The sequence below is a fragment of the Hymenobacter sp. AT01-02 genome, assembly GCF_000961955.2.
GTDB lineage: Bacteria > Bacteroidota > Bacteroidia > Cytophagales > Hymenobacteraceae > Hymenobacter > Hymenobacter mucosus.
This window is the reverse complement of the sequence record NZ_JZIR02000059.1, coordinates 1-57671: the sequence shown is the minus strand read 5'-3', so window position 1 is coordinate 57671 and position 57671 is coordinate 1. Positions and strand designations below refer to the sequence as shown.

The 57671-nt window shown below is 56.5% G+C and carries 42 protein-coding genes, 1 other RNA gene and 5 pseudogenes (1 of these 48 running past the window's edge); 24 read left to right on the top strand and 24 right to left on the bottom strand.

Features of this window, described 5'->3' with window-relative positions; all coding sequences use genetic code 11:
- A protein-coding gene (locus tag VI25_RS16835; RefSeq protein WP_055562678.1) for a M1 family metallopeptidase crosses the window boundary here: on the top strand, window positions 1–428 show its end. It extends 1438 nt beyond the left edge of the window; 428 of the gene's 1866 nt are visible here — the last part of the coding sequence; its start codon lies beyond the left edge, outside the window; its stop codon occupies window positions 426–428.
- A gap of 209 nt (window positions 429–637) precedes the next feature.
- Here the strand turns inward: VI25_RS16835 and VI25_RS16830 are convergent, their stop codons facing one another.
- Window positions 638–1861 (bottom strand): S8 family serine peptidase, encoded by a 1224-nt coding sequence (locus VI25_RS16830; RefSeq protein ID WP_045689600.1) that lies wholly within the window; start codon window positions 1859–1861, stop codon window positions 638–640.
- Window positions 1862–2292: 431 nt separating this feature from the next.
- Here VI25_RS16830 and rnpB point away from each other — a divergent pair.
- The 4 genes from rnpB (at window position 2293) to VI25_RS16815 (ending at window position 6676) form a co-directional block, all read left to right on the top strand.
- An RNA gene (rnpB, locus tag VI25_RS16870) (RNase P RNA component class A) lies at window positions 2293–2685 on the top strand.
- An 82-nt stretch (window positions 2686–2767) separates the two neighbouring features.
- Window positions 2768–4492 carry a hypothetical protein gene (locus VI25_RS16825; RefSeq protein ID WP_052695400.1) on the top strand — a complete coding sequence of 575 codons (1725 nt, stop codon included), beginning with the start codon at window positions 2768–2770 and terminating at the stop codon, window positions 4490–4492.
- Entirely contained in the window at window positions 4492–5385 is an 894-nt protein-coding gene (locus VI25_RS24180; RefSeq protein WP_152981672.1) for a hypothetical protein, read from the top strand. The genes VI25_RS16825 and VI25_RS24180 overlap by 1 nt, the downstream gene beginning before the upstream one ends.
- A 133-nt stretch (window positions 5386–5518) precedes the next feature.
- A complete protein-coding gene (locus tag VI25_RS16815; RefSeq protein ID WP_045689601.1) occupies window positions 5519–6676 on the top strand; it encodes a sigma-54-dependent transcriptional regulator in 1158 nt (385 codons plus the stop codon).
- A 167-nt stretch (window positions 6677–6843) separates the two neighbouring features.
- Here VI25_RS16815 and VI25_RS16810 read toward each other — a convergent pair whose 3' ends face one another.
- Entirely contained in the window at window positions 6844–7848 is a 1005-nt protein-coding gene (locus tag VI25_RS16810; RefSeq protein ID WP_045689602.1) for an acyltransferase, read from the bottom strand.
- A 121-nt stretch (window positions 7849–7969) separates the two neighbouring features.
- On the opposite strand from VI25_RS16810, the gene VI25_RS16805 reads away from it, so the two are divergent.
- The gene (locus VI25_RS16805; RefSeq protein ID WP_045689603.1) at window positions 7970–8488 is read left to right on the top strand and encodes a hypothetical protein; all 519 of its coding nucleotides are present in this window, start codon (window positions 7970–7972) and stop codon (window positions 8486–8488) included.
- Window positions 8489–8576: 88 nt separating this feature from the next.
- Here VI25_RS16805 and VI25_RS16800 read toward each other — a convergent pair.
- Window positions 8577–10999: pseudogene (locus tag VI25_RS16800) on the bottom strand (thiamine pyrophosphate-dependent enzyme).
- Window positions 11000–11481: 482 nt separating this feature from the next.
- Here VI25_RS16800 and VI25_RS16795 point away from each other — a divergent pair.
- The 4 genes and pseudogenes from VI25_RS16795 to VI25_RS16780 all read left to right on the top strand — a co-directional run bounded on the left by VI25_RS16795 (window position 11482) and on the right by VI25_RS16780 (window position 16140).
- Window positions 11482–12093 carry a DUF1573 domain-containing protein gene (locus VI25_RS16795; protein WP_316934348.1) on the top strand — a complete coding sequence of 204 codons (612 nt, stop codon included), beginning with the start codon at window positions 11482–11484 and terminating at the stop codon, window positions 12091–12093.
- A gap of 226 nt (window positions 12094–12319) precedes the next feature.
- Window positions 12320–13446, top strand: a pseudogene (gene ald, locus VI25_RS16790) (alanine dehydrogenase).
- A gap of 168 nt (window positions 13447–13614) precedes the next feature.
- Window positions 13615–14217, top strand: coding sequence for an SMI1/KNR4 family protein (locus tag VI25_RS16785; protein ID WP_045689604.1), 603 nt, complete (start codon window positions 13615–13617; stop codon window positions 14215–14217).
- A 15-nt stretch (window positions 14218–14232) separates the two neighbouring features.
- The gene (locus VI25_RS16780; RefSeq protein ID WP_045689605.1) at window positions 14233–16140 is read left to right on the top strand and encodes an LTA synthase family protein; all 1908 of its coding nucleotides are present in this window, start codon (window positions 14233–14235) and stop codon (window positions 16138–16140) included.
- A 28-nt stretch (window positions 16141–16168) separates the two neighbouring features.
- On the opposite strand, the gene VI25_RS16775 is transcribed toward VI25_RS16780, so the two are convergent.
- A complete protein-coding gene (locus tag VI25_RS16775) occupies window positions 16169–16627 on the bottom strand; it encodes a type I restriction enzyme HsdR N-terminal domain-containing protein (protein WP_055562677.1) in 459 nt (152 codons plus the stop codon).
- A gap of 181 nt (window positions 16628–16808) precedes the next feature.
- Here VI25_RS16775 and VI25_RS16770 point away from each other — a divergent pair, with 181 nt between their 5' ends.
- The 3 genes from VI25_RS16770 to VI25_RS16760 all read left to right on the top strand — a co-directional run bounded on the left by VI25_RS16770 (window position 16809) and on the right by VI25_RS16760 (window position 19948).
- Complete coding sequence (locus VI25_RS16770) at window positions 16809–17582, top strand: AMP nucleosidase (RefSeq protein WP_045689606.1); 774 nt, start codon at window positions 16809–16811, stop codon at window positions 17580–17582.
- A 242-nt stretch (window positions 17583–17824) separates the two neighbouring features.
- Window positions 17825–18262, top strand: coding sequence for a hypothetical protein (locus tag VI25_RS16765; RefSeq protein WP_045689607.1), 438 nt, complete (start codon window positions 17825–17827; stop codon window positions 18260–18262).
- 33 nt (window positions 18263–18295) lie between these two features.
- Window positions 18296–19948 carry an amidohydrolase gene (locus VI25_RS16760; protein WP_045689608.1) on the top strand — a complete coding sequence of 551 codons (1653 nt, stop codon included), beginning with the start codon at window positions 18296–18298 and terminating at the stop codon, window positions 19946–19948.
- Between the two features lie 115 nt (window positions 19949–20063).
- Here VI25_RS16760 and VI25_RS16755 read toward each other — a convergent pair whose 3' ends face one another.
- The 4 genes from VI25_RS16755 to VI25_RS16740 form a co-directional block, all read right to left on the bottom strand.
- Window positions 20064–20579 carry a DinB family protein gene (locus VI25_RS16755; RefSeq protein ID WP_045689609.1) on the bottom strand — a complete coding sequence of 172 codons (516 nt, stop codon included), beginning with the start codon at window positions 20577–20579 and terminating at the stop codon, window positions 20064–20066.
- Window positions 20580–20717: 138 nt separating this feature from the next.
- Window positions 20718–22136, bottom strand: coding sequence for an MFS transporter (locus VI25_RS16750; RefSeq protein ID WP_072144844.1), 1419 nt, complete (start codon window positions 22134–22136; stop codon window positions 20718–20720).
- 124 nt (window positions 22137–22260) lie between these two features.
- The gene (locus tag VI25_RS16745; RefSeq protein ID WP_045688392.1) at window positions 22261–22878 is read right to left on the bottom strand and encodes an NTP transferase domain-containing protein; all 618 of its coding nucleotides are present in this window, start codon (window positions 22876–22878) and stop codon (window positions 22261–22263) included.
- Between the two features lie 97 nt (window positions 22879–22975).
- On the bottom strand, window positions 22976–24163 hold the full coding sequence (locus tag VI25_RS16740; protein ID WP_045688391.1) for an XdhC family protein: 1188 nt from the start codon (window positions 24161–24163) through the stop codon (window positions 22976–22978).
- 395 nt (window positions 24164–24558) lie between these two features.
- On the opposite strand from VI25_RS16740, the gene VI25_RS27090 reads away from it, so the two are divergent.
- Window positions 24559–24900, top strand: coding sequence for a hypothetical protein (locus VI25_RS27090; RefSeq protein ID WP_236705091.1), 342 nt, complete (start codon window positions 24559–24561; stop codon window positions 24898–24900).
- 133 nt (window positions 24901–25033) lie between these two features.
- Entirely contained in the window at window positions 25034–26014 is a 981-nt protein-coding gene (locus VI25_RS27085; RefSeq protein ID WP_236705090.1) for a S8 family peptidase, read from the top strand.
- 91 nt (window positions 26015–26105) lie between these two features.
- Here the strand turns inward: VI25_RS27085 and VI25_RS16730 are convergent, their stop codons facing one another.
- From VI25_RS16730 to VI25_RS16680, 15 genes and pseudogenes are all read right to left on the bottom strand, one after another.
- Window positions 26106–28445 carry a xanthine dehydrogenase family protein molybdopterin-binding subunit gene (locus tag VI25_RS16730; RefSeq protein ID WP_045688390.1) on the bottom strand — a complete coding sequence of 780 codons (2340 nt, stop codon included), beginning with the start codon at window positions 28443–28445 and terminating at the stop codon, window positions 26106–26108.
- Window positions 28446–28576: 131 nt separating this feature from the next.
- On the bottom strand, window positions 28577–29038 hold the full coding sequence (locus tag VI25_RS27080; RefSeq protein ID WP_262489973.1) for an FAD binding domain-containing protein: 462 nt from the start codon (window positions 29036–29038) through the stop codon (window positions 28577–28579).
- Window positions 29032–29478 carry an FAD binding domain-containing protein gene (locus VI25_RS27075; protein ID WP_262489976.1) on the bottom strand — a complete coding sequence of 149 codons (447 nt, stop codon included), beginning with the start codon at window positions 29476–29478 and terminating at the stop codon, window positions 29032–29034. Before VI25_RS27075 ends, VI25_RS27080 begins: the two co-directional genes overlap by 7 nt.
- Before the next feature lie 201 nt (window positions 29479–29679).
- Window positions 29680–29952, bottom strand: coding sequence for a (2Fe-2S)-binding protein (locus tag VI25_RS28970; protein WP_410503441.1), 273 nt, complete (start codon window positions 29950–29952; stop codon window positions 29680–29682).
- 54 nt (window positions 29953–30006) lie between these two features.
- Window positions 30007–30051: pseudogene (locus VI25_RS28965) on the bottom strand (hypothetical protein); the annotation flags it as partial.
- Window positions 30048–30314, bottom strand: coding sequence for a twin-arginine translocation signal domain-containing protein (locus tag VI25_RS28960; RefSeq protein ID WP_410503440.1), 267 nt, complete (start codon window positions 30312–30314; stop codon window positions 30048–30050). The gene VI25_RS28960 and the pseudogene VI25_RS28965, both read right to left, overlap by 4 nt.
- Window positions 30315–30885: 571 nt before the next feature.
- Entirely contained in the window at window positions 30886–31248 is a 363-nt protein-coding gene (locus tag VI25_RS25970; RefSeq protein WP_052695185.1) for a hypothetical protein, read from the bottom strand.
- Between the two features lie 248 nt (window positions 31249–31496).
- Complete coding sequence (locus VI25_RS28580) at window positions 31497–31826, bottom strand: GH32 C-terminal domain-containing protein (RefSeq protein WP_316934347.1); 330 nt, start codon at window positions 31824–31826, stop codon at window positions 31497–31499.
- Complete coding sequence (locus VI25_RS16710) at window positions 31799–33013, bottom strand: glycoside hydrolase family 32 protein (RefSeq protein ID WP_316934346.1); 1215 nt, start codon at window positions 33011–33013, stop codon at window positions 31799–31801. Before VI25_RS16710 ends, VI25_RS28580 begins: the two co-directional genes overlap by 28 nt.
- Before the next feature lie 169 nt (window positions 33014–33182).
- Entirely contained in the window at window positions 33183–34001 is an 819-nt protein-coding gene (locus VI25_RS16705; protein ID WP_316934345.1) for a carbohydrate kinase, read from the bottom strand.
- Window positions 34002–34076: 75 nt separating this feature from the next.
- Window positions 34077–35413 (bottom strand): annotated as a pseudogene (locus tag VI25_RS16700) (sugar porter family MFS transporter).
- A 134-nt stretch (window positions 35414–35547) separates the two neighbouring features.
- A complete protein-coding gene (locus tag VI25_RS16695) occupies window positions 35548–37269 on the bottom strand; it encodes a RagB/SusD family nutrient uptake outer membrane protein (protein WP_045686986.1) in 1722 nt (573 codons plus the stop codon).
- Window positions 37270–37291: 22 nt separating this feature from the next.
- A complete protein-coding gene (locus VI25_RS16690) occupies window positions 37292–40456 on the bottom strand; it encodes a SusC/RagA family TonB-linked outer membrane protein (RefSeq protein ID WP_052694894.1) in 3165 nt (1054 codons plus the stop codon).
- A gap of 482 nt (window positions 40457–40938) precedes the next feature.
- A complete protein-coding gene (locus VI25_RS16685) occupies window positions 40939–43725 on the bottom strand; it encodes a substrate-binding domain-containing protein (protein ID WP_052694893.1) in 2787 nt (928 codons plus the stop codon).
- Window positions 43726–43844: 119 nt separating this feature from the next.
- A pseudogene (locus VI25_RS16680) lies at window positions 43845–44698 on the bottom strand (DNA/RNA non-specific endonuclease).
- A gap of 248 nt (window positions 44699–44946) precedes the next feature.
- Between VI25_RS16680 and VI25_RS16675 the strand changes: the two are divergent.
- The 3 genes from VI25_RS16675 (at window position 44947) to VI25_RS16665 (ending at window position 51731) form a co-directional block, all read left to right on the top strand.
- Window positions 44947–46596 (top strand): carboxylesterase/lipase family protein, encoded by a 1650-nt coding sequence (locus VI25_RS16675; RefSeq protein WP_045686985.1) that lies wholly within the window; start codon window positions 44947–44949, stop codon window positions 46594–46596.
- A gap of 566 nt (window positions 46597–47162) precedes the next feature.
- Window positions 47163–49373 (top strand): right-handed parallel beta-helix repeat-containing protein, encoded by a 2211-nt coding sequence (locus VI25_RS16670; protein WP_082455618.1) that lies wholly within the window; start codon window positions 47163–47165, stop codon window positions 49371–49373.
- 420 nt (window positions 49374–49793) lie between these two features.
- Window positions 49794–51731 (top strand): SBBP repeat-containing protein, encoded by a 1938-nt coding sequence (locus tag VI25_RS16665; RefSeq protein WP_045686982.1) that lies wholly within the window; start codon window positions 49794–49796, stop codon window positions 51729–51731.
- Window positions 51732–52159: 428 nt separating this feature from the next.
- On the opposite strand, the gene VI25_RS16660 is transcribed toward VI25_RS16665, so the two are convergent.
- Window positions 52160–52864 carry a RibD family protein gene (locus tag VI25_RS16660; protein ID WP_045686981.1) on the bottom strand — a complete coding sequence of 235 codons (705 nt, stop codon included), beginning with the start codon at window positions 52862–52864 and terminating at the stop codon, window positions 52160–52162.
- Window positions 52865–53257: 393 nt separating this feature from the next.
- Here VI25_RS16660 and VI25_RS16655 point away from each other — a divergent pair, with 393 nt between their 5' ends.
- The 6 genes from VI25_RS16655 to VI25_RS27890 all read left to right on the top strand — a co-directional run bounded on the left by VI25_RS16655 (window position 53258) and on the right by VI25_RS27890 (window position 57313).
- Entirely contained in the window at window positions 53258–54505 is a 1248-nt protein-coding gene (locus VI25_RS16655; protein WP_045686980.1) for a site-specific integrase, read from the top strand.
- Window positions 54506–54518: 13 nt separating this feature from the next.
- Complete coding sequence (locus VI25_RS24805) at window positions 54519–55580, top strand: hypothetical protein (protein ID WP_152981671.1); 1062 nt, start codon at window positions 54519–54521, stop codon at window positions 55578–55580.
- A 109-nt stretch (window positions 55581–55689) separates the two neighbouring features.
- Window positions 55690–56013, top strand: a complete 324-nt coding sequence (locus VI25_RS16650) for a helix-turn-helix domain-containing protein (RefSeq protein WP_045686979.1) — start codon at window positions 55690–55692, stop codon at window positions 56011–56013.
- Entirely contained in the window at window positions 56006–56380 is a 375-nt protein-coding gene (locus tag VI25_RS27070) for a hypothetical protein (RefSeq protein WP_045686978.1), read from the top strand. The genes VI25_RS16650 and VI25_RS27070 overlap by 8 nt, the downstream gene beginning before the upstream one ends.
- 31 nt (window positions 56381–56411) lie before the next feature.
- The gene (locus VI25_RS24175) at window positions 56412–57131 is read left to right on the top strand and encodes a BT4734/BF3469 family protein (protein ID WP_152981670.1); all 720 of its coding nucleotides are present in this window, start codon (window positions 56412–56414) and stop codon (window positions 57129–57131) included.
- Between the two features lie 50 nt (window positions 57132–57181).
- Window positions 57182–57313, top strand: coding sequence for a hypothetical protein (locus tag VI25_RS27890; protein ID WP_262489971.1), 132 nt, complete (start codon window positions 57182–57184; stop codon window positions 57311–57313).
- Window positions 57314–57671 lie beyond the last annotated feature (358 nt).

Here is a 57671-nt window from a genome sequence, read left to right as displayed (position 1 = left end):
TGGGCGACGAGCTGTTCACCAAGGCCTTACATACCTACATCCGCAACTGGAATGGTAAGCACCCCATGCCCTTTGACTTCTTCAACTCCATGAACGCCGGGGCGGGCCGCAACCTTAACTGGTTCTGGCAGCGCTGGTTTTTCGACAGCGGCTACCCCGACCTCGCCATTCAAGCCGTCACGAAAACCGGCGCTGGCTACGATGTGGTAGTCGAATCCAAAGGTACCAAACCCGTTCCCGTGGACGTGACGGTAACCTTCGCCGACAACTCCACGGAGAAACTGCACCGCACTATTGCCGTTTGGGAATCTGGGGCCCACACCGTTACGGTGCCCATAGCTACTACCAAAGCCGTAAAGCAAGTGAAGCTCGGTGCTACCCTCGTACCCGACAGCTACCCCAAAGACAACGTGTGGGAGGCGAAGTAGCCGCAGCGGTGCGCTCCCATCATTCAGGAGAATAGCTAACGCTCAGTGTTGGTATGCGGAGTACCCATGTGAGACTGATAAAGATCAACACGTGTTAGCTTGTGGCTTTATCCCTCCTGTACTACACCCGAAAATATCTAGATATATAGCTGAACACAGAAAAGGCCCGCCTGTATAGGCGGGCCTTTCTATTGGCTAAATCTATCAGCTTACAGGTGGGCGATGGGGTCGGCGTTGCCGTCTGGGTCGCTTTTCACAGTACCGCTGGTGGTGAAGCTCTTGCCCTTGATAAGCAGAACACCGGCCATGTGCGGAGTAGCCATGGAAGTACCGCTGATGGTGTTGTAGCCCCCGTTCAGCCAGGTAGACTGAATGCTAACGCCGGGCATGCAGTAGTCCACGGGTGGGTTGCCGTAGTTAGAGAACGAAGCCCACGTATCGGTGCTATTCATGGCCGAGATAGTGTAGATGTTGGCCCCGTTCACGCGAGCTGGCGAGTGGTTGTTGGCGTTGTCAGTTTCGTTGCCAGCCGCCAGCGCGAAAAGCACTCCACCTGCCGAAGCACGCAGCACGGCATCATCCAGCGCCTGCGAAACCCCGCCGCCAAGGCTCATGTTGGCTACGTCGCCGGCTTTGCCATTGGCGCCTACGTAGTCAACCCCCGCAATAACACCGGAATTGGAGCCGCTGCCCCGAGAGTCGAGCACCCGGACGGCTACTACCGTGGCGTTGGCTGCCACACCTACTACCCCAATGGTGTTGTTCTTGGCGCCAATGGTGCCCGCTACGTGGGTACCGTGGCCATTACCGTCGTCTGGCGAGGCATAATTGGCGCCGCTGGTCAGGAATGACTTGGAGCGGGTTACGTCCACGTTTAGGTCGGGGTGGTCTAGGTCAATGCCCGTGTCGATAACCCAAGCCGTTTTGCCAGTACCGTCGGCCGTACCCACGCGGGTGATACCGTACGGAGTTGTTTGGGCGGGCTGCGTAGTGCCACCACCGGCTGGCTTACCCAGCGAGATTACTCGGTCTTGCTCCACATAAGCTACCCGCTCGTCGGCGCGCAGCTGATTGGCTTCGGCGGCGCTCAGGGCAGCCGAGAAGCCTTTCAGGGCATGCCCATAGGCATAGCCCAGGGCTTGCGCGTTGGCCCCGCGGGCTTTCAAAATGCCTTGCCCTACTTCTTTTACTTTTCTTACTTTTTCCGAGTACGATTCACTTCCACTAAGCCCAACAGCACCATCTTTCAGCACCACAATGTACTGACCTGCAATCACGTCACCCTCACTTTTGGCTTCACTGCTGTTTTGCGCTACGGTGCTTTCGGCAGGCTGAACTGCATCTTCTGAGCAGGCAGTAAAGGTAGCGCTGGCAGCAATTGCGGAGGCGCTCAGGAGCCAAGCTAGACGGGCATTACGTTGATTCTTCTGCATTCTACTAGGGTAAAAAGTGGAAAGAAGGGAACGGAACTGACACGAGAAGTACGCCGGAGTTTGGTGTGCAGGACGCTAGTAAGTCCTATTAGGTAGCTCCGGCTACTCCTTATGAATTTGTTTAGCCAAAGTAGAAATTTCATGAAACAATCATCTTCATCTACTACAAGTATTCGCAAGTATAGCTCATCAATACTATCAAAATAACAGATAAAACAGCCATATTCTGCTACAATGACATATTATAGCAGCATTAATAAAATTATGATAATCTATAAATTACTATATAATTCCTCGTTTCACTTCATTACCAAAGCACTATTTATCATCAGATAAATCATATTTTTTCAATACTACTCTGTCTGTTGTATAATTCACGGTATCTGAAGGAATACATCAGTATTTGAGCACGAAGCGTATATCTTTGCGCCGTGATGAGTCGCCCCACCGCGGCGCTGCAAAGCGACGAGGAAAGTCCGGGCAACACAGAGCACCCTGCTTCCTAACGGGAAGGACTGGTGCGCGTAAAGCAATCCAGGACAGCTAGTGCCACAGAAAACTACCGCCTACGTCGCCTTCGGGTGGCCGGTAAGGGTGAAAAGGTGCGGTAAGAGCGCACCAGCGGCTGGGCAACCACGCCGGCTGGGTAAACCTCAGGGGTTGAAAGACCAAATAAGCTGGCATGTAGCTCTTCGGAACTGCACCGGGCGGCTCGTTCGGCGCCAGCGGGTAGGTTGATGGAGCCTTTCCGTGAGGACTGGCCTAGATAAATGGTGGGGCCGCGGCAACGCGGACAAAACCCGGCTTACAGACTCGTCACCCGTATTAAGCGGCCGCTGCACCTTCGAGCGAGGTGCGGCGGCCGTTTTCAGTTATTGTACCAAGCCTCTTTTCCACACTTGCTGCATGTTTCACTTACTACCAACTACTTCCTCCAAAACCCTTGCCCGAAGCTTCTGGGGGTTTCTTCTACTGCTGGGGCTTTTCTCGCATTCGTCAGTAGCCCAAACCACCCCACCTGCCGCCGATGTGTACGTGGACCCCGCCGGCGTACTGCGCTGGCAAGGTAGCCGCCAAGAGGTAGCCTTGTTTGGGGTAAACTACACTACCCCCTTTGCCTATTCATACCGGGCGCACAACCAGGTGGGCAACAATCTAGAACAGGCCATCAGGCAGGATGTATACCACCTGTCGCGGCTGGGCATTGATGCCTTCCGCCTTCACGTATGGGACGTAGAAATTACTGACACGGCGGGCAATCTGCTGCAGAACGAGCACCTGCGCCTGCTCGACTTTCTGATTCAACAGCTCAAGCAGCGGCAGATCAAAATTCTGCTGACGCCCATTGCGTACTGGGGCAATGGCTACCCCGAGCCGGACGTGAACATGACGGGCTTTTCCTCTATCTACTCCAAGGATCAAGCGTACCGCAACCCGCGCGCCATTCGGGCCCAGGAAAACTATCTGGCCCAGTTCCTGAACCACCGCAACGCATACACGGGCCTTCTCAACCGCGAGGACCCCGACATTATTGCGTATGAAGTATGCAACGAGCCCCGCTACGTGCAGCCAGAAGCGGAAGTAGCCAGCTTTGTACGGCGCATGGTAACGGCTATGCGGAGCACCGGCTACCGCAAGCCCATCTTCTACAACATTGCGGAAAGCCCAGTGGTAGCCAACGCCATTCTGGACAGCCCCGTGGACGGCTTCACCTTTCAGTGGTACCCTTCGGGGTTAGTGAACGGGCACAGCCTGCGCGGCAACCCGCTGCCCTTCGTAGACCAGTACCCCACTCCTTACCGCCAAGACCCGCGCTTCACCCGCAAGCCGCACCTGGTATATGAGTTTGAGTCGGGCGACATTCTGCAACCCCTCATGTACCCAGTGATGGCCCGCAGCTTCCGCAGTGCGGGCTTCCAGTGGGCCACCCAGTTTGCGTACGACCCGCTGGCTCTTGCCTTTGCCAATACCGAGTACCAAACGCACTACCTGAACCTGGCTTACACGCCCGCAAAGGCTCTTAGTCTGCTCATTGCGGGTCGCGTGTTTCGCCAAACCTCGCGTGGCCAGCAGTTTCCGGCTTACCCCCAGGATTCCTCGTTTAACAACGTGCGAGTGAGCTACCGGAATGGACTGAGCGAGTTGAATACAACGGAAGAGTTCTTGTACACAGGCTCTACAACGACTACCCCGCGCAAGCCCGCCTCCCTCCAACGCATAGCTGGCACGGGTTCTTCTGCCGTGGCTACCTACGAGGGTACGGGCGCCTACTTCCTCGACCGGCTAGCGGCGGGCGTGTGGCGGCTGGAAGTAATGCCCGACGTCGTAGCCCTACACGACCCGTTTGCGACTACCTCGCTACGGCAACCCGTGACGCGCATAGTCTGGAATACGCAGCCGCTACGCCTAGCCTTACCGGGGCTAGGTACCGATTATACAGTGCGGGGCCTGAACGAAGGCAACACTTTTCAGGGGCAGGCCACCAATGGCACTGTGCGCCTGCAGCCGGGCGTGTACCTAGTAGCGGCGCGGGGCAAGAAAACGTCCTCATTCACTGCCCAAACCAAGCTGGGCTCCATTCAGCTAGGCGAGTTTGTGGCCCCACCAGCTACTACTTTGCCAGCCAGGTAGTGCACACCTCCCCCGGGCAGATGGTGGCCGGGCAGCCAACCACACTCCGGGCTACCGTTGCGGGGGCTACCGCCACCGACTCCCTGCTGCTGATAGCACAGCATTTCTACGGCCAAACGCGCACCATTCCTATGCGCCGCCCCACGCTTACTACCGCCGAGGCTACCGTGCCAGCCGACTTGCTGTATCCTGGTTTGCTGCGCTACTGGATTGTAGTACAACACGAAGGAAAGCACACCACTTTCCCGGGTGCTTTCCCGGGTAATCCGCGCCAGTGGGACTACTCGCCCCAGGATCATTGGGAAGCACCCATTGTAGCAGCTGGTGCGGCCTTACCCCTCTTTCGGGCTCAGGCCGACCAACGCCGAGTAGAAGCCGGGGGCATCAACGGGGGCGGCTGGTCTGACTATGTTACCACACCTGCTGGTCAGCTTGCCTTGCGTCTTCTGCAGGCACCTCCTGCCCCAGCGCCTACCACGCCCGCCGTGGCACCCGTGGCTTTTCTGCGCGCCTATTTCGCCGACCGCCTCGCTGACCGCAGCGCCCATGTGGGAGCATTCCGGGAAGTGGTGCTGCGCGGGCGCCGGGGCGCGGGCGCCGGACCAGTTGAGCTAGTATTCACCACCCGCGACGCGGCTGCCTACGTAGCCACAGTAGAGCTAGGAAACGAGATGCAAGAGGTACGCATTCCCCTGACGGCGTTCCGGCCCGGTGCCCAGCTCCTACTGCCACGACCCTACCCCAGCTTTTTGCCCCTCACCTTCCAAGCGTCTGGCCCGGCTACTCTCCCGCTGGCACAGGCCGAGGTGCTGCAAGTACTGCTCCATGCAGCCCCGGCCGCAACGGGCACCAGCCGGCCTTTCCTTGATATTGAATCCATTGAGTTGCGCTAGCCTATAATTTGCACACGGCGGAGAGCCGCTGCCCCAGAGCAAACCGAGCGCATTGCATAGCAATTGCACGCGGCAACACACCAACCCGACGACCGTTTTCGTTACTTTCGCTGCCAACTCCTGTTCTTAGCTCATGCCTCGCATTCTAATTATTGACGACGAAAAAGCCATTCGGCACACGCTGAAGGAAATCCTGGAATATGAAAGCTACCAGGTAGACCAGGCCGAGGACGGTCCTACGGGCCTCGACATGCTCATCCGCGACAAATACGATGTGGTGCTATGCGACATCAAAATGCCCAAAATGGATGGCATTGAGGTACTGGAGCGGGCCCGTATTGTGGCGCCCGATGCCGCCTTCATTATGGTGTCGGCGCATGGCAATGTAGAAATGGCCGTAGATGCCACCAAGAAAGGCGCCTATGACTTTCTGCAGAAGCCCCCAGATCTGAACCGGCTGTTGGTAACAGTGCGCAATGCCTTAGACCGCACAAAGCTGGTAACGGAAACCAAAACGCTCAAAAAGAAGATTGCTAAGAGCTCGGAAATGGTGGGCGATTCTGCTGCACTAGGAGCCGTTCGTAAGGCCATCGAAAAGGTAGCCCCTACTGATGCCCGCGTTCTTATTACTGGCCCCAATGGTGCGGGTAAGGAGATGGTGGCCCGTCAACTCCACGAGCAAAGCAACCGCGCCAGCGGACCCATGGTGGAAGTAAACTGCGCTGCCATTCCCTCGGAGCTGATTGAATCGGAGCTGTTCGGCCACGAGAAAGGCTCCTTTACCTCAGCGGTAAAGCAGCGCATTGGCAAGTTTGAGCAAGCCGACGGTGGCACGCTGTTCCTAGACGAAATAGGCGACATGAGCCTTTCGGCCCAGGCTAAGGTGCTGCGTGCCTTGCAGGAAAACAAGATAACCCGCGTGGGTGGCGAAAAGGAAATTTCGGTAAACGTGCGCGTGCTGGCAGCAACCAACAAAGACTTGCTGCAGGAAATTGCCGACAAGAACTTCCGCGAGGATTTGTACCACCGCCTCTCCGTTATCCTGATTCAGGTTCCGGCCCTGAATGACCGGCGCGAGGATATTCCAGCCCTTATTGAGAAGTTCCTGCAAGATATTGCCAACGACTACGGTAACAAAGCCAAGAAAGTAGACGCGGCGGCCCTCAAATACCTGCAAAGCCTCGACTGGCGCGGCAATATTCGGGAACTGCGTAACGTGGTAGAGCGCCTCGTCATCATGAGCGACGCTACCATTACGGAAGCTGATGCCCGCGCCTTTGCCGGCAAGTAGTCCTGTTACGGCTCCGCCGGCCTTGAGTGCAAAAAGCTTGACTGCCTTATCTAGCTCTAGCTTCCGGAGGTAGGCGCCAGCTACCAAGCAAACCCGCCCTGCTACTTAGCTCATATTGATGAGTTGGGTGGCAGGGCGGTCTGTTTTAGGAGGGGCGCTCGTATTAGTTAGGTAGCCATCTGGTTACAGCCGCGCACATCTGAGTTATCGAGGCGGCCGAGGACTTCAAAGGAGCCATCGGGATGACGGCGGGCTAGGTCCTTGGTTTCAATGAAAGCACAACTGTCGATGTTGGCTAAGTCGATAACGTTGAGCGCTCCGGCCGCTAAGCTTTCTGATACGGAGAAAGGATCTGACGGGTCGCGAAGTAGTATTTGCAGCTGAGGGGGCGCGTGGAATCGACCGTCACCAAAGCTGTAGGCTTGGCCTAGCATTTCTGTCATACCATACTCCGAGTGAATTCCGGCGGGCCCAAACCCCTGCTGTAGTTCCTGGTGCAACTCTTCGCGGATCATTTCGCGGCGGCGGCCCTTCATGCCACCCGTTTCGAGCACCGTAAGGTCCAGCAGCTCGGGTTGGCCGGCATAGGCGGCAGCAAAATCGAGCAGGGCGTAGCTTACCCCAATGAGTAGCACCTTGCGGTTTGCTTCTCTCTTTGCCTCGCCCAAGGCTTGCACCAGGGCGGCATGATCGTGCAGGAAAAAGGCCGGTTGGCGCTGCCCTGACTCGCGGGCGAAGTGCTCAACCATGGCCACCAACGACGAATTGCCTTGTTCTAAATACGAGGGTAACAAGGCTAGGATAGTCCAGCCAGTGAGTGGGCCGTAGTAGCGCTCGAAAATGCGCGCCGCGTGGTAGCGGTACAGTTCAGGCTCGCGCACGAAGTGGTGGCTGCGCTGCTGCTGGGTGGTGCCACTACTCAGGAAGGTTTCCTGGGGCTCCCACTCATTGGCGGCGGTGCGCACGGCGTGAGTTTTAAAGAACTCAATGGGCAGAAACGGAATATCGGCTAGGCTCTCCACTTGCCGCAAGTCACGGCCCAGGGCGGTTAGGTACTCTTGGTAGGGTAGGCAGTTTTGAGCCTGGTAGCGAAATAGCGCCAGCGCCGCGGCGGGAGCAGTAGCAGCCGTGAGCTGGGGCAGAGCACTTAGGTAATCTTGACGGAAACTCATTCGGAAGCGTCGGGGTTAGCGAAACGACATAACAATGGAAGCAGCAATTCGTTTGGTAGGAAGTTGTACCTTCCCACCGCGGCAGGCTCGCTTTTGCCACTCGCTTGAACGGTCTATTTCTATGAGCATACTACGTACTCTCAGTTTTACGGCTTTGCTAGCGTTAGCGAGCTTTGGCGTTTCTTCTTGTCTGAACCCACCTGACTATCCTGAAACACCTTCTATTGAGTTTAAAAGCATCACCCAGAAGGCTTTTGATGACCCTAATAACGGCGTAGGTGATACCATCAGAATCACGGTGAGCTTTAAGGATGGTGATGGTGACTTAGGCGTGGGTGCCGACGATAACGTAGGAACCAACAACTACTTCTGCACGCTTCAACTCCGCAACGCCAGCAACGTCTTCGAGGACTACAAGTTCTCGGCCAACGACCCTGGTTATAACGGCCGGTACCCCGTACTAACCCCCGCCTCGCAGGGCGACAAAAAGGCTCCGTTGCGCGGCGACCTGACCTTCCGCTTGCTGATTTATCAAGGTTCGTTTCCTCGCAACTCTGTTGTCCGATTCCGGGTTCGGATTGCTGACCGCGCTCTGAATGAAAGCAACGAGGTATTTACCGACGCTATTACGCTTCGGTAAAGAACTGATCGTCCTTAAAGGCTTATGAAAAGGCCGGCCGTGTAACACTCGGCCGGCCTTTGTAGTTACTACGCGGTGCCGGTGGCACCTAGTAAATAGCCGGGAAGCGCTGCGGATCGGCCTCTTGCATTAGCTCGTATACGGCATCAAATACGTCCTCAGCGTTGGGCTTCGAGAAGTAGTCACCGTCGGAGCCGTAGGGCGGCCGGTGGGCTTGCGCGGAGAGGCAGCGCGGCTGAGAGTCAAGGAAACGGTAGGCCTGCTGTTCATCGAGCACCTGCTGCATCATGTAGGCTGTGGCTCCTCCGGGCACGTCTTCATCGGCAAACAAGACCCGACCCGTGCGTTGAATGCTGTCGGTGATGAGGTGCTGCACATCAAAAGGCAGCAGGCTCTGCACGTCAATTACTTCCACCTGAATGCCCACCTCTGCTAGCTGCTTAGCCGCATCTAGCACAATGCGGCACATAGAACCGTAGGTGACGATGGTCACGTCGTCGCCGGCCAGCAGGGTTTCGGGCACGCCCAGGGGCAGTGTAAACTCGCCTACGTTCTGCGGAATGCGCTCTTTCAGGCGGTAGCGTTAAGACATTCAATAACAATGGCGGGCTCGTCGCTACGTAGCAGCGTGTTATAGAATCCAGCCGCCTGGGTCATGTTGCGCGGTACTAGCAGGTGCATACCCCGAATGGCGCCTAGCACCATTTGAATAGGCGAGCCTGAATGCCAAATACCCTCTAAGCGGTGGCCCCGGGTGCGCACAATCAGGGGAGCTTTTTGGCCGCCCTTGGTACGGTACTGCAGGCAGGCCACATCATCGCTCAAGATCTGAATGGCGTAGAGCAAGTAGTCGAGGTACTGAATCTCGGTAATAGGACGTAGTCCGCGCAGCGCAGCGCCGATACCTTGCCCAATAATAGTGCACTCCCGGATGCCAGTGTCTGTAACGCGCAGTTCCCCGAATTTTTCCTGCAATCCAGCAAAGGCCTGGTTTACGTCGCCAATGCGTCCCACGTCTTCGCCAATAGCAAAAATGCGCGGGTCCCGGCGGAAGTTGGCCTCGAAGCAGGCTTGCAACACCTCCCGGCCGTCTACCTGCGGGGCGTTTTCGGCAAACTCCACTGGCACTTCTTCAATGTTGAGGGCGGCGGCTTCGCTTTGGCTGTAGAGGTAGGAGTTGTAGCGGTCGGCGTTTTCTGCCAGGGCTTGCTCCAGCCAGTTTTGTAGGCTGCGGCGGGCCCCACTCCGTAGGCCCCGCACCTGGCGCAAGGCCCGACGTACGGTACGTACAAGATCGGCACGAATGGGCGCGGGGTTTTGCTGCAGAGGTTCTACTAGTCCCTGCAGCGTATTTTCAGTTCCAGTTTGCGCTACTAGTTTGGTGAGCATTTCTACTACCTCGGCGCGCTCCTGCTTAATGGGCGAGAAGAAATCCTCCCAAGCTGCTACACGCGCTTGTTTTACCGTTTCGCGGGCGGCGTTTTCAATGGTGCTAAGCTCCTCTTCCGACGCATGGCCTTCCTCTAGCAACCAAAGGCGCATTTTGCGAAGGCAGTCGTGCTCCTCTTCCCACGAGAGGCGGTCCTTGCTCTTGTAGCGCTCATGCGAGCCCGAGGTACTGTGACCCTGGGGCTGAGTTACTTCCGTAACGTGAATGAGAACCGGCACGTGCTGGGTTCGGCATAGCTCGGCGGCGCGCTGGTAGGTGTCCACCAAGGCAGCATAATCCCATCCTTTCACCACAAAAATCTCGAAACCCGGCTGGCCCTCACCTTCCCGCTGAAAACCCTTCAGGATTTCGCTGATGCTCTGCTTGGTCGTCTGGTATTCGGCGGGCACCGAAATGCCGTAGTGGTCATCCCACACGCTCACTAGCATTGGAATCTGCAACACCCCAGCTGCATTGATGGCCTCGAAGAACATTCCTTCCGAGGTGCTAGCATTACCAATGGTACCAAACGCCACCTCATTGCCTTGCACTGAAAACTGGTCGAACTGGTGCAGCTCGGGGTTTTGGCGGTACAGCTTGGAAGCGTAGGCCAGGCCCACCAGGCGCGGCATTTGAGCACCGGTGGGCGAAATGTCGGCCGAGGAGTTTTTGCGCTGGGCCAGGTTCTTGAACTGTCCGTCTTCGTCGAGTAGGCGGGTACCGAAGTGGCCATTCATGGCCCGGCCCGCGGTAGAAGGCTCGGCCTCCACGTCGGGGTGGGCGTAGAGCTGAGCAAAGTACTGCTGCAGCGTCAGTTCCTCAATGGCCAGCATGAAGGTCTGGTCGCGGTAGTAGCCGGAGCGCCAGTCGCCGGGGCGGAAGGCGCGGGCCATAGCTAGTTGTGGCACTTCCTTGCCGTCACCGAAGATGCCAAATTTGGCCTTACCCATGAATACCTCCTTGCGGCCCGCTAAGGACGCATGCCGGCTTTCCCAGCCGAGACGGTAGTCACGCAGTAATTCTTCTTTGCGGAGGATAGCAGCAGGAGCCAGTAGGTCGGCGGCAGTTTCGGCAGGTGACATAAACGGCAGATGGGTGGAACTAGGAGCAGGAAAGATGGGTGGGGCCTGCTTCTGGAAGAAACAGGCCCCCAAAAGTACGGATTTGCCGCCGAACCAATGCTGACCCAGTACGCCGGCCTCCGGGCTAGAGGGCGGTGTTTTCTGTTTATATTTGCCAGGCTAGCGTGCAGGCAAGACAAGATGTGCGCGCTGTGGCTTACTAGCACCCTGCACTTGGCAGATGCTGGCGTGCGGAGGCTTGCGCAGGCAAGGTATTTTTACTATTTCTTTGCGTCAATTTCCTCTTGTACCAAGTTTGCTTCGCTTACTACTACTGACACTATGAAACAGCTATTCTCATTAGTGGCCGCCTTGCTCATGGCTGCCGTGGCCCAAGCGCAAGGGGTAATTCAGTTTGAAAAGGAACTCCATGACTTTGGCAACGTGCCCGAAGGCACCATGCTACCCACGAGTTCCGGTTTAAAAACACCGGCAACCAGCCCATCATCATCGCCAACGTACAGGCCAGCTGCGGCTGCACCACACCCGACTGGACCAAGACGCCCGTGCTGCCCGGCAAGACTGGCATCGTGAAGGCGGTGTACAGCAGTGCGGGACGCCCCGGCATCTTTAACAAAACCGTAACGGTAACCAGCAACGCCGCCACGCCAAGCGAGGTACTCACCATCAAGGGCAACGTACTAAACAAAGACCAGATGAAGTCTTCGCTGACGCCGGCCCAACTGGCCCAGTCGCCGCGCATGGTGCTAGACCGAGCAGTGCATGATTTTGGCAAGTTTGAGGCTGGCCAAACACCCTCGGCCAAGTTCACCGTGAAAAATACCGGCAAGCAGGACCTTGTTCTGAGCGCTATTCTGTCGCAGTGCTATTGCGTGGGGTATAAGAATGTGCCCTCTCCTATCAAGCCCGGACAAAGTGCCGTTATTGAACTGGTATATGGACAACGCAAGCTGGGCGCACAACAGGAGCAGGTCACCATCACGAGCAACGACCTTTCGGGCGACGCGAAAGTGACGCTGAAAGCCAACGTTGTGAAAGACTTAAATGCCGGGAGCATGGTGAAGGAAAGCGACTCCTCGGTGCCATTCAAATAGCCTCGTTCCTTGGGTAGCGGTGCCTTACACTTGCTACCGGCCAATCCCTACCGAAGCCCCTGCTGCCGCTGCTGGCGTAGGGGCTTTTTTATTTTCAGGTGGACCATTCAGGGAAAGAGCGGATTGCTGTCGGCTTCGTCCTCACAATGCCAGCGGCATGTCTTATCTTTGTCCCGCCTTTTCAGGCATTCCTTATCCACCCCATTTTCACTCTCTGCCTCGAGCCATGATCATCGGCGTACCGAAAGAAATCAAGAATAACGAAAACCGCGTGGGTCTGACGCCCGCTGGCGTAGCTGAATTCCGCAAGCACGGGCACGAGGTGTACGTGCAGGCTTCGGCTGGCACGGGCAGCGGCTTCTCCGACGCGGAGTACCAGCAGGCAGGTGCCATCATCCTACCTACCATTGAGGAGGTGTACGCCAAGGCCGAGATGATTGTGAAAGTAAAGGAGCCCATTGCCTTGGAGTATCCGCTCATCAAGGAAAACCAACTGCTGTTTACCTACTTCCACTTTGCCTCCGGCGAGGAACTCACCCACGCCATGATTGAGCGCAAAGCAGTATGCTTGGCCTACGAAACGGTAGAGCTACCCACCCGCGCCCTCCCTCTGCTCATTCCTATGAGCGAAGTAGCGGGCCGTATGGCGCCCCAGGAAGGTGCTAAGTACCTGGAGAAACCCCTGAAAGGCCGGGGCATTCTGCTGGGTGGCGTGCCCGGTGTGAAGCCTGCCAACGTGCTGGTACTTGGTGCCGGTATTGTAGGTACGCAAGCCGCCAAAATTGCCGCTGGTCTGGGCGCTCAGGTAACCGTTATGGACATTAACCTGAACCGTCTGCGCGAGCTAGACGACTTTATGCCTAAGAACGTGGTAACGCAGTACTCCAACGAGTACAACATCCGCGAAGCCATCAAAACAGCTGACCTGATCATTGGTGCCGTGCTGATTCCGGGTGCGAAGGCTCCCCACCTTATCACCCGCGACATGCTCAAGACCATGAAGCCCGGCACCGTGCTGGTTGACGTGGCCGTGGACCAGGGTGGCTGCATCGAAACCTGCGAGCCCACCACCCATGAGAACCCTACCTTCATCATCGACGACATTGTGCACTACTGCGTGGCCAACATGCCGGGTGCCGTGCCGTACACCTCTACCCTGGCGCTGACCAATGCTACTCTGCCCTACGCAGTGAAGCTGGCCAACCTGGCTGGCAGGAAGCTTGCCGCCGCGATGAGGCCCTGCGCCTCGGCCTGAACGTGGTGAACGGCGAGGTAGTATACAAAGGCGTAGCCGACGCCTGGAACCTGCCCCTCGTGGAGGTGAGCAGCGTGCTGGAAGGCGCCGTAGCTTAAGCCCCAGTAGAGAATACGTAGATAGGAAAGCCTTTCCGGCCGGTTGGTCGGAAAGGCTTTTTCTGTAGCGCCAAGCTCCAGCTTGGCGTTCGTTTGCACAAACCCCACGAGCACGGCATTTAGCGGCCGTTCTGCATTGCCCACGGCTGGAGCTACGGGCCACTTCTTATGAAAGGCATCCTATATACCGGCGGCGAACTAACGGACTTAGTGAGCTTTGCGCGTCTTCCCTCCTACCTACAAGCTTTCCTGCGCGACCAGAATGGGGTGGTGGCCTACTTCGGAGGCCTCCATATTCGCGGCTGCGTGCAGGAGCCGGGCTGGCACTCCTTAGCCGATGTGTGGCAGGGTGAGGCCGCCTTTTGGCGCACGTATGCTACCTTACTGGAAACCGACATCCCCTTCGCGCAGGACTGCGTGGGCAACCAGTTTCTGCTGCGCGGCGACGCCGTGTTTTTTCTCGATACCGAAACTGGTGAGCTAGCCGATTTGGAGGTTGACTTCAAGCACTTCTTATTTGGGGCCGAGAAGTTTCCGTTGGATGCCCTGGGCATGGAGCCCTTACGAGGCTTTCAGCAGAAAGGCGGCATGCTACCTCCCGGTCAGCTACTCAGTTTATACCCGCCGGCCTGTATTGCTACGCCCAGTAAGCAGCCTGCTACGGTGAAGCCCGTTCCGGTGGCCGAGCGCCTGGCTTGGCTGGCCGATTTCTACCGCCAGATCAAGGACTTGCCGGATGGGCAGTCTATCCGGCTGAAACCAACGGAGTAACGTAGCCGCCACCTCATGCCTTCCGTATTTTTCCGCCTGCTGCTGCGCCGGTTTGCGTTACTACTGGGTCTGTATGTACTGCTTCGGCTAGGGTTTTACCTGGCTAATTATGCTGTATTTCAGGAGGCTAGCGCGGGGGAAGTACTACTAGCATTCTGGCACGGCTTCCGGTTCGATATTTCGGGTCTGCTGTTGCTGAACGTGCCGTTTCTGCTGCTTTCCCTGGTGCCCAATTTGGGCCAGCGGTGGCAGGCCTTCGTACGCGGCGTATACCTCACGCTGAATGCCATCGGCATCTCTCTTAACCTGATTGACACCCAATATTTCAAGTTTATTGGGCGCCGTACCAGCAATGAGCTGTTTACCATCACCGATGACATTCAGCGGCAGGCAGGCCAACTTGCCGGGCACTACTGGTTTCTGCTGATACCTTTTGTGGTTCTCTTCGGCCTGCTCTGGTACTGCTACCCTATGCCCAGCCCCGCAGCCGTGCCCGCGCGCCCAACTGGCCCGCGCGGGTGGATACGGCCCGGCCTAGAGTTTATTCTAGTAGCTGGCCTGACTGTACTGGGCATTCGGGGAGGCTTGCAGTTGAAGCCTTTGCGCACTGGGCACGCGTTTGTGCAAACCCCGCCTATTCTGGGCCACGTAGCGTTAAACAGTACCTTTACCTTCCTGAAAAGCCTGGGCTACCAACCCGCCGAGCGACGCCAGTATTTCGCTTCGGCCGCGGCGTTGCAACCCGCACTAGCCCGCCGTGCACCCGCCATCCCGCCCCACGACACTACCAGCCGCCGGCGCGACAACGTGGTTATTCTGCTAGTGGAAAGCTTTGCTTCGGAATACAACGGCATCGAAAACGGCGGGCAGGGCTACACTCCCTTCTTTGACTCGTTGGCTACGAAAGGCCTGTTTTTTCGTAACCACTACGCCAATGGGCGCCGCTCCATTGAGTCGTTGCCGGCAGTACTGGCGGGGCTGCCTTCCCTCATGGAAAGCTCGTTTATCACCTCCAATTTTCAGACCGATGAACTACACGGCCTGGGCGAACTGCTGGGGCGAGCGGGCTACACCACCTCGGTTTTTCATGGAGCGCAGAACGGTACCATGGGCTTCAACACCTTTGCGGGTATTGCGGGCATGCAGCAGTACTACGGCCTAAACGAGTACCCCGGTGGGGCTCAAAGTCCCGATTTTGATGGGCACTGGGGCATCTTTGATGAACCTTACTTGCAGTATTTTGCTCGGCAGCTAGGCCAACAACCACAGCCATTTTTCTCCCTGGTATTTACACTGACTTCGCACGAGCCCTTCCCCGTACCAGCCCAATACCAGGGCCGGTTTGCCCCGGGTGAGCTGCCCATTCATGCCTCTATTGGGTACACCGATTTTGCTTTACGCCAGTTTTTCAAGGCTGCGGCGCGCCAACCCTGGTATCAGAACACCCTGTTTATTCTGCTAGCTGACCACACCTCTCAAACGCTGCGGCCCGATTACCAGAACACGCTCGGCTCTTACAAGACACCCCTGCTACTTTTCCATCCGGTCCGCCAGCTACCCTCGGCCAATGTAGAGCGCATCACCCAGCAGGCTGATTTGCCAGCTACGGTACTTGACTACCTGGGCGTCTCTGCCCCGGGCAAGCTACTCCCCTTCGGCTACTCCGTATTCGATGCAGGCACTACGGGGCGGGCTCTGTTTTTGAGTGGCGGCAGTTACTTTCTTGTTCACCAAGACTTTGTTACGGAACTGACGGCTGACAACCAAGTACGGCTGTATTCCTACCGTACCCACCAACTACCTGCCGCGCCCTTATCAAACCCCGATCCGCAGAAAGTACTTCAGTACGGCAATGAGCTGAAGGCATGCGTGCAGTTCTTCCTGAATGGTCTAGCCGACAATAGTTTGTACAAGCACCAGTAGCAGCGCAGCCGCGCTGCTACTGGTTGATTTACGGTTGTTGAACTTCCCCGTAGCTGGGTACCTCCAGTAGCCGCTCGTTGGTACGATGCACAAAGTCGACGCGCCAGCAGAAGTGGTGCAGCCCATTTGTGAGTAGCAGCAAAGGGGCACCTATCGTTTGGTTGTAGGTAGCCGCTTGCAAGGCCACATCGGCCGTGATGGGCACGCTAGGGGCTTTGCATTCCACTAGTAACAAAGGGCGGCCGTAGGCATCAAGGGCGCAGAGGTCGGTGCGCTTTTGGCGCTGGTTGTACGTATGGCCGCGCTCCAAGCTCAACAGCCCTTTGGGGTAGCCCCGATGATTGATCAGGTAGTGGACCACGTGTTGGCGCACCCACTCCTCGGGAGTAAGTACTATATTACGCCGACGCAATACATCCCAGATTAGCAAATTTTCGCTGGATTTTGTAACTTTGTACTCGAAAGGCGGCAGGTTCAACTCTTGCATCACCTCCAAAGGTACGGCCCTGGGCTCCAAACTCCCGCTTTTCGTCCCGTACCGTCGCACCCTTCGGGTTCCGACGGTTTTTTTGTACCTCTATTTTCCGGCTGTGCAAAGCTGGTGGCGGCCCCAAGCCGCGACTGACCTTGTCGCAGCCTTTTGTAAAGACACTTTAATTCCCTTCTATATGAAAACCAAAGCCGACATTGTTGAGAACTGGCTCCCCCGCTACACTGGCGTGCCCCTGAACGAGTTCGGGCAGTATATTTTGCTGACCAACTTTATCAACTACGTATCCATGTTTGCCGAGCAGTTTGGGGTGGAGATTCGCGGCATCGACAAGCCCATGCAAACGGCTACGGCCAACGGCATCACCATTATCAACTTCGGTATGGGCTCTCCCATGGCAGCTACCGTGATGGACCTGCTTTCAGCCATCAAGCCTAAGGCGGCGCTGTTCTTGGGTAAGTGCGGGGGCTTGAAGAACAAGACCAAGCTCGGCGACCTGATTTTGCCTATTGCCGCCATCCGGGGTGAGGGTACTTCCGATGACTACCTGCCAGCTGAAATTCCCGCCCTGCCTTCGTTCCGCTTGCAGCGTGCCGTGTCTTCCATGATCAAGAAGCACGAGAAGGATTACTGGACCGGCACGGTATACACTACCAACCGCCGCGTGTGGGAGCACGATGAAAACTTCAAAGAATACCTGCGGCAGATTCGGGCCATGGCCGTGGACATGGAAACTGCTACCATCTTCACCGTGGGCTTCGTGAATGAAATTCCTCACGGCGCCCTCCTGCTGGTGAGCGACAACCCCATGACGCCCGAAGGCGTGAAAACCTCGGAGAGCGATAAAAAGGTAACCGCTGACTTCGTGACGGCCCACCTGCAAATCGGAATTGAGTCGCTGCTGGAACTCAAGAACTCCGGGGAGTCGGTGAAGCACATGCGCTTCGAGTAGAGCACCAGAACCTAGGTAGCTAGGATCCTTTCAAGCCCGAACCAATGACTTGGTTCGGGCTTTTTGTTGGGGGTAGTTCAGCGCTTATGCCTCCTTTTTGTAATATTTATGGGTAGAAGAAGTAGGCTGGGCGCGAGTAATTAGTACTTTTAGCCAGCAAGCCTGCATAAATAGCGTCGGTATCAGCCAACGCTGTGTTAGTTGAACTGAGCTTCATTGCGTTGCTCCAACCCATTGTCTTTATGAGTTCGTTCAGCTCCAATTATCTCACTATCCATTATAGCACCGAGCAAAACTTGCTGGTAGCCCGCTGGCAGCGTTCGGTGATGCCGTTTGAAATGCACCGCGGCTATGGGGCTTTGTTAGATGAGGCAGCGGCGCAAGATTGCCGTTTTTGGCTGGTAGATACCCGGCGGCGAACCAGCGTAGATGCTGCCGATGTGCACTGGATGTTAGACGAGTTTTACCCTAAGCTCCATCCGCGCCTTGGCCGGACTACCTTCCTAGCTTTCTTGATGGCACCCAATCAGCTTGCGGGCATCCTTGCCGACGCCAGTGTGCCGGCTTTGGACGTGCTTGATGGGCGTCCCTACGTGATTCAGCGCTTCACAGAAGAGGCCAACGCCCTGACCTGGTTACAGCAAATGCAGGAGCACGAAACACTAGTAGAGCGGAAGTAGCAGGCACGGGCGTTGGTTGTGTACCTTCGCAACATGACCCGACTTCGACTCCTATCTTTTCTGGCTGCCCCGGCTTTACTAGCGGGTTGTGCCAACACTACTCGTACGCCCGCCGATGTACTAGTGTACAATGCTACGGTATACACCGTCGACTCCACCTTTAGCACGGCCCAAGCCTTCGCCATTCAGGATGGTAAATTTGTAGCAGTAGGTTCGGCCGAGGAGCTGCGGGGGAAGTTTCAGGCCAAACAAGAGGTAGATGCCAGAGGCCAGTTTGTGTACCCGGGCTTTTACGATGCGCACTGCCACTTCTACCGTTACGCTTTGGGCCTGCGCGACGCCGACCTGGTAGGTACCAGTTCGTGGCAAGAGGTAGTGCAGAAGCTACAGCAGCAGCGTAAGCAATATCCGCAGGCCGCCTGGATTACGGGTCGGGGCTGGGACCAAAACGACTGGCCCGGCAAGCAGTTCCCAACCAAAGACACCCTGGACGCCCTATTTCCCAACACGCCGGTATTTATAACCCGGGTAGATGGTCACGCTGCCCTCGTGAATCAGAAAGCGTTGGAGCTGGCTGGCGTTACGGCGCGCACGCCCATCAGCGGTGGTACTATTACCAAAGACGCTAATGGTAAGCTCACCGGCTTGCTCGTGGACAATGCGGTGCGCTTGGTATCAGGCAAGATTCCGGAGCCAACGGCAGCCGAGGCTGAAGCGGCCGTACTGGAAGCCCAGCAGCGTTGCGTAGCCGTAGGGCTAACCAGCCTGGCCGACGCGGGCCTTGAAAAAGCCAACATCGACCGACTAGCCGATTTGCAGGATCAGGGCAAGCTCAAGCTGCGCCTATATGCTATGCTGGCTCCTACTAAAGAAAACAAGCAATACTACCTCAAAAATGGGCCCGTGTTCAAGGACCGGCTGACGGTGTGCTCGTTTAAGGTGTACGCCGATGGTGCCCTGGGCTCCCGTGGCGCCTGCCTGATTCATTCCTACGCCGACCGCCCCCAGGAAACCGGGTTCTTGCTTTCGTCGGTGGCCGACTTTCGCAGCTTGGCCAAGGAACTAGCCGCCAGTAAGTTTCAGATGAATACGCACGCCATCGGCGACTCGAGCAACCGCCTCCTACTTGATATATACGGCGCTGCTCTACACGGCCAAAAAGACCGGCGCTGGCGCATCGAACACGCCCAGATTGTAAGTAAGACCGATGTACCCAAGTTTGGGCAGTTTGGTATTGTGCCCTCGGTGCAGCCAACCCACGCTACGTCCGACATGTACTGGGCCGGTGAGCGACTAGGGCCCGACCGTCTAAAGACGGCCTATGCCTTCAACGACTTGCGTAAGCAGTACGGACAGGTAGCTCTCGGCTCGGATTTTCCCGTGGAAGATATTAACCCGCTTTTCGGGTTTCACTCGGCCGTAGCCCGGCAGGATGCCAAGAACTACCCCGCCAGTGGCTTCCAGATGGAAAACGCCTTGAGCCGCCCCGATGCCTTACGCGGCATGACAACGTGGGCCGCCCACGCAGCCTTCCAGGAAAAGCAAAAAGGCAGCATCCGGCCCGGTATGGCCGCCGACTTCGTTATTCTGGATACTGACCTGTTGCAAGCACCGAAAGAGAAGCTTCGCAGCGCTAAGGTGCAGCAAACCTGGATTGCTGGCGAACAAGTATTTGCGGCTAAGTAGGCTTCCAGACTTGCTAAACGCAACCTCGTACACACAACAAGGGGGGCCTATCCGCATGGATAGGTCCCCCTTGTTGTGTGTACGTCAACTGAAAGGAAGTTGACCGGTGTACGGTTTACCGCTGGGGAGCTTCGTCGGCTGAGCCGCCGTAGATGGCGGGCACCGGAATATCAAGCAGGCGCAGATACACAGAAAGCTGTCCGCGGTGGTGAATGAGATGGTTGAGTACTAACATACGAGCCACGGCAGCGCGGGGCATCGTGAACAGTACTTGCTCTCCACGGCGCAGGCTCCAGCTGTCATGGAAGGTAGCATCGTCTACCTGCTCCAGCGCCTTGTGAATGTTTTCCCCGTTCACATCGAAGCGGCGTAGCACCTCGTCCGTCGTTGTCGGCGAGTCAGGAAATTTTACCGTTAGCACGTCGGTTTCTGCACCCTGCAACGACATTTCCAGGAACCCCACCAAGTTTGCCATGTGCGAGGCCAGCGTCCCAACCTTCATAGATTTAGGATGGGGCTGCCATTCAAACTTGTCGGAAGGTACGCGCTCTAACAGGCGACGTGTGAGGGCAAGTTCATGTTTCAATTCTTGGCCGAGGGCAGCCTGAATGGAGGGTTGGGTGTTGGTCATGTAAGAGAGAGAAATGGTATGCAATGAGCCTTTCAACCACTCAGGCCCCGAATAGTTATGCACCTATTATACTACACAAAGAGTCCCATCAGCTAAGCCAATGGGACTCTTTGTGTAGTATAATAGGTGCATCCGGTGTTAAGATCGGGTTGCTGGCATGCCCACGTTAGGGGTGGCTGGGGGAGGTCCGGGGGCGGCTACGTCCGCCTCGTTGATGTCGCGCAGCTTCTTGCCCCGGAGGGTAAGTAGGAAAAGTAGGCCTAAGATGAAAAACACGATGAGCGACAGAATGCTGTTGCGCATGGAACCCGTTATTTGTGCGATAACGCCAAAAACGGCCGTACCAATCACGATACTGAGCTTTTCGGTTACGTCGAAGAAGCTGAAGAAGGCGGCTGTATTGGGTGTATTTTCAGGGATAATCTTAGAGTAGGTACTGCGCGAGAGGCTTTGAATGGCGCCCATGGTGAGACCAATGACGGCGGCCAGTGCGTAGAACGACCACCCTGCCTGCACGAAATAGCCGGCTACGCAAATGCACATCCAGATGAACACAGACCAACTCAAGGCGCGGGTGTTACCAATGCGCTCCGACAGTTTAGCAAATAGATAAGCACCCAGAATGCCTACGATTTGCAGTAGCAGAATAGTAACAATTAGAGCGGTGCTTTCCAGGTGTAGCTCTTTGTCGCCGAAAATGGTAGCCACGTACATCACCGTCTGCACACCCATGTTGTAGGTGAAGTAGGCTAACAGAAACCGCTTTAGGTTGGGTAGCCCTTCAAGCTGATCGACTACCTTACCCAGCTCCCGGAACCCGTTGAGCAACCAGCCCGAATCTGAAACGGCTCCGGCGGGTCGGCCGGGGTCGGCGGGTAGGGTAAAGAATGGTATCTGAGCGAAGCCAGCCCACCAAATACCCGTCAAGAGGAAAGCCAAGCGGGTAGCGTGGCTTTCCTCCAAGCCAATTTTGTCGTGCCCCATAATCAGGCCCAAGCAAATAACCAGCAGCAGCACCGAGCCGATATACCCCATAGAAAAACCACGCGCCGACAAGGAGTCGTACTGCTCCTCGCTCGAAATTAGCGGCAGGTAGGAGTTGTAGAACACAATGGACCCGGAAAAGCCAATGGTAGCCGAAATAAAGACGAACGTACTGGCCGTCAGCGTACTAGGCGTAAAGAAGTAAAGTGCCGCGCAGGACGCCGCCCCGAGGTAGCAGAAAATCTGCATAAATAGCTTCTTCCGCCCCGAGAAGTCAGCCAACGACGTCAGGAAAGGGCTTACCAGCGCAATGACGAGGAAGGCTGCCGAAATAGCATACGTCAGCAACGAGGAGCCCGGAACCTTGAACCCTAGAAAGCTGACAATATCCGTTTCAGGGCTTAGCTGCTTGGTGATGGCGCCCCAGTAAATCGGGAAGATGGAACTGGTAATAACCAGTGGGTACACTGAGTTGGCCCAGTCGTAGAAAGTCCAACCGCGGGTGATGCGCTTATCATCTTTTGGAATGGCATCAAAGGCGGTGTCCGGCGCAGGGGCCGAGGCAGTAGTCATAAGACAATAGTTGAGGTTGTAGGGCCCGACAAGATAACGGGAATTCCGGGTTGCGGTTGTCGGTCTGGGCCCATACCTAGCTGGAGCAAGGGTGCGTACTAGCTCGTCCCCATGGCCTCCACCGCTATTCGTTACCGGGCGATGCCACAGGTGCTGGGACGGCCAGCAACTCGGCGTACTGGGCCTCCGTGTCTACATCAATAACTCCCGCGGGAAACGGCACGGTGGCTACCAAGTCGGGTCGGTGCTTTAGGAGTTGCCCTGCCCCGGCGTCATTGGGCAGTTGCAGTAGCAAGGGCAGCGCTTCCCGCCCAAACAGGGCAGGCACTCCGGTAGTACTACTATACTGGCTTGCGGCAATTGGTAAGCCAGTAGCGGCCCGAACAACAGAGAACTGCTTGAGTAGATCTGGCGTCACGTGGGGCTGGTCACAGAGCAGCACCAACACTTCCGTCCATGCCGGCTGAAGCTTTTCCAGCTCCGCCAGGCCACATTTCATTGAGGCTCCCATACCCTCTGCCCAGGCGGGGCAGTGCACCGTTGTTATGGGTAAGCCGGCTAGTTCCGGTAATAGTTCTTGGTGCAAAGCCCCCGTTACTACTACTACGGGTAGCCCCGCTGCGGCCATTACGCTGGTTTCAGCGGCGCGGCGGAGTAGGGTGTTGCCCTGGAACCGCAGCAATTGCTTGGGGCGCCCCAGCCGAGACGAAGATCCGGCCGCAAGAAGTAGGATGGCAGGCATACAGGTATTCTAAGCTCAAACGAAGCTGGCGAAGGATGATGAGTAATTGGCTTCGGCAAGCGCCTACATTAGCTCTGTTGCTTCCCTTACGCAAGCCCTATAGGCCGCACACGGCGTCTACCCTTCCTTCGGCTACGAGAGGAGCATCCGTACGCAAAGGCGGGTGAATGGGGTGCGGCGAGTCGCGCAAAAAGCCAGCAGGGCGCCCGGTTAGCACGGCCTGAATTTCGGCTATGATGGAAAGCGCAATTTCCTCCGGGGTTTCGGCCCCTAGGTTCAGGCCAATGGGGCTGTGAATACGCCCCCGCAACTGTTCGGCTGCATCGGGCACATCCTTACGCAAGTCGTCTAACAGACGCTCGTATTTCTTCCGCGGGCCGAGCAACCCAATATAGCGCGCATTGGCAGCGGGCAGTAAATGCTGCAGCACGGCCAAGTCATAATAGTAATTGTGGGTCATGAGCAGAGCGAAACTGCCGTCGTAGGGTTCCTCAGCTACCTGCGCCAAGGGCAACACCCGCACCTCGTCCGCATCGGGGAAGCGCGTGGGTTGCGCCTGGGCGGGTCGGCCGTCAACTACCTGCACACGCCAGCCAAGGCTGGCAGCTAACCGCACGAGGGGTTGCACATCGTTGCCGGCACCATATACCGTGAGGCGTACGGGAGGGCGCAATATTTCCAGACTAACCCTTGTAGTACCGGCTTCTGCTGGATAATGACGGGTAGCGGGCTGACCGGCAGCCAGTGCACCATGCGCATCGGCCAATATGTGCGGGTACAAGTTGGCATGGGCAGGCATAGTCCCTTGAATACCGGCCGAGGTCAGCAGCAACCGTTGCCCCACGTGCAGATCCTGGCCCCCGCCTGCCACCCCAAACACGGTGGCTATTACGGCTAGTTCTTCTACTCCGCTGGCCCAACGGCGCAGCAGCTCCACGGGGTTGTTAGGGTCGGTAAAGTCGAGAGGCTCTAGCAAAATCTGTACAATGCCCTGGCAGCCCAGGGCAGCGCCAAACTGCAAGTCATCGTCGGGGTCAGTAGAATCGTAGGTGACAACGGTGGGACGCCCCTGCTGAATAGTACGCCGGGCGCGCTGACGGGCGTCGCCTTCAAGGCACCCTCCGCTGATGGCGCCTGTTAGCTGCCCCTCATCCGTTACGAGCATGCGGGCACCGGGCCGTCGATAAGCCGAGCCAGCTACATCCACTACCGATGCCAATGCACAAGCCCGGCCCGCAGTACGGTGGTCATCGTAAGCACGCAAAAGACGTTCAAGTTCAGTCATGGCAAGAAACCAGCAACCGACCCGGTATGTTGGGCCAGCCCGAAAACAGATAGGAGGAACAAGACAGACCATCCTAAAACGGCCTGCCAGCACTACGTACGCAGGTTGATGAGGTGAGGTTGAATACCGTGGAGCTTGCCGTATTTCAAAACGGTAAAGTATTGTTATTTAGTATTTTACTTATAATATTTTATAAACATTCAATAATGCTGTAAATTGACCTATAGAAAATATCATATGTTGAATGTGCATAATTTTATGATTTAGGCAATTAAATCCTTGTTTTATAACAAATCACTCTGAACTTAGGGGGCATATACTTAACCATCCTTTTCATGATAAAATCAACATTTACAGCTCGTTCATTCTCTCTTATGACCCTTGGCTTGGCTCTGATGACGGGCTGCAGTAAGGAAGAAATTCAAGTATCGGATGTGGCTGCGCAGGCTAGCCGCTCCAACCAGGCAGAAGCCACTGCCCAAGGGGTTGTGCGCCGGAGCCACGAGTACATTATCCTGTCGGCCACGGACGCCTTGCCCGCCGACCTGGCCAGCAAAACTGCCGCCGCCAATGGTAAGCTAACAACAGAACTACCCGGAACTGGTCTTGCCATTGCTACCTCCACTGACCCCGATTTCGCGGCTAAAGCCTCCCGGATTAGCGGCGTGCGTTCGGTTATTCACGACTTCTCCTATCAGGCTACAACCCCGTCTCGGCCCGCGAAACGCCGGCTCTGAACGAGTCTGATAACACCAACCCAGCCAGCACCGGCGACAACGACCGGTTCTTCCCCTTGCAGTGGGGTCATACCGCTATTCAAGCGCCCGAAGCCTGGAACGCGGGTGCCCGTGGCAGAGGAGCCTGGTAGCTGTGCTAGACGGCGGCTTCGACCTGACCCACCCCGACCTGCAAGCTAACATTCAAGAATCTGTATCGTACGTTCCCGGCGAGCCGGCTCAGTTCGCCTCCACGGCATTTAGCCACGGCACCCACACCGCCGGTACTATTGCTGCCGTCGACAACACTATTGGGGTAGTTGGAGTAGCCCCCGACGCCAAGCTGCTGCTGGTGAAGGTACTGGCTGATGGTGGCAGAGGCTCCTTCTCCTGGATGATTCAGGGCATTTACTACGCCGTGGCGCACAACGCCGACGTTATCAACATGAGCTTGGGCGCGGCTATTCCACGCAACAGCAAGTACCTCGACGATAACGGCACACCCGATGATCCGTCGGATGATAAGGTGGTAAACGAAACCAAGGAAATTCAGGAACTGCTGGTAGCTATTGGCAAGGCGACAACTTACGCCAACAAGAAAGGCACCACGGTTATTGCCTCGGCCGGCAACGACGCCAACAACGGGCAGCGCGACCAGGACCTAGTACACATTCCTTCTGGTGCTACCGGCGTGATTTCGATTTCGGCTACCGGTCCTATTGGCTGGGCCCTGAACCCGCTCACCGCTGATCTTGACCGCGTAGCTTCTTACACCAACTACGGCACCTCAGACGTAGACTTCGCTGCTCCCGGTGGCGACGCCGAGTATCCTGGCAACGAGATTGTAACGGTTGCGGGCGTTCGTCAGTATGCCTTTGCGTTTGACATGGTGTTTAGCTGCACAAGTGCAGGCCGCTACAGCTGGTCGGCTGGCACGAGCATGGCTGGTCCTCACGCTGCAGGTGTTGCCGCTCTGATTGTAGGCAAAAACGGTGGTCAAATGGCTCCCGCTCAGGTGCGGGCCGTGCTGCGTGCTTCCGCCGACGACCTGGGCAAAACCGGTCGTGACCCTTACTACGGCTACGGCCGCGTAAACGCCTACCGCGCCGTAACCACGGGCTTCCAAGCTCAGTAAGCTACTGCTCCGCGTTGCGTACATACAAAAGGCCCGTTTCCACTTGGAAACGGGCCTTTTGCTTTTTGTGCGGTCACGAACAGGCAGTATTCTATACCTGCACTATCTTGGTTTCAAGCACTTTGTCCGGCGTGATGGGTAGGCTGCGGATGCGCTTACCTGTAGCGTGAAACACCGCATTAGCAACGGCGGCGGCTACCCCTACCATCGAAATCTCACCAATGCCCTTCACCCCCATCGCGTTGATATATGGGTCGTGCTCGTTCACAAATTCCACCGTCATTTCCGGAATGTCGGCACTAACGGGAATGTGATAGTCGGCCAGGGTAGCGTTGGTGTAGCGAGCAAAGTTCTGGTCGCGCTTGGTGGCTTCCATCAGCGCGCATCCAATGCCAAAGATGCTGCCGCCAATAATCTGGCTGCGGGCCGTTTTGGCGTTGAGAATGCGGCCCGCGGCGTGTACACTTACCCAGCGGGTAACGCGCACGGTACCCAAATCGGGGTCTACCTTCACCTCGCAGAAGTGGGCGCCAAAGGAGTGCATGGAGTGGCCCGCCATATCGTCTTGGTGGCCGGAGTCGGCGGGGCCAGCCGCTAGTCCCGACTCGTAGCCGGCGCCGTACTTACCGTTGCCGCTTCCTTCCACATCGCTCATTTCGTTGCGCTTCATCAGCGTCGCGAAGTCTTCACCCTTGGTCTTATCCGACTTGAGCACCATCCGGCCTTTTTCCACCACCACATCGGCGGGTTTGGCTCGGAACAGTGGCGACTTCTTATCCTGCGTGGCTTGCTTGATAAGCTTCTGCCACACGTCTTGCGCAGCCATGTAGATAGACGACGACACCGTGCCCGCCGCCACCGCCCCCCCGGAGTTAGGCGCGGTAGGCAGCTTGGTATCTCCTAGTTCAAAGCGCACTTTGTCGGGAGTTATCCATAGCGCATCGGCCGCTACTTGGGTCATTACGGTGTAGGTACCCGTGCCCAGGTCGGTAGCGCCGGTTTGCACTAAGGCATGCCCATCGGCGTAGAGCCGCACGCGGGCCGTGCCTTGGTTGTTGTGCACGGGGTAGCTAGCCGTAGCCATGCCCCAGCCCACCAGCAGGCGGCCGTCGTGGGTGGCACCGGCTTTGGGGTTGCGCTTGCTCCAGCCAAACAACTCGGCACCGCGGGCATAGCACTGTTTTAAGCTCTTGCTACTCCAGGGTTTACCGTTGCTGGGGTCCTTCTCAGCGTAGTTGCGCAACCGAATTTCCAGCGGATCAATGCCCAATTGATACGCCAGGTCATCCATGGAGCATTCAATGGCAAACGAGCCGGGAGCCTCGCCGGGGGCACGCATAAACGTAGACGTCATCACATTGGCCCGCGCCAACTGGTAAGATGATTCAAACGTTGGGCACGCGTACAGCAGGTTTATTATGCGGCTGTTTGGCTCAGCGTAGTCGTCCCACGGTGAGGTGGTAGAGGTTTTCTCGTGAATGAGAGCCGTCAACTTGCCATCCTTCGTCGCCCCTATTTTCAGCGTCTGAGTTTGGTCTTCGCGGTGGCCCATGCTGGTAAACATCTGCGGCCGTGTGAGGGAAAGCTTCACTGGGCGGCCCACAGCCTTGGCCGTTTGCACCGTAAGAACAGTGTGGGGCCAGCTAGAGCCCTTGCAGCCAAAGCCCCCACCAATGTACTTCGTAACTACGCGTACCTGCTCGGCGGCTAGCCCTAGCATGGTGCTCAGCGCCTTCTGGGTGCGGGTTACGCCCTGTGTTGCCTCGTACACGGTTAGGCGGTCCGCAGCTTCCCAATGAGCGGTAGTAGCTCCAGGCTCCATGGGGTTGTGGTGGTTGATGGCGTGCACGTAGGTATGCGTGAGCTGCACTGGCGACGCCGCAAACGCAGCCTTCGGGTTGCCCCGCACGGTGTGACCCGGCGTTTTACCATCCTGCACCTTCTGCGGATCAAATAGCTCGGCTTTAGGATCTTCGTAGGAAGCAGCCGGTTTTTCGGCGGCAATGTTCACGCGTACGAGTGCAGCTGCGTGCTGAGCCCGCTCCAAGGTATCGGCCACTACCACGGCCACGGCCTGCCCAGCGTAGTGAATCTGGTCGGAGGTTAGGGGCAGGAAACCCATGGGGGCGCCAATAGCTTTTTTGCTTTGGGCATCATTGGGGGTTTTGGCCAGCTTGGGCAGATTTTGATGGGTAAGAACAGCTAGTACCCCCGGCTCTTTCAGGGCCGCGCTAGTATCAATGCTTTGGATGCGGCCTTTGGCCACGTCACTGGTTTTGAGCACCGCGTGCACCAGCCCAGGCAGGTTGTTGAACTCAGCCGAGTAGCGGGCCTGCCCTGTCACCTTGGCGCGGCCATCTACCCGATCGAGAGGCTGCCCCACGGAGCCGCCCTGGGGGTTGGTTTCAAAGAATTTTGGTTCGGTATCCATAAGGAAAGTATTCCAGGAAGTGTAGAAACGCTATCTGTTGCGCTTCAATCAGTAGGGGCCAGAAGGGTGGCAACGCGCCGGCTTCCCGGGTTGCGCCTTAGACGTTAGGTGCGAGTTTTCCCTAACCGTTCTTAGCCAGCAACCTTCTGCAAGGCCTGCACCAGCGTATTTTGAGCTAGCTCCACCTTATAGCGGTTTTCGCTACGTGGTTGCGCCCCACGGAGGGCTGCGGCCGCGGCAGCCCGAAAAGTTGCTTCGGTAGCTGGGGCGCCCGTCAAGATTTTTTCGGCTTCGCGGGAGCGCCAGGGCTGGGCTCCTACCCCACCCAGCGCCACGCGGGCCGAGCGAATGGTGCCTCCTTGCACATCAAGGCCAACGGCAGCCGACGCCAGGGCGTAGGCGTAGCTGGCCCGCTCACGTACTTTTAGGTAGGTGGAGCGGCGAGCATGGACGGCCGCCGGAATCGTGACAGCCACAATCAGCTCGCCAGGTTCCAGCACGGTTTCCTTCTGGGGCGTTTTTCCGGGTAATAAGTAGAACTCGGTGACGGGCACGCGGCGCTGCTTGCCCTTCTGGTTTTCCAGGGTCAGCACGGCATCCAAGGCCGCCAGGCTACCGATAAGTCGCCGGGGTAGGAGGTAGCAATGCAGGCATCGGAGGTACCCAGAATGGCGAGGTTGTGGTTGTCGCCTTGCAAAGCGGGGCAGCCCGAGCCGGGTACGCGCTTGTTGCAGGGGAAGGCCGCGTCGCGGAAGTAGCCGCAGCGGGTACGCTGTAGAATGTTGCCGCCAATGCTAGCCATGTTGCGCAACTGGGGCGAGGCGGCCAACAAGAGCGACTCCGATATGGCTGGGTATTGCTGCAATACCAGCGGGTTTTCGCCCACGTCGCTCATACGCTCCATAGCGCCAATGCGCAAGCCGTCCGGCGTTTGCTCAATGCCTCTGAAGGGTAGCATGTTGATGTCAACCAACTGAGGATGTTCCTCTAGGTTAGCCTTCATCAGGTCCAGCAAGGTGGTGCCACCGGCGATGTAAGCGGCCTGCGGATTAGCCTTGCGGATGGCGGTAGCTCCTTGGCAGAGCCCGCTTGCGTATAGCTAAAATTATTCATGGGAATAGAAGTGAAATGGTGGGGTAGTGAACTGGTAACCTGAGGTGGTGGTGAAGTAGGCAGCCGCCGCTGCCATATTGGCAAACAGCATGGGTAGCAGCCTATTCACCAAGGCACCACGCTACACCTTCCCTTTTCCGGCCACCTCCCGCACAGCCGCTACAATGTTGGGGTAGGCCCCGCAGCGGCAGAGGTTACCGCTCATGTACTCCCGAATTTCTGCTTCAGAGTTGGCATGGCCTTCACGCACGCATGCCACACCCGACATAATCTGGCCAGGCGTGCAGTAGCCGCACTGGAAACCATCGTGCTTGATGAAAGCTTCCTGCATGGGGTGCAAGTCTTCGCCTTTGGCTAGACCTTCGATGGTTGTAATTTCCTTGCCTTGGTTCATAACCGCCAGGGTAAGGCAGCTATTAACCCGGCGGCCATCGATGTGCACGGTGCAAGCCCCGCACTGGCCATGGTCGCAGCCTTTCTTGGTGCCCGTCAGGTCCAGGTATTCCCGCAGGCATCAAGCAAAGTCACCCGGGGTTCGGCCTGAATGGTGCGGACGGTACCATTTACGTTCAGCCGCATGGCCGATACACCTTCTACCGTTTTTGAAAAGGCCGTAAGACGCTCTGCCTGGCTGATGAAAGGCGGTGCAAGCGCCAAGCCTAGAATGCCACCGGCCTGCTTCATAAAGGAGCGGCGCGAGCCGTCGTCCGGCCGCAGCTCCGAAGCTCCGCTGGTAGGTTCGGAATGATTGGACATGGAAATAAGAACTGGAGGTGATTGGAAAGACGGGCGCACAACCTGCCATACTGCAAGCGCCACGATGTATTCAACCCGACTATGATCCGATGGTTGTGCTTGGTCTTACAGTACGGCTTAGCCCAGGCATAGTTCAGCCACCTGCCGCTTAGCCCTCGGTACATCCCCAGCTCGTTTGCCCTGGCACTACTAACACCTTCGAACAAAACCGCTTACGCTAGACTGAGCGGCCTACCGCGCTGGCAAAAACGGGCCTGATATCCCCCGCCAAAGCAGCAACCCATAGTCACGCTGCAACCTGATAATCATAATATTACACATCTAACCAAGCCTATATTCAGGCGCCCAGACGAGCTAATTCCCGCAGGTGATGCGATAAGGTAGGTAGCCCATGTTAGTCAAAGCCTCTTATCTCATATCAGGACCCGAAGCCGCGTTAGACACCTTGTGTCAAATGCAAGCTACGTTAGTGTCTTAGCTCCTCATAACCTGCTTCTGGGATAGTCTACAGACTCTGCAAAACATGAAAGGCCCGTTTCAGCATGCTGAAACGGGCCTTTCATATGTACCTCTAGATAGAGGAAAGATGCTTAGCGAGTGGTACCGCCGGTAGTCGTACCGCTGGTGGTGCCGCTGGTAGTAGTACCGAAGTGGTGCCGGAGGTAGTGCCAGTAGTGGTAGTACCCGAAGTAGTACCGCTGGTAGTGCTGCCCGAAGTAGAGGTACCGCTGGTGGTGCCATACGTGGTAGAGCCGCTAGTGGTGCCGGAGGTAGTACCTGATGTTGTTCCCGACGTGGTGCCATCGGTGGAGCCGCTGGTAGAGCCGGCGGGAGCATCGGTGCTCGTGCTAGAGCAAGAGCTGAGGGCGGCGCCTACGCAGAACGCGAGGCCGAGGGTGCGAATAGCCAGGGCTGATTTAACTACCTTTTTCATAGGAGTAGGTTGGTTGACGTGGTGAATGAGTCAGATCAAAAATGTTGTTTAACAACGATTGTATTGTACGGTCTCAAACGCCGGGCCGCCTAAAAAATTTATACGAACAAATACGTATTTTGTCTCTTTTTATCAGTATAAATACCGACAAATCAGCTGTTTGCAAGTATTTCGGCACACTCACCGCCCATCAAAACACCGTTTTGCAAGCCTCGTACGGCAACCTCTTCCTATCCTAGAGTGATACTTTATTTCACCGTTCCAGCCAGCGAAGCATACGTAAGCGCGTCAAACGTAACGCCATTTTTGGCCCGAATTTTCAGCGTGGTTAGCGGTTGAGAAACGAAGAATATTTCCGTCATGGTGGTGAGCCCATCATCAGCAAATACTTCCACAGAAGCGGCATCAAACAAGAGCGTGAGGGCGGCAGCGGGGCCCGTAGCTAAGCGGGGCCCGGGGTGGCGACCCGCAAACTTGTTGCTGAAGCCCGTGGCACCGGCCTTGCTCCGGTCGATGTAGTACTGGTTAGCTATTTTGTTGTAGCCGATGGCTAGCTCCTCCCCTTTTGCATTCGACAATACGAGGGCAAACTCTTGTAGCTGCTTGGTCGTGAGCTTGAGCTGAAACTGCGGGCTGCTGGCTTAATCTTATCTGACAGGTCTAGCTCAGACTTCACCGCCACGTTTTTTAGCGTTTGGCTGGGCTGGGCAAGCTTGCTTACTTCCTTGGCAGGCTCCGAAGTGAGGTAGATTTCCGGGCCTACTTGCCGCAACGCGAGGTCTCGCGGTGTGGTCATGGCGCTACGCCAGGGCGAGGTAGGCACTTCGTTGGCGTATTCCCAGTTGCTCATCCAACCCAGGAACAGCTTGCGCGCTCCGGTGTTGTTCCACGTCACGCCGGCGTAGTTGTCTTTGCCCCAATCAACCCACTTTTGGGTGGTAGTGGTAGGCGTGAAGGTTTTGCCATCGAACTGCCCCACAAAGTACTGGGTTGCCGAGCCCCCATTGGGCCCGCCGGGGTTAATGCTCACCAGCAGCACCCAGTGGGTTTTGCCGTTCAGGACCAGCGGAAACAGGTCGGGGCATTCCCACACGCCGCCGTGGGCGCCCAGTTTCTCGCCAAACTCGCTCAGCTTGGTCCAGCTTTTCAGATTGGGCGAGCCGTAGAATGTAATGCGGTCCTTGGTTGCCAGGGTCATTACCCACTGCTTTGCCACCACGTTCCAGCTCACCTTGGGGTCGCGGAAGTCCTGGATGCCCGGATTGGGCAGTACCGGGTTGCCCTCGTACTTCTTCCAAGTTTTGCCTTCGTCGAGGCTGTAGGCGAGGCTCTGGTATTGGTGCTTGTTGGTTTTCTTCTTTTCCTCGTCGGCGTTGTGGTGGGTGAAAATGGCTACCAGCGCGTTTTTGCCGAACCCAGCGGTGTTGTTTTCATCCACCACGGCGCTGCCCGAAAAGATCATGCCCAGCTTGTCAGGAAACAAGGCAATGGCTTCCTCCTTCCAGCTTACCAGGTCTTTGCTGGTAGCATGGCCCCAGTGCATGGGCCCCCAGGTCATGCCCTCGGGGTAGTGCTGAAAGAACAAGTGATACGTACCGTTCAGGTACACCATCCCATTGGGGTCGTTCATCCAGTGTGCCGAGGGTGTAAAGTGGTAGGCAGGGCGGTATTGGGGGGTAGCCGGGGGTACGGGGGCAGGCGTTTGGGCCTGTACTACGGGCGCGGCAGCTAGAAGCGAAAGGGCCAGAAACAGGGTCTTTTTCATGCGGGTGGGAAGAGTGCAGGTGGAAACGAAATCGGACAAGAGTAGCTTAAGCCAGCACAGATGCCAGCAGACACCATATAATAAGGAGTGCGGCGCTACACGGCGCGCGGCTCCAGCAGTTCCAGCACATCGGCTTCCCGAATGGCGGGAGTAGCGCCCAAGTGCGTAGCTACCAGTGCCCCCGTGGCGCAGGCAAAGCGTAGGCTTCGCCAGGCTCCTGCCCGTTCAGCCAGCCTTTTAGCAGAGCGGCCAGGAAGGAGTCGCCGCTGCCAATGGTGTCTTTAACCTCTACCGCTACGCCGGGGGCCCGGTACAGCTGCCCATTGGTACAGAGCAGGGCACCATCGGCCCCACAGGTTACGCACACGGCCTGCAAATCAAACCGCTCGGCTAGCCATTGCATAGCCGTGGGGCGGTCGGTTTCCAAGCCAAACCAAGTCATGATTTCGGCCAGCTCGTGGTGATTCATCTTTACTAGGTTTGCCTTTTCCAGCAAGTACTTGGTTACCTCCTTAGTGTAGTGTGGGGGCCGCATGTTCACGTCGAACACCTTGAACCGGGCGTGTTCCAGCAGGCGGTACAGGGTTTCGCGGGTGCCGGCCTGGCGGGCAGCCAAGCTACCGAACACAAACACCTCGGCCTGCTCCACAAGCTGCTCTAGCGCGGCATCGTACTGAATATAGTCCCAGGCTACGGGCTGCACAATCTTGTAGGTCACCTCGTTGGCGTCATCCACGTTGGCTTTCACTACGCCGGTAAGGTGGGTTTTGCCGCGCTGCACATAGTCGGTGCGGAGGCCCTTGGATTCAATAAACTCGAGCAGCTCGGTACCCAGCTCATCATCACCAACACGGCTAATCAACTCTACGGGCAAGCCCAACTGGTGTAGGTGCACGGCCACGTTGAAAGGCGCACCGCCGGGCTGCTTGCCGGTGGGCAGCACGTCCCACAGCACTTCCCCAAAGCAGACTATTTTCTTTTCAGACATAGGAATACGGGAGTTTAATTGAGAAGAGGAACCAAGCAGCTCAGTGCCGGAGGGCGGCATACTGCTTTAGTGGCACTAGTGAATTACCAAGGTTTTTTCTAGCTGTTCCAGCGAAGTACCCTTGGTTTCGGGCATGAGGCGCCACACAAACAGCAGCTGCAACACCATCATGGCGCAGAAGAACGCAAACGTGTGGCCGCCGCCCAACTGCTCGGCGAAGTAAGGAAAGGTAAACGCAATAATGGCGGCCATTACCCAGTGCGTGGACGACCCCAGGGCCTGCCCTTTGGCCCGCACCGTGTTGGGGAATATTTCGGAGATGAACACCCAAATGACGGCTCCCTGCGAGAAAGCAAAAAAAGCAATGTACACGAACAGCAGCACCGGCACTAGCATGCCGCCCAGAGCGCTGAAATCTTGGGTGTAGAAGGCATATGACACCAAGCCTAGGGTAGCAATCAGCCAAACGAGCCAATGAACATGAGCTTGCGGCGCCCAAACCGGTCGATGAACTGGCGGGCCAGCAGCGTGAAGGCAAAGTTTACTAGCCCCAGCCCGGCTGAGGAGAGTAGCGCCGAGCCTTTGCCCAGGCCCGTCATTTCAAAGATGCGGGGCGCGAAGTAGATAATGGCATTGATGCCCGACACTTGGTTGAACACGGCAAACAGCACGGCCAGCATAACGGGCCCGCGGTACTGGCGGGCAAACAACGAGCGGCCACCTTCTATGGCGGCGTCAGTGGCATTAGTGGTCAGGATGCTGGTCACGTCTTGGTCGGCGGTGGTGGGGTTGATGAGCTGCATCACCTGCCGCCCTTCCTCTACCCGGCCCTGTCCAATCAGCCAGCGGGGACTCTCCGGTACCCGAAACAGCAGCAGGAAGAACACGGCCGCGGGTACTACCTGCACGCCCAGCATCCAACGCCAGTCCTGCTCGCCAGTGCCCGTGAGCAAGTAGTTGGAGAGGTAGGCTACCAGAATGCCCAGCACGATGTTAAACTGAAACATGCTCACCATGCGCCCCCGCGACTCGCGCGGCGACACCTCCGAGATGTAAAGCGGTGCCGTGACGGATGAGGCACCCACGCCGAGCCCTCCCAAGAAGCGGAACACTAGAAAAGCAACCCAGCTTTGCGTAAGGGCCGCCCCCAGGGCCGACACGAAATACAGCACCGCAATCCAGATCAGGGTTTGGCGGCGGCCTAGCTTATCGGACGGAATGCCGCCGAAGATGGCGCCGAATACGGTACCAATCAGGGCAATGGAAATCGTGAAGCCGTGCTCTACCGGGGTCAGGTGCCATACTTGCTGAATGGCCTTTTCAGCCCCGGAAATAACGGCCGTATCGAAGCCGAACAGAAAGCCGCCCAGCGCTACCACCAGGGACCAGAAGAAAACGTTGCTATTTTTCACAGCGGAAATTTCAAGGGTGAAGGCAAGAAAAGCAGCCCATCATGCTGAGCGCAGCCGAAGCACTTGGCGTGTTACTAGCTGGTTCGAGCGAGATGCCCCAACTAGCTCAACAAGATGGGCTTGGGTATTCGGGGTTACCAGCCGGGGTTCTGCTTGTAGAGGCCTTTGCTGAAGTTAATCTGGTTTAGCGGAATCGGGAGGTACTCGTCGCGGCCGGCTGTAAACCGGGCCGTTTGCAAGTACTGGCGCTTGGTTTTTTCCCGGTCGAAGTAGGTGTTCAGGTAGTTGGCCGCAATGCCCCAGCGCACCAGATCAAAGAAGCGGTAGCCCTCCATGGCAAACTCCAGGCGCCGCTCGAAGCGCAGAGCCTCGCGGGCGTACTGCTGGTTCCACGCCGCCATTGGGTAGAGGCCAATATTGTAGTTGGAGATGGTGGTGCCGGTAGCAGTTTTCAGCTTGGCGGTGCTGTTTTGGGCCCGCCGCCGGATTTGGTTGATAATGGGCAGCGCCTCCGGGGCCCGGTTCAACTCAATAAGGGCTTCGGCCTTCCACAGCAGTACATCGGCGTAGCGGATCAGGGTCCAGTTCTTCGAGGAGCTCATGAAAGGAGGCGTTTTCTGAAAACTAGGATCCGAGGGCAGCACATTTTCCTTCATCGACATGTAGACCCCGTAGGTATTCTGGTCGCGCAGCCAGGAGGTCTCAAAGATGAACGTAGGCGCATACTTATACGGGTGCGAGGGAATCCCGACGGTATGATCGAGGCGCGGGTCTACGGTATTGGCTTGAAAATCAGCCGGCTTAGACAAGTCGGAGTTGTTGAAGGTGGTAAACAGGGGCAGTCCCTGCGCATCCGTCTTAAAGGAGTTTACTAAGTTCTGGCTGGGCTGGTGAAAGCCGCAGCAGCCGTAGTCGGGGTTCATGGGGTAATTCAGCTGGTTGCCCCGGTCGGTGCGGCCCTTGGGCGTACCATCGTTGCGCGAAAACTGAATGGCAAACACCGACTCAGGCCCGTTGTCGCCCACGGTCAGGAAGTTGGTGGCGAAATCGGGGTGCAGAGAGTATTTGCCCGAGGCAATGACTTGGTCGGTCAGGGTTACTACCTCTTGCAGCTTGGCTTGGTCAACTGACGTCACGGCGTGGGCATCGTTCTGCACGTAGGCCTGATAGAGCAGCGTTTTGGCTAGGTAGGCCTGGGCCGCCGACTTGTTGGCCCGCCCCGTTTCCGGCTGGGTTTCGGGGAGGTTGGCTACCGCAAAGCGGAAGTCGTCGGCAATCTTGGTCCACAACTCGTCGTTGCTCAGGGCCACGTTCGATACCTCGGCGTACTGCGCCGTGGGCACCGTTTCGTCGATGTAGGGTACGCGCTTAAATAGCTCTTTCAGCAGGAAGTAGAAGTGCCCGCGCAGGAAGCGCACCTCTCCCTGGCGCACCGTCTTGCTAGGCATGGCCGCCGCATCAATGGCGTCAAGGCGGCGCAGAGCATCATTGGCGCGCGAAATACCAATGTAAATCAAGAACCACAGCTCATCGGTGTTGCCCACATCCACGCGGTTGAACGTGAAGGTTTCGTAGAAGTGGAAGGCGTCCACGTCGGCCGTGCCGTTGCCGCCCTTGTAGGCGTCGCCGCCGCGCACGTTGCCGTAGGGCCACATGGAGGTGTAAGGCGCCCGGTACACATCATTGCCGAGCTGGGAGTAGGTGGCTATTACCTGCTTCTCCACGTTGGCTACGGTGTTCAGCTGCTCATCGGTGAGGGCACCCGTGGGCTGCACATCAAGGAATTTTTGGTCGTTGCAGCCAACGGAAACGGCTAGCAGGGAAAGCGCCAGCACGCTGGATTTTAGGATATTCATGGGTAGGAGTGCTAGCGGGTGGTTAGAAGGATACGTTGAGGCCGGTGCTGAAAATCCGAGGAATGGGGTACTGGTAGTTGGTCACCTCGGGGTCCGGACCGGTGTATTCTTTACTCTTGATAGTGAACAGGTTCTGCCCTTGCACATACAAGCGCACCCCTTTCAGCCGCACCTTGCTCACCACGTCGGCGGGCAGTGAATAGCCTAGCTGCAGGTTGCGCAGCTTTAAGTAAGAAGCGTTTTCAACGAAGTAAGTAGACGCGCGGCCCTCGTTGTTGCTGTTGATGAGCGTAGCGGCCGGAATGCTGGAGCCGGTGTTAGTGGGCGTCCAGGCATCGAGCAGGCGCTGACCCCAGTTTTCCCCCGAAGCCAAGGACGAGAAGTCGGTTCGGAATTTTGCGTTGTTGTAGGCGTAGAGGCCCTGCACCCCTTGTAAGAAGATCTGCAAATCGAACCCCTTGAAGGCCGCGCCCAGGTTGAGGCCGTAGTTGAAGTCTGGAACGCCCTCTGTAATCCAGGTTTGGTCAAAGTTGTCCACCTTGCCGTCGCCATTCAGATCTTTATAGCGGATGCGGCCGGGGGCGGCGCCTACCTGGGTAGGGCCTTGGCTTACTTCGGCCGTGGTTTGGTAAAGCCCATCGGCCACGTACCCATACACCGCATTGATGGAGTGCCCCAAGCGAGTTACGTCCTGGCCGTTGCCGCCGTAAGCATTAATCACCTCCGCCGGCAGGTAGGTGAGCGTATTGCGGTAGGTAGAAAGGTTGCCCGTGATATTGTAGGTCAGCCCATTCGCAAGCTCGTTCTGGTAATTGAGCAGGAACTCCCATCCTTTATTTTCAATGGATGCCCCGTTGACAAACTGGTCGCCGCCCTCGCCTACTACGGCCAGATACGGCAGGTTCACGAGGATATCTTCGCTCTTCTTCACGAAGTAGTCTACCGAGCCCGACACCTTATTTTGCAGGAAGCCGAAGTCAACCCCCACGTTAGTTTGGGTGGTGGTTTCCCACTTCAGGTTGGGGTTGGCCCGCTGCACGCGGCGGTAGCCCGAGGGCAGGTTGGTGTCGTTGCCGTAGATGTCGTAGGCTGTGCCGTGGTCGTAGTCGAAGTTGGGGTCCAGGGTGCCCAGCAAAGACTGGTAGAGGCCGCGGGCCGCGAAGTTGGCAATATCCTGGTTGCCGGTTTGCCCCCAGCCGGCGCGCAGCTTCAAGTCGGAAAGGAAGCCCACGTTGTCTTTCAGGAAGCCTTCCTCACTTAAGCGCCAGCCCACCGACAGAGCCGGAAATACCCCAAACTGGTTGTCGGTACCGAAGCGGGAGGAACCGTCGCGGCGTACCGTTACGGAGCCCAGGTACTTGTCGGCAAAGGAGTAGTTTACTTTGCCGAAGTAGGACGCCAAGCGGTAAGCCGTGCCGGAGCCGCCGTTGTCCTTGTTGGCCGAGCCCGCATCGAGGTAGGTGTAGTTGGGGTCTTCGCTGGCGAAGTTGGTGCGCGAGGCGTAGGTGCTTTCGGCGTAGTAGCTGATGCGCTCCGTGCCAGCCAGGAAATCAAGCTGGTGCTTGCCGCCGAGGGAGAGGTTGTAGTTCAGCGTGTTCTGCCACACCCAGTTGCCGAAGAAGCTTTCGTTGTCCGTCACCCGGTTGTTGGCCTCCGACAGGAAGCCCGCGGTGTAGGTTTTGTAGATCTGGCGGTACTTGTAGAGGCTATAGTCGATGCCGAAGCTGGAGCGCAGGTGCAGGCCCTTCAGGATTTCAGCGTCGGCAAATACGTTACCAAATACCCGTCCCGTATTCGAGCGGTTCTGCTTGTTGTCAGTGAGCAGGCGCAGCGGATTGTCCCGGTCGCTCATGCCAGCTACTGGCCCGCCCCAGCCTAACCCGTCTGCGGTGCGCACGGGTACAATAGAAGGCAACTGGCTGGTCCGGTCGCGCACGTTGAAAATGTCCACTTCTGCCCGCTGCGACTTCACAATGGTCAAGTTTTCTCCCACCTTCACCTTGCCTTCCAGAAAGTTGTAGTCGGAGTTGAGACGGGCCGTGTACCGGTTGAAGCCCGTGTACTTCAGGGTGCCGCTGTTGTCGTAGTAGTTCACCGAAAACAAGGCCCCGCCCCGCTCACTGCCACTGCTCACGCTTAGGTCGTAGCTCTGAATGAGGGCATTCTGCTGCGTTTCCTTAAACCAGTCGGTGTCGGCGGAGCGCTGGGTTTTATTGGCGTCGATAAACTCCGGCACGACCACCTGGTCTAGCACCGGCCGGCCATCGGGCCCCGTGTGCGACTGGAAGGTGTAGTACGGCAAGCTGGGCGTCGAGCCGTCATTGGTAGCAGCCTGCCAGTACACCCGGCCGTAGTCCTGGGTGTTGAGCATCTTAATGTGCGGACCCGGCTTCTGCACCGTGAAGAAGGTAGAGAAGTTTACCTGCGTGGCGCCCTTCTTGGCCTTCTTCGTGGTGATGATGATAACGCCATTGCCCGCCCGCGAACCGTAAATGCTGGCCGCCGAGGCATCCTTCAGCACCTGAATCGACTCGATGTCGTTCTGGTTGATCTGGTTGATGCCTTCCTTGGTGGGAATGCCGTCAATAACGTAGAGCGGGTCGTTGTTGCCCAGCGTACCGATGCCGCGGATGCGCACCGAAGCAGCACTGCCCGGCGCCCCATCCGTTGTGACCTGCACGCCCGGCACCCGGCCCTGCAGGTTACGGGTTACGTCGTTGGAGGCCATGCTCTTAATTTCGTCGGTTTTCACCACGGCCACGGCCCCGGTCAAATCGGCCTTGCGCTGGGTCTGGTAGCCGGTTACTACTACTTCATCCAGGGCGGCCGCGTCGGGGGTTAGCGTCACGGAAAAGGTGGTCCGACCACTCACGGCTACCTCCTGGCTTTTATAGCCGATAAAGGAAAAGAGCAGGGTGGTAGCGTTGTCGGGCACCGACAGGGTAAACTCGCCATCGGGGCCCGTAGAGGTGCCCAGGGCCGTGCCCTTCACTACTACCGTTACGCCGGGCATGCCAGCGCCTTTTTCATCCAGCACGCGCCCACTCACGGGCACATCAACGGCGGAAGAAGCGGCAAAATGGGAGGCGCTGTTTGCGGCAGCGGTGGCTGGCAACGTGGCCGCCAGCGGTGCAGCGGTAAGCAGCGTAAGGCCGAGGGCCCGCCGCAGGGGTACAGGGTGTTTCATGTGGGAATTGGAAAGGAATGGGAGGTACCGAGATGGGCCGAACCGGAGAAGTTGGCCGCCGAAAAACGCTTGGTTTCTGGGTAGCACTCTCTGTCACCAGCTAAGTGCTACGCTGTATTCGACTGCTGCCGGAAGCTCTGCTGGCCTGTTAGAAGGCCCGAACAACCCGCCGCTTTGGGGAGCGGCCAGCCCAATACTTGACCCAAATGTCAGCCGCTAGCAAGGCAAGGGCTTGCTCGATTCACTCAAACTCTTTCACAATTTGCTCAACCACGTTCATCAATTACAAATCACTCACACACAATTATTTATACTTAAATCACAATTTGTACTTAGGCATACAGTATCACTTTTGATACTTGATTTCAAAAATTGATACATCTTTTCAACCCGCAATTGGCACTAAAACGAAAGCGCCAGCTCCGGCCCCGCTGCACAGGGAACCCGAAGCTGGCGCCAAGGCCGCGCAACGTACTGAGCGCCTACCCCGCCGTGGTGTGCATGGCCCGGAACTCGGAGGGCGACACTTGGTAGCGGGCTTTGAAAGAGGTAGAGAAATACGAGGGCGAGGAGAAGCCTAACTGGTAGGCCACCTCTGCAATCGTCAGGTCGTCGTCGAGCAGAAGCTGGCGGGCTTTCGTGAGGCGGATACCCTGGATAAAGTCGGTAACGCCGGTGCCCAGTACGGCCTTCACCTTGCGGTAGAGCTGCACCCGCGAAATGCCCATGCTACGGGCCACGTCCTCCACGCTCAAGTCCGAACGGGTCAGGTTGGCTTCCACAATAGCCGTGAGGTCGGCCAGGAATTTTTGGTCTACCCGCTGGGGCGCTACCGTAGCCGTATCTACTGATAGTTCGCGGCGGAAATGCTCGCGCTGCTTCTCGCGGTTGCTGAGCAAGGTGCGCACGCTTTCCAGCAGAAAAGCGGGGTTGAAGGGTTTGGTCAGGTACAAGTCGGCACCAGCCTGCACGCCTTCTACCTGCTGCTCGGGGGCGTTGCGGGCCGTGAGCAAGATTACCGGAATGTGGGAAGTGCGCCAGTCGCCCTTGAGCTGGGCTACCACTTCCAAGCCGCTTAGCTCGGGCAGCATCACGTCGCACACAATCACGTCAGGAATGGTTTCGGCGGCTAGGCGCAGGCCCGTTGCTCCGTCGAAGGCAGTTGTAAGTTGAAAATGAGGCTGGAGCTTCTGGGCCAGGAAGGCATTGACGTCGGGGTTGTCCTCAATCACCAGCACCAGGGCTTCACTACTTGTGCTGCTCACCACCTGGGGCAATGGGGCAGCCACGGCCGACGACATGGCCAGGCCCTCATCGAGGGCAAAGATGGGGGTGGCCAGGGTAGGCGCCACCACCGATTTCATGGCCGCCGGTAGCACCAGCGGCAACGTCACCACAAACGTACTTCCCTGCCCCGGCCGGCTGGTAAAGCTGAGTTGGCCTAAGTGTAGGCGCGTGAGCCCCAGGGCGAGAGCGAGACCCATGCCCGAGCCCTTGGCCGTGGACTGCTGGCCTTGGTAAAACCACTCGAAGATGTGGGCGCGGTCTTGCTCTGATATGCCGCGGCCCGTGTCTTCCACGCTCACGCGCACGTTGCCTTCGGCCGGTACTCGCTGGATGCTTACCGTTATCTGTCCGCGCTCGGGCGTGAACTTCAGGGCGTTGCTGAGCAGGTTGAAGAACACTTTATCCAGCACGTTCACATCAAACCAGAGCGGAATAACTGGCTCGGCCGGCAGAAAGCGTAGGGTAATGCCACGCTGACGGGCAGGCTTCTCGAACACATCCATGATTTCCCGCACGAAAGCCACCAAATTGCCTTCCGTGGCACGCACCGGCATCTTACCCACATCAATCTTGCGGAAATCCATGAGTTGGTTGACCAGTTGCAGCAGGCGCTGGGCGTTGCGCCGCACAAGGCTTAGGTCGTGGCGTTGGGCGGCGGGTAGCTCGGGGCCGCTGGTTAGCATTTCCTCTACCGGCCCTAGAATAAGCGTAAGCGGAGTACGCAGCTCGTGGGAGAAGTTGGTGAAGAAGCGCAGCTTGGCTTCGGTTTCTACCTTAGCGCGCTCGGCAAACTCTTGTAACTGATTGCGTTGGGAGCGTATTTCTTCGTTTTGCTGCCCAAGCTGCTGGTTGATGCGGCGGTTGGCCCGGAAGGCTCGCCACACCAGCAAGCCCAGGAGGGCCGACCCCACCAGGGCTGCCGCTAACACGTACAGCACGGTTTGCTGGCTGGCGTAGGTATCGCGCTGCTGCTGCAAGAGGCGCTGCTGGCGCTGAATATCCTGCTGCTGGCTGGTGAGCTTCTCGGTTTGCAGCTTCATCGTCAGCACGTTGGTAGAATCAATAACCATCGTACCCAGGATATTCTCCTTGTCGTAGGGCTGCTGGCGCAAGACGCGCATGGCCGTCCGAATGGCTTCCTCCCCACCCGGCGAGTAGAGCAGTGTAGCCTTCAGGATGTCATCTTGCACCAGTTGAATTCCCCCGTGTGCTCCCGGCAGCCCATCTACTCCTACTATACGAATGCGCTGATCTAGCTGTAGCTGCTTGCATACTTGGTAGGCACCCAGCGCCAACCGGTCGTTATGGGCAAAGATGAGGTCTACCTCCGGGTGGGCACGCAGGACAGCCGGCAGCCGCTCGAGCACCGAAGGACGCTCCCAATTGCTGTTCACCTGGGCCGTGAGCTGAATGCCGGGGTAAGTAGCCAGGGTTTGCGCAAAGCCCCGGTGCCGGTCGACGGCAGGAGAGGTGCCCGGCGCGCCCAGCACTTCCAGCACCTGCCCCCGTCGTCCCAGCAAGCTAGCTACGTAGTTGCCCGCTATCTGCCCCACTTCCTCGTTGTTGCCGCCCACGTAGGCCGTATACAGCTTGGAAGTGATTCGCCGGTCGAGGATAACCACCGGAATGCCCCGGTTGTACACCTCTTCCACAATGGGAGTTATGGGCTCCGTTTCGTTGGCCGAAACAATCAGCAGGTCAATCCCTTCGCGAAGAAATTCCTTGATTTGCTGCTCCTGCAAGGCACTGTTGTACTTCGCATCCTTGATCTGAAACTTGACCTCGGGGTAGAAGCTCAGCTCTTTCTTCATGCCAGCCAGCATGGCTTGCCGCCAGGCGTCGCCATTGGTGCACTGCGAGAAGCCGATGGTATAGGTGGGCGGCTCCGGCGAACGGGAACAGCTACCCACGGCCAGCAGCCCGCCCAGCACCCAGATGGCGCGTACCAACAGCACAGAGTAGGCAGTAGATAGGAGACGCATTGCACCGAAGGTAGCAAGAAATAGGAACACCCAACGGCGCCCTATTTCTGGCAAACCTAGCGGCTGGCGGCGGCTATTCTTTGCTAAACATAGGTAAGCTGAAGGGTAAGGCCAGCACCTTATGATACTGGTCCTTCGTCGATGCGGCTCTCTAGCACCTGCTGCACTGCGGCTGGCACGGCCGATAGCACATCGTAGCCGGTAGCCGCTTCAATAGCATCCACGGTGGTTCGGTACTGGCCCCAGTTGGTACCCAGGGAGGTGTCGTTGGGCGTATCAATGGCAATGACGCGGGTGCTGGTGGTTACGCGCGAAGCGTCGTTGTCACCAACCGGCAGAATGACAACTACTTTCCAGCACCGGGCCGGCACGGTCACGCGGCCCTGGTCGATGGTGGTTTTGTAGCCGTTGGAGCCAGTTCCGCCCTTGCCGTAGCTTCCGCAGATGACATATACTTCTTGGCCTTTGCTAAGGAAGGTGCGGGTATAGTCCTCCAGGTTGGCCCAGGTTTGCTGGTTGTTGCGCGGTGCCTGGGGCATCATATTAGTCATTAAGAAGGTAGCCGAGTTGTCGGCTGCCGTCTTGGTACGGTCGGCGGAGGGGCAGTTATGGCCCCGGTCGAACCCCGAGCCAGTGTAGCTGCTGGCCTGTACTTGGTACCACCTGCGGGGAGGGAGGGGTCGGGCGCGAAGTTGTCTTGGCGGGTGGCAGAGCCGCGCCAACTGGCGTCCAAGTGCCAGCTTACCCAGTTGGGCTTGCCTTGGTCGCGGTGGTAGCTAAGAGCGTACTGGCGCTTGCTGAGCAGGTAATTAGTAGGTTGTTTGCTGTCGGTGATGGCCCCGCTGGGATTACCTAGGGTGAGATGCTCGGGAAGGTTGGCAGTGGGTGTGGGGTCGGAGGAAGAACAGGCGCTTACGCCTGCCAGGGCAACAAGGCTAGCCCAGCGGCTCCATTCCTTCAAAAGTGCGTTCATGCCACGAAAGTATTAAACCAGGTTCATATGGAACCCGCTGCACCTAGGTACGAAACCCAGCCTAGGACAGACGACTTGCTACTCCGATTGAACTCAGACCCGAAAAACTGGTTGGAAAAGCCACGAGTACTCGGTAACTCGCTGTCCGTCTTTGAGCGGGGCAGCATCCTTTTTGACGCTCTACGTAAGCTCCGCTACCCGCTGCTACTCCCTTTCTCCAACCAGTTTTTCCCCTCCACCCTCCCGCTATGAAATTGCTTCTCTGTCTTTCCCTGCTTGCAACGCCCACCCTACCGGCCGCGCTTGCCCAAACCTCAAAGGTTACTACCGCTGTCAAGATGTCCAGCAACCAGGTAAAAACCACGAATGGCCTGCTGGAGGGCACTACCACCGCTACTGGCATCCGCTCGTTTAAGGGTGTGCCCTTCGCCACTCCGCCCGTAGGTGAGTTGCGCTGGCAAGCCCCTCAGCCGGCAAAGAACTGGACCGGAGTGCGGCAGGCTAAGCAGTTTGGCCCCCGGGCCATGCAGCTCCCCGTGTTTGGCGACATGAACTTTCGCTCCAATGGAGTTAGCGAAGATTGCTTGTATCTAAACGTGTGGACACCCGCCAAAACCAGCCAAGAGCGACTACCGGTACTCGTTTACTTCTACGGTGGCGGCTTTATTGCCGGCGACGGCTCGGAGCCGCGCTACGATGGGGAGAGCATGGCCCGCCGCGGCATTGTGGCCGTAACTGTCAACTACCGCCTCGGGGTTTTCGGATTCATGGCTCATCCAGAGCTTACCAAGGAGTCGCCCAACCATGCCGCTGGCAACTACGGTTTCCTAGACCAGAGCGCCGCCCTGCGCTGGGTACAACAAAACATTGCCGCTTTCGGCGGCGACCCGCAGCAAGTCACTATTGCGGGAGAATCGGCGGGATCTATGTCGGTGAGTGCCCAAATGGCTTCCCCCCTATCCAAAGGACTATTTGCACAGGCTATTGGGGAAAGTGGCTCCATGCTCAACACTGGCTTCGGACCAGTGCCCCTCACCGATGGCGAGCAAGCTGGGGTAGCTTTTGCTAAGAGCCTTGGGGTTACCTCCCTAGCCGCTTTACGGGCCTTACCGGCCCAACAGTTGCTGGAGGCGGCCGGCAAACCAGGAGTACCTCGCTTCGCCCCTACCCTTGATAATTACTTTTTCACCCAGATGCCCACGGCTACCTTTGCCGCTGGTCAGCAGGCGCGCGTGCCATTGCTGGTGGGCTGGAATTCGCAGGAGATGGGGTACCAGGCGCTGCTAGGCGCCGAAGCGCCTACTCCCGAAAGCTTCCGTAACGCCGTACAAAAACTCTACGGTAGCCGGGCCGAGGAAATACTCAAGCTATACCCCGCTACCACGCCCGCGCAAGCCGAGCAATCGGCGACCGACTTGGCCGGCGACCGGTTTATTGCCTATAGCACTTGGAAGTGGGCCGATGCGCACACGCAAACCAGCGCTCAACCCGTGTATCGCTATATCTACGCCCGGCCCCGGCCAGCAATGGTGCCCGAAATGGGAAATGCTACCACGGGCTTGGCGGGTGGCGTAGTAAAGCAAGCTACTACGGCTCCGAAAGCCCCGCCCGCCCGCGGCGCCGTACACTCAGCCGAAATAGAATATGCCTTAGGCAATTTACCTGGCAACAAGGTTTTTGCTTGGACTCCTGATGACTATAAGGTGTCGCAAACTATGCAAACTTACTTTGCCAATTTCATCAAAACCGGAAACCCTAACGGCAAGGGCTTACCTACTTGGCCCGCTGCTTCCGCTACCAACAGTGGCCCGCTCATGCACATCGACGTAACCACCCGATCGGAGCCGGAAGTCAACCGTGCGCGCTACCTGTTTCTCGACCAGCAAGCCGCCAAGTAGTAATTCACGTTTCTTCCTCAACGCAACGGCGTACCAGCTACTTGTAATCAGGTAGCTGGTACCGCCGTTGGCGTTGAGGGCACTTGCACAACAGTAGTGCACTAGCTGGGTATATGAGCCAAGTTACTATACCGAGGTACCTATAGTTATCCTGCTGTCAGAATGAGAAGCAAAATTATGGCTGTCACCGGGCTGATTTGAGCTTAATGACTCATGTAAGTCTCTTCTTGACTAGCAATTAGTTACATAAATACAAAAAGTCATATATACTATTCATGTCTAGTAACGCTGTTTTGCTTGTTAGACGCTTGGTAACTCACTATACTTTTTGCCCGCACCACTATACTCGCTTGCGCCTGATTTGCGCTGTAGACAGCATATAGCGTCAAAGCAAGGCCTACAGCCTGGTGCGATGAACAAATAGGCACAGATGAGAGCTGAGTATTCAGCTGTTAGGCTTAAGTGCAAAAACCGGTCATAGTGACTGATCTAATTTTGTTATACAATTTTTATAAAATTTATCATTTAATATCATAATTTAGCCGAATGATTCTTGAAACAGTACTATGAATAAGCACTTACTCCTTTCTTCGCTACTACTGCTCATAGGGTTGTCTCACGCTGCCAGAGCCACAACATACTATGTTAGCCCAACCGGCAACGATGCGAATCTGGGTACTGCACCAGCTACTGCGTGGCGAAGCATTGACCACGTTAACAGCGTGGTATTTCGCCCTGGGGACAAGATATTGTTCGAGGCCACGCAAACCTTTGCAGGTACGCTTAAACCGCAGGGCAGCGGCACTGCTACACTGCCAATCATCTTTAGCTCCTATGGCCCCACATCTGCTATTATAAACAGTGGTGTGGAGCCTGGCTTTATAGCCTACAATACCGATGGTATAGAGCTACGACGACTAACGTTTGTAGGCGCTGGCCGGACCGTTAACGCGGAAAATGGTGTTCTATTCTACCGCGACGCTGGCAATGCTAGCAGCGCTCAGTTCAGTCATATTACACTTGACAGCCTGGATGTTAGCGGCTATCAGCAGTACGGCATCACCATCGGCAGCCACAACACCAGTGTTGATTTCTGGGGTGAGGCCTACGGCTATGATGACGTACGCATTACCAATACGCTTGTGCACGACAACGGCGACACGGGAATCTTCTCTTATGGGGCAACGCTCCACGCTAACCGTAACTGGTATGTAGCCAATTGCAAATCGTATAACAACTCCGGCAGAACTGACATCACGGACCGAAACACGGGTAGCGGCATTGTACTAGCGAATATTGATAAAGGGCTTGTTACCCACTGCGAAACCTACAACAACGGCCGGCTAAGCTCGCACATATACACCGGTCCGGCGGGTATGTGGGCCTATAGCTGCAACAACTTAGTCGTAGAATATTCCGAGTCGCACCACAACCATTCAGGCACGCTGGACGGCGGCGGGTTTGATTTGGACGGTGGGTGCACAAACTCTGTGTTGCAGTACAACTACTCGCACGACAACGACGGCCCTGGCTTCATGCTGGCTCAGTTTGATGGGGCGCCTGTTACGCTGCAGGATGTAGCTATCCGTTACAACGTCAGTGAGAACGATGCCCGGCGTTATGGGGGAGCCATTCTGCTATGGTCGTCGGGGGCTAGCGGCGGCATTAACCGAGCTAACGTGCACAACAACACCATTTACGTTACGCCAACCGCCAGTGGCTACGTTCCGCAAGCAGTTTACCTTGCCAGTCCGCACATGCACTCCACGGCTGTTCGCAACAATATTTTCCAGACCACTGGGGGCGTACCATTCCTGCTCGATTATGGCCGAAGCAGCGTATTATTTCAAGGCAATTGCTATTGGAACACCGGAGCCAACGCCTCGTGGAAGCAGGGCGGAGCTACGCACTACAGCCTTAATGCATGGCGTAATGCTACTGGCGCCGAAAGGGTTGGCACTACCAACAGCGGCTTGGAAGTAGACCCGCTCCTGAACGCGCCTGGTAGCGGTGGCACCAACCCCATGACTCTGGGTAAGTCAATGAGCGCCTGGATGCCCTACCAATTGCAAGCCAACTCCCCCCTCATCGGGGCCGGGCTGGATTTGCAAACCTTATTTGACATGTCATTAGGCGCCCACGACCTGTATAACTTACCAACCCCAACGGCAGGTACGGCAGGTAACATTGGTGCCAACGAGCGACGGGCCGTTAGCCCGCTGCCCGTAGAGCTGGTCAAATTTACCGCTGAGAACAAGGAGAACCTCGTTTCTCTAGGCTGGACTACCGCCATGGAAGTAGGCAGTGCTTTTTTCGAAGTTCAGCGCTCCACTGATGGCAGAACGTTTACCTCAGTGGCAAACGTTGCGGCGGCTGGCACCAGCACTAGTACCCGGCTATACACGTGGAACGATCCGCAGCTTATTGAACAAGTCACGTACTACCGCCTGCGTCAGGTAGACGTAGATGGCACTTCCCACCATAGTTCCGTGGCCGTTGTCTCGCCACGCCTAACTGGCCGCCAGGAACTGAGCGTATTCCCAAATCCTATTGCTAAAGGCGAAGCTCTATCGGTAAACATGGCCGCATTCACCGGACGAGCCGTGCGGGTAAGCATCACGAGCCTAACGGGACAAGTGGCTTTTGCAAAGCAGTTTGCTGGGCAGCCTACCTCTGCTGTGTTGCTACAACTACCCGCTTCCGTAGCTCCTGGCACGTACCTACTATCTGTAAGCGACGGGCAAAAGCGGGAGTACACTCGCTTAGTAATCGAGTAATGCGGGGCTGCACGAGTGCATACTAGGCACCGCGTAGTATGCATTCGGCCAACACGTATACACACGGTCCTAGGGCACCTACTCTTGAGTAGATGCCCTAGGACCGTAGCTTTTTTTAACGCTACCCCATGCACTTTTCATAACTGGCGCTGCTAGTCACTTGAGTGCATAAGGTGGGCCTAGTGCACTCTTTTTTCTTTAGTGAGGCTACCTTCATCTATCTTCCGCATCTGATTTCTATACTGGTTCTATGCTGGCAGTATTTCTGATGCTTTATCCTTAGTCTATAGCCTTCAAAGTGCCGGCTGGCGGAGCAGGTTGGTCATGATTATGCCCAGAATAGCTTTACTGCTGAATGCGCCTTTACATAACACAACACCTGCCTAATAATTATATATTTACGCAGCTTCATTATTTTCTATGCAGATTTCTACTCGTGTTGTGCAGTGGCTTACACTGGCCCTGATGGTATGCTACTTTTCCTCAAGCGTTCAGGCACAGAGCCCAGTTGCTCCTACCTGGGGCTGGGCGCAACAGGCTACTGGCACCGGTACCGCTTGGCCTTACGATATGGTAGTGGACAAGCTAGGCAACTCGTACGTAGTAGGCTCTTTTTATAGCACTCTAACTCTCAGCCCTACTTTACAGCTGTCTACTTCGGCTTTCAACGATTCGGACGGTTTCCTAGTCAAGTTTACCTCAACGGGTGCGGTAGCCTGGGCCCGTCAGCTAGGCTCTGCCGCGGGCTTTGATGCGGCCAACGGGGTAGCCCTCGATGCGGATGGCAATGTATATGTAACTGGCGCTTTCTCGGGCCAGCTGGCCTTGGGTGGTATCAGTCTTACTACCCCCCGGCAGGCTACCTACCTAGCCAAATACGATCCGCAAGGGGTGGCGCAGTGGGCCCAGCAGAGCGTTGGCCCCAACATCGGAGACTCCGCCACTGGCCACGATGTGGAAGTGGACGCGGCCGGCAACATTTACATTACCGGCACGGTAGGATGGGGCAGCGTGTCCTTCGGTGGGAGTAGCATCAGCCCAGCCCCTGGGTCGGCGTACGCTCACTTTGTGGTGAAGTACAACAGGAGCGGCACCGTGCAGTGGGCTCGGGTAGACGGTTCGACCATGGCGAATCAGAGCTACCCTTCTTACTTGGCGCTTGGGCCTGCGGGAGAGGTATATATGAGTTGCAGCGTGCAGCAAGCTCCTCTATTTGCCAATGTTCCCTATCCCAGCCGCGGCGGCATGGATGCCTACGTAGTAAAATACGATGAGCTAGGTAACCGGCAGTGGGTGCAGCAGCTAGGAGGCCCCGGCAACGATGAAGTGCGGCTTGGCGCTGTGGACGCGCAAGGAAGCTTGTATCTGCCTCTGAGCTTTTCAGACCAAGCCGGGGTTGGCACAACGGTCCTATCCTCAGCAGGCTCTTCTGATCAGGCGCTTATTAAGCTTAACAGCCAAGGCGCCCTGCTGTGGACGCGTACCGTGGGGGGCCGCAACTATGACATTGCCCAGCAAGCCGCTCTCGACGCATTTGGCAATGTGTATCTACTAGGCTGGTTTATGGACCAAGTAACACCTGCCCCCGGACTAAGCTTCAGCAGCGCCGGGCATTACGATGCCCTGTTGCTCAGCTACACGTCGCAAGGTACGCTCCGCTGGGGCACCGCCTCCGGTGGTCTCAACCCGGACGATTTTGTGCGGATGGGCTTTAGTCAGACGGGGGAGGCGCGGGTAGCGGGTCGTTTTTCTACTACCTTGCCACTGGGCAGCACCACTCTTATAGGCTCTACCACCACGTCAAACTGGTTTGTAGCCTCCTTAACGGATAACTTACCTACGCTAGCCAGCATTGCCGCGCTGGTGCCCAGCAGCGGAGCCCCAGGGCAAGAGGTAACCGTAAGCGGTACCGGATTTGTGGGAGTTACGCAGGTACTGTTCAACGGCAGTCCGGCGGCCCGTTTCGCGGTGCAGTCGGCTACCCAGTTGAGAGCAACGGTTCCACAGGGCGCTACTGCCGGACCGGTTCAGGTTCAGACCCTAGCGGGTACTGCAGCTTCAGTCACTCTTTTTCAACCTAGCGTCCTGACCAGCATAACACCCACCGAAACAGCTACGGTGCTGGCTTGGCCGAATCCGGTTGCGCCCGGTCAGGTACTGCAAGTGCAGCTTCCGATGGCAGCATCCGGCGCCCATGTGGAGGTGCGTAACCTGTTGGGGCAAGTAGTGCGGCAGAAGCCATTCGACGAGCGCAACACTACTCTATCTCTGCAAAGCCTGCCTCCAGGTGTATATCAACTTACGGTGCAGCGTCCCAATCAGCCAGCACTTCAGCAGCGGATAGTTCTTGGTAACTAAGTTTACCTAAACCGTCCGGCACCCGCTGCACGCACAAGCAGGATTCGTTATTTAGTCATAACCAGCACAAACTAACGTCCATAGCTCCGTGCTCTACCAGTCGCTGGGTAATACTTTCACAGCTCTTAGTCTGCTCTGTAAAACGTGAGCAAAAGCTGTATGGCGTGACCATATACCGGTTATCAGCCTGCAACGCTTCTATTGGCCCGTGTCCTCCCGCCCTTTTTGCTTGCTGATAGCCATACTGGTGCTTACCTCGATTTTGACCCTGCAAGGGAATGTGAGCCCATGCTCTGATCTGGCAACACTAGGGCGCGGAACCGCGCTTAAAGCAATTCCGCGCCCCGACGTAACGCTCTGGTGTAGCTTGGGTAAGTGCTATCCTTTGGGTAGGCTTCAGCCTGACGGCGGGGTAGCAAGCAATACTTTTAGACAGCTTTGAAGCGGTACTTCAACCATACCACGTCGTTATCGAGCTGTTGCACCTCGGCTAGGTACAAGCGCGTGGCGGGTCCCTTACGGAGGTAGTCGCTCACTTCAAACGTAGTCGGCGACTGGGGCGTACCGTCGGCAATAGGTAGCAACAATAAGCTCAATTCGTCAATCAGCCCGGCATTGAGTAGGGAGCCGTTTAAGTGGCCGCCGCCTTCCAGCATCAGCGTCTGAATAGGAAACAGCGTAGCCAACTGCTCTAGGGCCAAAGCGAAATCTACCTCGGTACGGCCAGCGAATAAGTAAGAAATGTGCTGACGCTGCAAGTAGTAGAGGTATTCGTCGCTTACCTGCTCCGTCAGCACCTCCACGATATGGTCGCCGCCGGTGGTGTTAGCGTCCCAGCCGAGCCGACCGTGCGCGTCTACTGCTATGGCAAAGGAAGTTGCGTGGGCGTCCCCAATGAAAGGCTCCCGGGCGATAGGGTGTGGGGCAGGCTGCAAATCGGGCTGCACACCGCCGGAAAAGTCGCGCTCCATTGTTACGCGCCCGCATATCCAGGCCTGCGCAGTAAAGGTTTCATGGTACTTCTCGAAGTAGCCGGAAAAGGTTTCGGTTAGCTCTTCGGCCTTCCAGTTAGCAGACAGAATCTTTCCGTCCACCGAGGACATCATATGGCAGATTACGTGGGGTCGTTTCATACTAGGCCTTAAACGGAAGTTGTGCCTTCGTGGCTTAATTAGCAGCTAGGTTAGCAACCAACCTATGGCATAGGTAAAGCCGAAAAAAGCTTGCAATGCTCACAACACAGGCCAGATATAGCTCTTGGCTCTACCCCGCGAAAAAAGCTAAACCCTGTCTCTACAAGTAGAAACAGGTTTAGTGCAGAGAGGAAGGGACTTACTCCCTACATGCGAGCCCGACAGCATAAGACTCAAATAATGTCTATTTGCAGCGTATGAAGGCATATTGAGTGTGTACCCTGAAAGAAAAAATCGGGTAAAGTCGGGGTAAATCGGTAAGTGTGTACCCCTGCGCGTACCCCGAAAAACATTTTTCAGTACCTTTAGAACGGCAACTATTTACCCCGTTTTATGGCAACTGTATCCTTCCATTTGAAGGAGCCTAAGGCTGACCGCCCTACGGCCATCTTCGCGCTGCTCACTGTTGATCGGCGCACCCGGATAAAGGTTTATACTGGCCTCTCTATCCATCCTAACCAATGGCTGACTAAAGCTCAGAAGGCTCTGGAACGCGGCTACCCGGATAACCCAGCTGTTAATGATGCGCTGGAAGTCAAGGCAAAGCAGATAGAAGATTGCTACGCCTCTTATTTGGCAGAGGGGCTACTTCCAACTGCTGCTCAACTCAAAGAGGCCGCCGCCCCCAAGCAACAGGAGGAAACTCCGGAAGCAGCTCTTAGCCTCACCTTTTGGGACTACTATACAGAATGGATAGAGTTAGCCCGCGTACGTGGTAAGGCCCGGAGCGCCGCCGTGTATGAAACCACTGGCCGACACTTACGCGGCTTCGAGAAGAAAGCGAAGTACGCCGTAGGGTTCGACACAATTACTACCACCTTCAACGACCGTTTTACGACCTACTTGCTAGGTACTGCTGGCTTAACAGATAACACGGTAGCCAAGCAGGTAATGACGCTCAAACGCTTTATGAAGTGGGCGGCCGAACGTGGCTACCACCAAAGCATAGGATACGAGCGGCTAACCTGGAAACGACAGGAGCCCGATATAATGACGCTTACTGCTGAGGAAGTAGAAGCGTTGGAAACCTTGCCCCTACCGGAATCTGGCTACCTCGACAACGCCCGTACTCTGTTTCTACTGAGCTGCTATACCGGCCTCCGTTATTCCGACCTGGTAAGTATCCGGGCCGAACACTTACGCGGCCAAACCTTACGCCTCACTACTCAAAAAACCCGGGAAGCAGTAACTATCCCTCTACAGGCCCGCGCCTTGCCTATTGTGCGTCGGATGATTGCCGGAGAAGTGCGGCCAATTACTAATCAGAAGCTCAACGACTACCTAAAAGAGCTAGGAGAACGAGCGAGTATTACGGAGCCAGTAGAGGTTATCCGCTACCGGGGCGGAGCCCGTGAAAGCCACACCGTACCCAAGTGGCACCGGTTGGGCTGTCATACTGGCCGCCGTACGTTCGTAACGCTAAGCCTAGAACGAGGACTACGGCCGGAGCTGGTAATGAAGATAACCGGGCACCGGGATTGGAAGTCCTTTAAACGCTATGTGAATATCACAGAGCAAGCAGTAGAACGGGAGTTTGCTCGCGTGTATGAAATGCCTTCCTTGCTCAAGATAGCTCAATAACTATTCTAATCTCATGAAGAATTACGGTTTATCCCCTGTTGCTCAACCTCAATCATATGGAACAACAGTAGGTCAATCTAGCACTTATATACCGGCTCCTATTTCCGCAACACCGGCGTCAGTGAAAGCATTAGCCTCAAATTATAGAATAGTAGAGTTTGAGTATTTAAGAAGGAAGTATTGTAAGACAACGTCTTATCATGAGCTAGAAGCGTTGATTTCTTTGCCTGCTCTATCATTAAAGAAATACTCGGGAAATGAATGGACACGCTTTGCTCAGAGTATAACAAACCGTGCTGCTTTTACCCACGGTAATGCACCTGGACAGATTATTATTCATGATGGCCCTGACTATAAGGAGTCATTCGAAGTTTGCATAGAACTAGCTGAAACTTCAGTCTTTTTCACAAAGCTATATAAGTACCTAGGGACACTAGGCAGAATCGACCTTCCAAAATGCCTTGATGGCAACTACAGGAAACACTCATTGCTAGGTGCAGAAACAGGTAGAAACTTTATATATGCCTTGCAAGGGTTTTTGCTAAAATCCGGGATAGAGCTTTGGCATAAACAGCTTGTTAATGAATGGATTAACAAGCGAATACCCGAAGTTGAATGGCTTTCCAATCCAGAACTATACCCAACTATGCGAGTGGTGAGCTACCATTCAAAACAGACAGATATTCAGGTTTCCTGCAACGACATAAGTGAACCTGAAACCTTAAATAAGCTTTCTGTGAGCCCTCAACTACAGCCGAAAAAAATCAGGACATTGTCTGTATCTGATAGTTGGGCTGATATTTTGCTACACATCAAAGAAGATAAACTTAAGGAAGCTGTGAATAGAATGGGAATAAATCCCGAAACAGCTCCTACATGCGCTTGGATAGGACTTGTATTAGCACTTATATCAAGAGGATTCCTTCCTCCACAACCAAACGCCGCCCACCTAAGACGATCATTTTCTACATGGAGGGTAAAGGTTACTGAGAACAGTATTCGTGTGCCCTCACACAAAGCTGAAGCTTGGCAGTCCAAAGCAGATGCTGCACTTGAATCTATTTATCCCCGATAAATCTTTTGCGTTTTGATGCGGATTTTCTGCTTCCGCAAGTATCCGCAAAGCATATACTGTCCATTTGCATCATCCCAGCTGAATCACACCCCGGCGGGCATAATGCACAATGCAAACTATCCTAACCAGCGGAGTAACCTACTCCCAACTTCTAGACGACCTTCGCGCAATTATCAGGCATGAGGTCAGTAATTCCGGCCCGGCCGTGCCCACCGATACAGCTAGCGGGCCGGAACTGCTGACCGTGCGCGAAGCCGCTGACTTTTTAGATGTATGCCCTCAAACCATACACGATTGGAAGCGGCGCGGAATGCTCCTATACCACAAAATAGGGGGCCGTACTTACCTGAAAAGAGCCGACGTGCTGAACGCACTACAGCGCCACAAACGTACGGCCAAGCCAGCTGGGAAAGGAGAAACTCGCCGTGGCTAACGTACTGCTTCTCGATGCGCCACCGGTGCTACTGTTAGCCAGCGGCCGGCCCTGCCTGGCTTACCCTATACGCCGCCGGGATTGGCCTGCCGTGCCCGCCGGCTCTGCCGTGGCACTACTCACAACCGGGGAAGGACTGGACTTCGGCCCGCGTATACTTTGGGTAGGCAAAGCAGTAACTAATCTACTCACTTCCCATAGAGGTGGCGCAATAGCCTTTGTTCCAGCCGACCCGCACCCCAATGACGACCCGGTGTTCCGCTTTGAGGCGTCCGATATAAAGCGGCTCTACTTGTTAAATCCGACTGCCGCGGCTTCACCCGTTGTAGTTACCAGAACGGGCCCGGCCCGCCGCCCCCGTGGCTAGTGGTGGGCCGCTGGCTGCTGAAACCCGTGCCATGGATTCGGCCGCCGTGCGCGCGTTATTCTCTGACTACAGTCCAACCCTCACACGCACCGCCGCCGAGCTGGAAGCGGCTTTGCACCGGCACGGCTACGCGGGGCCCCTCTCCGACTGGCTAGCCATACTCCGGGCGGGTGGCCTCCGGGAACCGCGGCGGGGTGTATTTGGCGCACCTTGGGAACCAACAGAAAGCAGGGAAATAACAGGGAATTATTCCGGAGAATCGGACAAAAGCAGGTATGAAGCAGGAATAAATCCGACTCCGGCAAATGAGGCCACACCGCCGGAGCTACCAGCCGATAGCAGAAGCAAAGCAGTAATAGCAGACCCGGTTTCAACGGCACCGGAGCCACCCCAATTCAGCTACTTCCGGGGCGGTATTAGGAGCGCCGCCCCGTACGCGGTCATTACCCCGCGCCAACTCTGGGAAATGATACACGGGCCACTATTCGTGCCGGCTACAAGCCAGCTCCGGCAAGCACCGGCTGGCAGTGAAGCCCGCGCCGAATGGAAAAAACGACTCGACTACGTAACGCCCGCCGGCACCTTCGCTCCTACCCGTGCCAATGGCAACCTAGTTGCTCCTTCGGGCCTGCTGGTACTGGACTTTGACCATTTGCCCGACGTAAGTGCGGCTCGCGCCACCTTACTAGCTGACCCATTGCTGAGCCCCGCGCTGGTAGTGCTATTTACCAGCCCGGCGGGGAAGGGCTAAAGGTTATTCTGGAAATCGACCCGACTGCCTCTCACCTCGACAACTTCCGGGTGCTATCAGGCTACCTGTTGGGTTCCTACGGGCCGGAGCTACAGCCCGACCCCAGCGGCAAAGATATGGCCCGCGCCTGCTTTGTCTGCCACGATGCCGACGCCTGGCTAAGCCCACGCTTTGCAGGATAAGCTGCCGGGCTTTCGCTCAGAATTGAGCAGAAGAATAAACTGGGTTTTGCGGCTTAAATACCCCTAAAAAGGAGGGTTATACCGGTTAGCAATCAAATACCTAACCTGTAGCCCGCTTCGGAGAGAAAAATACGGATTGGGATTTCGTCCATCTGGATAACAACCCCACAGAACCCTACAAAACCCTACATTTTCAACAGAGCTGGCAATGACTTTAGACTTAAACGCCCTCCGGGCCGCTACTCCGACACCGGAGCCCGACCCGACAAAACCCGACATATCAACGCCCGCGCAACCAGACGCCGGGAGTTTCGGGCCCAATACGCGCACGTACGCGCACGCGCGAGATGGGTGCGAA

Coding starts and splice junctions, on each gene's coding strand:
- VI25_RS24175 (WP_152981670.1), top strand. CDS start 56,412: ATGGATTCGGCCGCCGTGCGCGCGTTATTCTCTGACTACAGTCCAACC.
- VI25_RS16655 (WP_045686980.1), top strand. CDS start 53,258: ATGGCAACTGTATCCTTCCATTTGAAGGAGCCTAAGGCTGACCGCCCT.
- VI25_RS16705 (WP_316934345.1), bottom strand. CDS start 34,001: ATGTCTGAAAAGAAAATAGTCTGCTTTGGGGAAGTGCTGTGGGACGTG.
- VI25_RS16765 (WP_045689607.1), top strand. CDS start 17,825: ATGAGTTCGTTCAGCTCCAATTATCTCACTATCCATTATAGCACCGAG.
- VI25_RS16805 (WP_045689603.1), top strand. CDS start 7,970: ATGAGCATACTACGTACTCTCAGTTTTACGGCTTTGCTAGCGTTAGCG.
- VI25_RS16745 (WP_045688392.1), bottom strand. CDS start 22,878: ATGCCTGCCATCCTACTTCTTGCGGCCGGATCTTCGTCTCGGCTGGGG.
- VI25_RS16775 (WP_055562677.1), bottom strand. CDS start 16,627: ATGCAAGAGTTGAACCTGCCGCCTTTCGAGTACAAAGTTACAAAATCC.
- VI25_RS24805 (WP_152981671.1), top strand. CDS start 54,519: ATGAAGAATTACGGTTTATCCCCTGTTGCTCAACCTCAATCATATGGA.
- VI25_RS16780 (WP_045689605.1), top strand. CDS start 14,233: ATGCCTTCCGTATTTTTCCGCCTGCTGCTGCGCCGGTTTGCGTTACTA.
- VI25_RS16710 (WP_316934346.1), bottom strand. CDS start 33,013: ATGAAAAAGACCCTGTTTCTGGCCCTTTCGCTTCTAGCTGCCGCGCCC.
- VI25_RS16730 (WP_045688390.1), bottom strand. CDS start 28,445: ATGGATACCGAACCAAAATTCTTTGAAACCAACCCCCAGGGCGGCTCC.
- VI25_RS25970 (WP_052695185.1), bottom strand. CDS start 31,248: ATGAAAAAGGTAGTTAAATCAGCCCTGGCTATTCGCACCCTCGGCCTC.
- VI25_RS16755 (WP_045689609.1), bottom strand. CDS start 20,579: ATGACCAACACCCAACCCTCCATTCAGGCTGCCCTCGGCCAAGAATTG.
- VI25_RS16660 (WP_045686981.1), bottom strand. CDS start 52,864: ATGAAACGACCCCACGTAATCTGCCATATGATGTCCTCGGTGGACGGA.
- VI25_RS16670 (WP_082455618.1), top strand. CDS start 47,163: ATGAATAAGCACTTACTCCTTTCTTCGCTACTACTGCTCATAGGGTTG.
- VI25_RS28960 (WP_410503440.1), bottom strand. CDS start 30,314: ATGTCCAATCATTCCGAACCTACCAGCGGAGCTTCGGAGCTGCGGCCG.
- VI25_RS16650 (WP_045686979.1), top strand. CDS start 55,690: ATGCAAACTATCCTAACCAGCGGAGTAACCTACTCCCAACTTCTAGAC.
- VI25_RS16760 (WP_045689608.1), top strand. CDS start 18,296: ATGACCCGACTTCGACTCCTATCTTTTCTGGCTGCCCCGGCTTTACTA.
- VI25_RS16675 (WP_045686985.1), top strand. CDS start 44,947: ATGAAATTGCTTCTCTGTCTTTCCCTGCTTGCAACGCCCACCCTACCG.
- VI25_RS27090 (WP_236705091.1), top strand. CDS start 24,559: ATGACGGGCTGCAGTAAGGAAGAAATTCAAGTATCGGATGTGGCTGCG.
- VI25_RS16685 (WP_052694893.1), bottom strand. CDS start 43,725: ATGCGTCTCCTATCTACTGCCTACTCTGTGCTGTTGGTACGCGCCATC.
- VI25_RS16740 (WP_045688391.1), bottom strand. CDS start 24,163: ATGACTGAACTTGAACGTCTTTTGCGTGCTTACGATGACCACCGTACT.
- VI25_RS16690 (WP_052694894.1), bottom strand. CDS start 40,456: ATGAAACACCCTGTACCCCTGCGGCGGGCCCTCGGCCTTACGCTGCTT.
- VI25_RS16695 (WP_045686986.1), bottom strand. CDS start 37,269: ATGAATATCCTAAAATCCAGCGTGCTGGCGCTTTCCCTGCTAGCCGTT.
- VI25_RS16770 (WP_045689606.1), top strand. CDS start 16,809: ATGAAAACCAAAGCCGACATTGTTGAGAACTGGCTCCCCCGCTACACT.
- VI25_RS28970 (WP_410503441.1), bottom strand. CDS start 29,952: ATGAACCAAGGCAAGGAAATTACAACCATCGAAGGTCTAGCCAAAGGC.
- VI25_RS16815 (WP_045689601.1), top strand. CDS start 5,519: ATGCCTCGCATTCTAATTATTGACGACGAAAAAGCCATTCGGCACACG.
- VI25_RS16830 (WP_045689600.1), bottom strand. CDS start 1,861: ATGCAGAAGAATCAACGTAATGCCCGTCTAGCTTGGCTCCTGAGCGCC.
- VI25_RS16750 (WP_072144844.1), bottom strand. CDS start 22,136: ATGACTACTGCCTCGGCCCCTGCGCCGGACACCGCCTTTGATGCCATT.
- VI25_RS16825 (WP_052695400.1), top strand. CDS start 2,768: ATGTTTCACTTACTACCAACTACTTCCTCCAAAACCCTTGCCCGAAGC.
- VI25_RS16810 (WP_045689602.1), bottom strand. CDS start 7,848: ATGAGTTTCCGTCAAGATTACCTAAGTGCTCTGCCCCAGCTCACGGCT.
- VI25_RS16665 (WP_045686982.1), top strand. CDS start 49,794: ATGCAGATTTCTACTCGTGTTGTGCAGTGGCTTACACTGGCCCTGATG.
- VI25_RS16785 (WP_045689604.1), top strand. CDS start 13,615: ATGAAAGGCATCCTATATACCGGCGGCGAACTAACGGACTTAGTGAGC.